The organism is Streptomyces sp. NPDC020983 (genome assembly GCF_044333485.1).
In the GTDB taxonomy this organism is placed as follows: Bacteria; Actinomycetota; Actinomycetes; order Streptomycetales; family Streptomycetaceae; genus Actinacidiphila.
Window position 1 is genome coordinate 285,057 of sequence record NZ_JBIRRA010000004.1, and the last position, 57,671, is coordinate 342,727.

The window sequence follows — 57,671 nt, forward strand, 5'->3', positions numbered from 1 at the left end:
CCCCGGCGAACCCGGCGCCGGAGGGGCGCCCGGCGGGGGAGGGTGCGGCGGCGGAGCGGGAGTCGCGGGGACCGTGGGGGAGGCGGGGGTTCACGTTCATGGCGACGTCGTTCCCGTCCCCCGTACGGCCCCTAACCCCTGTTACACATCCGTCGACAAAACCGGACAACACCGCGCTAAAGTCCATGTGTTCGGATGCCGACCACCGTTTCCCCCGTCCGGGTGACGCGCGGGGCGGGCGCAGCGGCATCCGCGGGCCGCCCCCCGGGGGCGGGGCGACGCGCGGAAGCGCCTGCTCAGCGGGGTGTCACAGCGCGGCGCCCGAGCGGTCCGCCTCGGCCGCCCGCGCGTCGCAGGCCTGCGCGCGCAGCGCCCGTGCCAGGTCGTCGCGCCCTTCGAGCACCAGGCGGCGCAGGTTGGGTGCGGCGTCCTCGTGGGCGGCGAGCCACGCGTCGGTCGCCTCCAGCGTCTCCTGGCGGTCCTGGAGACCCGGGAAGAGGCCGCTGACGACCGCCATCGCGATCTCGATCGAGCGCGACGCCCAGATGTCCTCCAGTGCCGCGAAGTACCGGTCCGTGAAGGCCGCCAGCAGATCGCGCTGCCCGGCCTGCACGAAGCCCGCGATGCTGGCCTCCACGAGGGCGTTGGACAGCGCGTCCGACCCCACCACGTCCGCCCACACCCGCTCCTTGACTCCGGCGGAGGGCCGGGCCGCCAGGCAGCGCACCTCGTGCCGGTGGCCGGAGGCGGTGTCGTCGCGGGCCCGTTCGGCGGCGATGTCCGCGTCCTGCGCGGCGTCCTGCGCGGTGAGCGCCCCCAGCAGCGTCCAGCGCAGCTCCTGGTCCACCTCCAGGCCGTCGATGCGCGCCGAGCCGTCGAGCAGGCCCCGCAGCAGCTGGAGGTCGGCGGGCGACGAGGCGACGGACGCGAGGAAGCGCGCCCACGCCAGCTGGTGGCCGCTGCCGGGCTCGGCGAGCCGCAGCTCCTGCACCGCGCCCTGCGCCAGTTCCGTCGCCGCCAGGGCGCGCCGCGCGGGCGCGACGTAGCGGGTGAGCGTGGTGCGGGCCTGGAGGTGCAGCGACTGGAGCACCCCGATGTCGGTCTCGCGGCCCGCGAAGCGCAGCACCAGGCCGAGGTAGTCGCCGGCCGCCATCAGGCCGTCCCGCGTCATGCTCCACACCGCGGACCAGGCCAGCGCGCGGGCCAGCGGGTCCGACAGGTCGCCCAGGTGCGCCCGCAGGGTGTCCAGCGAGTCCGCGTCGAAGCGCACCTTGCAGTACGTCAGGTCGTCGTCGTTGACCAGCACCAGGTCCGGCCGCGGCTGCCCGGCGAGGTCGGCGACGACCGTGCGCGGGCCCGCCACGTCGGTCTCGGCGCGCGCGTAGCGCTCCAGCGCGCCGCCCGGCACGCGCCGGTAGAGGCCCACGGCGACGCGGTGCGGGCGCAGCTGGGGGTGCGCCGGGTCGTCGGCGCCCTGGAGCACCGCGAGCTCCACGACGCGCCCGTCCGAGCCGTAGCTCACGTCCGGCGTCAGCGAGTTGACGCCCGCGGTCTCCAGCCAGGCGCGCGACCAGGCGGGCATGTCGCGGCCCGAGGTCTCGCTGAGCACCGACAGCAGGTCGGCCAGTTCGGTGCTGCCGTAGGCGTGCCGCCGGAAGTAGCGCCGGGCGGCCTCGAAGAAGGCGTCCTGCCCGACGTAGGCGACGAGCTGCTTGAGGACGGCGGCGCCCTTGGAGTACGTGATGCCGTCGAAGTTGAGCTTGGCGTCCTCCAGGTCGCGGATGTCGGCGACGACCGGGTGCGTGGAGGGCAGCTGGTCGGCGTGGTAGGCCCAGCCCTTGCGGCGGTTGGCGAAGGTGATCCAGCCCTCGGTGTACCGCGTCGCCGCGACCTGGGAGAAGGCCGCCATGAAGTCGGCGAAGGACTCCTTGAGCCACAGGTCGTCCCACCAGCGCATGGTCACCAGGTCGCCGAACCACATGTGCGCCATCTCGTGCAGCACCACGCTGGCCCGGTGCTCGTAGGACGCGCGCGTCACCTTGCCGCGGAAGACGAACTCCTCCCGGAAGGTCACGCACCCCGGGTTCTCCATCGCGCCGATGTTGTACTCCGGGACGAAGGCCTGGTCGTACTTCCCCCACGGGTACGGGTAGCCGAAGGTGTCGTGGTAGAAGTCCAGGCCCTGCTTGGTGACGGTGAAGATCTCGTCGGCGTCGAAGTGCTTGGCGAGCGACCGGCGGCACAGCGCGCGGAGCGGGATGTCCAGTGTCGAGCGGTCGTCCAGGGCGCGCGCGTAGTGGTCGCGCTCGACGTGGTAGGGCCCGGCGACGACCGCGGTGATGTATGTCGGGATCGGCAGCGTCGGCCGGAAGCGCGTCGTCGTGCCGCCGCCCCCGGCCGCCGCGGCGGCACCCTCCGGCTCGGCGTTGGACAGCACCGTCCAGCCCTCGGGCGCGGTCACCTGGAAGGTGAAGGGGGCCTTGAGGTCGGGCTGCTCGAAGTTCGCGAAGACCCGGCGGGCGTCGGCCGGCTCGTACTGCGTGTAGAGGTAGACCTCGCCGTCCTCCGGGTCCTCGAAGCGGTGCAGGCCCTCGCCCGTACGGCTGAAGGCGCAGCGCGCGTCGACGACCAGGGTGTTGCGCTCGGCCAGGCCGTCGAGGGCGATCCGGGCGCCGTCGTAGACCTTCGCCGGGTCCAGGTCGCGGCCGTTGAGTCGCACCGAGGCGACCTCGGTGGCGACGAGGTCGGCGAAGGACGGCTCGCCCGGCCGCGCGCACCGGAAGTCGATCACCGTGGTGGACCGGAAGGTGCGTACGGTGCCGTCCGGCACCGCGCCGACCGCGGACCGCACGTCGAGCGCCACGTCGTAGCGCTCCACCGACAGCAGCGCGGCCCGCTCGCGGGCCTCCTCACGGCTCAGGTTCTCGCCGGGCACGGGCGGACTCCTTCGTCTCATGCCCCAGGAATCCCAGGAACCCCAGGCACATCGGACAGCTGACGTTCCGCATCCTTCCACGGCCGTCCGACACCGGGCGGCGACCAGCGCGTACGGCCGCGGGCGCGGCGCGCCCGGGCGGCCGCACGGGCACGTCCTCGGACGGCCGGACCGGGGAATGCGCGGCCGAGCCCGCCGCGTTGTCGGCTGTGGCAGGGGTTCGCCCAGCCGCGCCCGGCCCGTCCCGGACGCCCCCCGACGAGGAGTACGAAGTGACCGCGACCGCCGCCGACCCGGCCAAGACACCCGCCGACTTCTGGTTCGACCCGCTGTGCCCGTGGGCATGGATGACGTCGCGCTGGATGCTGGAGGTCGAGAAAGTCCGCCCCATCGAGGTGCGCTGGCACGCGATGAGCCTGGCGGTGCTCAACGAGGACAAGCTCGACACGCTGCCGGAGGACTACGCCACCTTCCTGCGCGACGCCTGGGGTCCCGTCCGCGTCGTCGTCGCGGCCCAGCAGGAGCACGGGGACGAGGTCGTCGGCCCGCTCTACACCGCGCTCGGCACCCGCTTCCACAACCGCGCGCTGCCCAGGTCCCGCGAGACGCTCGTCGAGGCGCTGGAGGAGGTCGGCCTGCCCGCCGCACTGGCCGACCACGCCGAGCGCGACACGTACGACACCGAGCTGCGCGCCTCCCACAAGGAGGGCATCGACAAGGTCGGCCAGGAGGTCGGCACCCCGGTCATCGCCGTGCCCGGCTCCGACGGCTCCCAGATCGCCTTCTTCGGCCCCGTCGTCACCCCCGCCCCCAAGGGCGAGGAGGCCGCCAAGCTGTGGGACGGCACGCTCATGGTCGCCTCCATCCCCGGCTTCTACGAGATCAAGCGCACCCGCACCGCCGGGCCGAACTTCGAATAGGACGGCCGTCACACCATGGCGCACCTGGGCCTGGTGGCCGTCGTCGTGCACGACTACGACGAGGCCATCGCCTACTACACCCGCGCGCTCGGCTTCGAGCTGCGCGAGGACACCCCGCGCGGGGACGGCTCGCGCTGGGTCGTCGTCGCCCCGCCCGGCGCCCGCGAGACCGGCCTGCTGCTGGCCCGCGCGTCCACCCCGGAGCAGTCCGCCCGGGTCGGCGACCAGACCGGCGGGCGTGTCGGCCTCTTCCTGACCACCGACGACTTCGACGGCGCCTACGAGCGCATGGTCGCCGAGGGCGTCGTCTTCGAGGAGGAGCCGCGCTACGAGCCGTACGGGGCGGTCGTGGTCTTCCGCGACCTCTACGGCAACCGGTGGGATCTCATCCAGCCCGCGTAACTTGGTGGAAACCCACAGCGCATACGGTCCGGGGCGGGCTCGTACGGGCCCGCCCCCGTGACCGCGCCCGGCGTGACGCAGCTCACGCCACCTGCGTAAACCTCCCGCCCGGCCGGAGCCGGATTCTCCAAGCGGAAGATCACGCCTTTGTCGGAAGCAGACGATGATCGGCGCCGCGAAGCTGGGCTAGCGTCGGAGCGTCGCCTCCGTGGCGACCCCCAGCCGCCTCACCCCGCGGGAGAACCCCATGAGCGCCGCCACCCTTGCCACCGGCCGGGCCGGAACCGTCCTCGCCGACCTCCTGCCCGCCTCCTCCGCGACCCGGGCGCGGCTGCGCGACGCCGCGCTCGTCGCGGGCGGCGCCGCCCTCACCGGGCTCGCCGCGCAGCTGTCCCTGCCCGTCCCCGGCTCGCCGGTGCCCGTCACCGGGCAGACCTTCGCCGCGCTCCTGGTGGGCACCACGCTGGGCGCCCGGCGCGGCCTCGCCTCCCTCGGCCTCTACGCCGCCGCGGGCGTCGCGGGCCTGCCGTGGTTCGCCGGCGGGGCCTCCGGCTGGTCCATGGCGAGCTTCGGCTACATCCTCGGGATGCTGCTCGCCTCCGGCGTGGTCGGCTTCCTCGCGCGGCGCGGCGGCGACCGCACGGTGCTGCGCACCGCGGGCGTCATGGCCGTCGGCTCCGCCGTCATCTACGCGGTGGGCGTGCCGTACCTGGCGGTCTCCGCGCACCTCTCCGCCCACCAGGCGGTCACGATGGGCCTGCGCCCGTACCTGCTGGGCGACGCGGTCAAGGCCGCCTTCGCCATGACCGCCCTCCCCCTGACCTGGCGCCTCGTCCGCCGCTGACCTCCGCGGTGCCCCGCACCCTCCCGGGGGACGGCCCCCGCGGAGGGACCGCACCGCCCTGCGCGTCCCCGCGCCGCGCGAGGTGAAAGACTGCCCCCATGCGTGTGTACCTCGGCTCTGATCATGCCGGTTTCGAACTGAAGAACCACCTCGTCGAATGGCTCACCGCCAACGGGCACGAGCCCGTGGACTGCGGGCCGCACGTCTACGACGCGCTCGACGACTACCCGCCCTTCTGCCTGCGCGCCGCCGAGCGGACGGCCGCCGACGCCGGCAGCCTCGGCGTCGTCATCGGCGGCTCGGGCAACGGCGAGCAGATCGCCGCGAACAAGGTGCGCGGCGTGCGCTCCGCCCTCGCGTGGAGCGAGCAGACCGCGCAGCTGGCCCGCGAGCACAACGACGCCAACGTGCTGAGCATCGGCGGCCGGATGCACACGCAGGAGGAGGCGGTGAGGTTCGTCGAGCTCTTCCTGACGACGCCGTACTCGCACGAGGAGCGGCACCAGCGCCGCATCGACATGCTCACGGCCTACGAGGCCACGGGCGAGCTGCCGCCGATCCCGGCGCACCACCCGCAGCAGGACTGACCGGCCGCGATGCCGGAGGGGCACACGATCCACCGGCTGGCCGCCGACCACCGCGAGCGGTTCGGCGGCCGGGCGGTGCGCGCGGCCAGCCCGCAGGGCAAGTTCTCGGACGGCGCCGCGCTGCTGGACGGCCGGGTCATGGACGCGGCCGAGGCGCACGGCAAGCACCTCTTCCTCGGCTTCGCCGGGGTCGGCTGGGTGCACGTGCACCTCGGCCTGATCGGCACCTTCCGCTTCGGCGAGGGAGCGCCGCCGCTGCCCGCGGACACCGTGCGCCTGCGTGTCGCCACGCCCCGGCACTACGCCGACCTGCGGGGCCCGGCCGCCTGCGCGCTCGTCACCGACCCGGAGAAGCAGGCGATACACGACCGGCTCGGGCCGGACCCGCTGCGGCCGGGCGACGACCCGGACAGGGTGTACGCCAGGATCTCGCGCTCCCGGACCAGCGTCGCGGCGCTGCTGCTGGACCAGAAGGTCGTCGCGGGCGTGGGCAACGTCTACCGCGCCGAGGTGCTCTTCCGGCACGGCGTGGACCCCTTCCTGGCCGGGCGGGACCTGCCGCGGCCGGTGTGGGAGGCGATGTGGGCGGATCTGGTCGCGCTGATGCGCGAGGGCGTGCGCAACAACCGCATCGACACCGTGCGCCCCGAGCACGAGCCGGCGGCGATGGGCCGCCCGCCGCGCGTCGACGACCACGGCGGCGAGGTCTACGTCTACCGCCGCACCGGCCTGCCGTGCCTGGTGTGCGGCACGCCGGTGCGCACCCAGGCGCTGGCGGCCCGCAACCTGTTCTGGTGCCCGCGCTGCCAGGCGGCCTGACGGCTCAGAAGCCGTGCGGCACCCACGGCTGCACGTCGCAGTGGAAGGCCGCCGAGGCCGGTCCCAGGGCGCCCGGCCGCAGCTCGGTGACCAGCCCGGCGGCGGCGAGGGTGCGCAAGGTGTGGCCGCCGAGGTAGGCGGTGCCCAGCTCGCGCGCGGTGACGGCGAGGTCGGCGGGCCCGGCCGTGCGCTCGCACACCGCGCCGGAGGCGTCCGCGGACAGCCGCCAGCGGCCCGAGTTCCACGGGCAGAAGGCGTCCTCGACCTCCAGCACCACGTCCAGCGGCGCGGTGTAGGCGCGGGCGGCGAGCGCCGCGGGGACGTCGACCAGCCGCACGTACAGGCCGTCCCGCCACCCCAGGTGGCAGCGGCGGATGTCGGAGACGAGCTGCTGCACCGGGTCGTCGGCCGGCCGGTTGTGGAAGACGAGCCGCGCGGTCAGGTCCGTGCCCGTCAGGTAGTGCCACAGCGCCGCGTACGCCGCCGGGTCGAGCGCCTCGACGTCGCGCAGCTTCACGGTGCCGTCGGGTACGCCCTCGGGCGTGCCGCGGTTCGACGTCCAGTAGCGCGCGTAGCCGCGCACCTCGCCGCCCTCGTCCTCGGCGAGCACGCACAGCATGGGCCCGAAGCCGCCGCGGCCGCTCGCCGGGTCCAGCAGCGGGTGGCGCTCCCAGCCGGGGCGGCGGGCGAGCATACCGGGCCGCCGCGGCACCACCTGGGCGTAGACCGCCTCGCAGGCCGCCGAGCCCTCCGCCGGGTCGACCAGCCGCATCCGCAGCCGCTCGGCGCCCGGCGGCAGCGCGACGGTCAGCTGCCGGACGTCGAGGCTGCCGTGCACCTGGCGCGTGCCCGCACCGTAGCCGAACCGCCCGTAGATCTGCGGCTCGGAGGCGGTGAGGACGGCGAGCGGCGTGCCGTCCGCGTGGAAGGTGTCGAGCTGGCGGCGCATCATCGCCGTCAGCACGCCGCGCCGGCGGTGCGTGGGCAGCACGCTCACCGCCGTCACGCCCGCGGTCTCCCGCAGCGCGCCGCCCGGCACCGCCATGCGGAAGTCGAAGGCGCCCGCGGTGCCGACGATCTCCTTGCCGTCCCAGGCCGTCACCGTCCGCCCGACGGGCAGCAGTTCCCGCCACAGCTGTGCCTCGGCGGGGTCCTCTCCCGGTCCGCCGAAGGACCGCAGGAGGCACCGCTCGTACGCTTCCCACTCGCTCTCGGCGAGCGCGCGCAGTTCGATCGTCATGAACTGTGCCTACCAGGCGGCCGGTCGGGGGGCGAACGTATTTTCCGGCGCGAAAGGAGCGGCCGGGCGGCTCACCCGGACGGCTCACAGGTCATCCGGCCTGCACAGCCGGGCCGTCGCTCGGTAGGGTCGCCGGGACATGGCGAAAGAGGCGGTGGGCGAGGGGATCGGGCTCCGGTGGCGCAGGCAGCTGCACCGGGCCCGGCTCGGTGTGCGCAAGGCCGCCGTCGACTACTTCCGCGGCGGCGTCTCCGACTGGGCCGGCCTGGCCGTGCTCGTCGCCGCGGTCCCGCTGCTGGCGTACGTCTCCGTCGTCACGCCCGCCTGGTGCCCGCCGAGCGCCCTGGTGCTGCCGATCCTGGCCGGCGGGCTGCTGCTGCGCCCCGCGAGCCTGCTGCTGCTCTACACCGCCTCCGCCGTCGCGCTCATAGCCGAGTCCGCGACGCTCGGCCCCTACCGCGAGGGGCCGGCGCGCGTCACGCCGGGCACGGTGCTGGAGGTCACCGCGGTCGCCCTGACGGGCCTGGTCATCGCGCAGTTCCGGTCCCGCGTCGGGGTGCCGTGGCGGGGCGGGCACACCATGCTGTTCGACCTCCGGGAACGTATCCGGGTGCAGAGCCGGCTGCCGCGGCTGCCCGGCGGCTGGCACGCCGAGATGTCGCTGCGGCCGGCCGGCGGCCAGTCCTTCTCCGGCGACTTCGTCGTGGCCACCCGCAGTTCGGGCGGCCGGGTGCTGGAGGCGGTGCTCACCGACGTGTCGGGCAAGGGCATGGACGCGGCCTCCCGCTCGCTGCTGCTGTCGGGCGCCTTCGGCGGCCTGCTCGGCTCGCTGCCGCCGCACTCCTTCCTGCCCGCCGCCAACGGCTACCTGCTGCGGCAGAACTGGGAGGAGGGCTTCGCGACCTCCGTGCACCTGGTCCTCGACCTGGAGAGCGGCGACTACGAGCTGCTGTCCGCGGGTCATCCGCCGGGCGTCCAGCTGCACGCGGGCAGCGGGGTGTGGGAGCAGATCTGCGCCGAGGGGCCGCTGCTGGGCGTCTACGACGGGGCCGAGTTCCACGGCGTGAAGGGCACGTTGCGCGCCGGCGACGTGCTGATGCTGTTCACCGACGGGCTCGTGGAGACCGCCGAGCGCGAGATCAGCGAAGGCGTGGACCGGCTCATCGGCGAGGCCGACCGCTTCGTGGCGACCGGCTTCCGCGGCGCCGCCTGGCGGCTCATCGAGGCCGTGGCCAAGGACGTCAACGACGACCGGGCGCTTCTCATCGTCAGCCGCACCCACCGCGCTTCCTGAAACCTCCCGCGCGGACACGCCGGTGCCGGGCCCGCACACCTGATCGTCATCATCTGCCCTGGCACCGGAGGGCGTTGATTGTCGGTCAGGGATGGCACCATGGACTACGGGCGAGGCGGGGGGCGCGGCGTGGTTCCCCGGACCGGCTTGGAACCCGAATGAGGAAGTGATCCCCTGTGGTTATCTCCCTGTCCGCGGCACTGCTGCTGGCGGTCGTGCTCTTCGTCATGATCCGGTCCAAGACGATCAAGGTGGGGCCCGCGATCGTCGCCGCCCTGTTCGGCTTCTTCCTGGCGTCCACGGACATGGCGCCGGACATCAACCGGTTCCTGAACTCAGTGGCCGACACCATCAACCAGATAAAGATCTGACGCGGGCCGCGGCGGAGCCGCCGGCGGCGCCAGCAGGGCGCGCAGCAGCGTCCCCGCGTCGCCGCCGTCCGGCCCGCCGGCCGCCAGCAGCGCGGCGAGCACCGCGATACGGGCCTGGCCCGGCTTGAGCGACCCGGCCAGCAGCGCGCCGGCCGCCGCGAGGTCGACGGCGCCGCCGCCGGTGTAGAGCGGGGCCACCGCGCCCGCCGCCACCCGCGTGCTGACGGCGACCTGCACCCCGGCGCCGACGGCGCGGCGCACCGCGTCGGCGATCTCCGGGTTGGCGTTGCCCGCGCCCGTGCCCACGAGCACGATGCCGCGGGCGCCGGCCGCGACGGCCGCGTCGAACAGGACGGAGTCGCCGTCGCTGTGGTGCATCACGATGTCGACCCGCGGGGTGGCGCCCGTGCGGGCGGGCAGCGGAAGCGGCTCGTGCCGCGGCACCCGGCGCGCCCAGCGCACCCGGCCGAAGTCGACCCGGCCCAGCGGCTGCCCGTCCGGGTCACCGAAGGCGTGCGCGTCCACCGTGTGCTGCTTGACCGTGCCGCGGGCGGCGAAGACCTGGCCGGCGAAGACGATCACCGCGCCGATGTCCCGCCCGGAGGCGGCGGTCAGCAGCGCGTCGTAGAGGTTGCCCGCCGCGTCGCCGTCGGGGGCGTCCAGCGGCTGCTGCGCGCCGGTGAAGACCACCGGGCGCGGGTCGTGGTGGAAGAGGTCGACGAAGAAGGCGGACTCCTCCAGGGTGTCCGTGCCGTGCGTGACGACCACGCCGTCCACCTCGGGGTCGGCGAGCGCCTCGTGCACGGCGTACAGCAGCCGCAGCTGGTGACCGGTGGTCAGCCGGGAGCTGTTGACGGTGAAGAGGTCCACCACCCGCACGTGGACGTCCTCGGGGACGGCGCCGGCGTCCAGCACCTCCCGCCCGGCCGCCTCGGCCGCGTATCCGTCGCCCTGCCACCGGCTGGCGATGGTGCCCCCGGTGCTGATGACCACGACGTGTCGCACGATGCCTCCGCCTCCGTTACCGCCGTTGCGCCTCGCCGCCCAGGGGTCGCCGGGGCCCGGAGGGGCAGGGCTCGGCACCGTGGACGGTCTCCACTGCAATGATATGCGCGTAGACCCAGCATATGATTGCGAATACCAGCCGGTACTTTGTTAAATCCAGGTTGATAATGCTGCGATGGACGCCATCGACAGACACATCTTGCGTGAACTCCAGGCCGACGGCCGGCTGACCAACCAGGAGCTGGCCCAGCGGGTCGGCCTGACCCCCTCCCCGTGCCTGCGCCGGGTGCGCCAGCTGGAGGACGACGGGGTCATCCAGACCTACCGCGCGGTCGTCGACCCGGCCGCGGTCGGGCGCGGCTTCGAGGTCTTCGCCTCCGTCGAGGTCCACCGCGACCGCGCGTCGGTCGCCGCCTTCGAGGCCGAGGTCCAGTCCACCACCGACGTCGTCGAGGCCTACCGCCTCTACGGCGCCCCCGGCTGCCTGCTGCGCATCGCGGTGGCCGACTCCGACGCCTACGAGCGCTTCTGGACCGAGAAGCTCATCGGCATGCCGGGCGTCAGCGACGTCAACTCCCAGATGATCATGCGCCGCATCAAGTCCCCCCAGGGCATCCCCGTCGACTAACCGACCCGCCGCCCGCCCCCGGAGACGACGGCGGCCCGGCCGCGGACCTCCTCCGCGGCCGGGCCGTGCGCGCCGAGGTGCCCGCGGCTCCTCACTCCCCCCCGGCGGCGGGGTGGAGCCGGAAGTCGACGACGACGCACCCGACCTGTCCGTCGTCGGTCCGGCCGATCCAGACGGGATAGGCCCCGTCGCCCCGGCCGGCACGGAAGGCGATGAGGTTCGGCCCGGACCGGGTGCCGGGCAGCTCGACGGCGAAACGGCTGTCGAGGGGGACGAACACGTCCTCGTCCAGCCGGTCCTCGTCGACCGTCCGGGTCGCGTCCAGGAAAGCCGCCGTGCCGGTGTCCACGCCGACCCCGTAGAACTGGCCCCCGCCGAGCAGTCCCAGGTCCTCGTCGGGGCGGAGGGCCATCTCCCACGCGCGGGGCGGGACGTCCACGAACGTCACCCTGGCCGCGGCGACCTCGGTGGCGTGCGGCGTGCGCACAAGCGACAGCGTGACCGGGAAGTCGCCCCGTGGCACGGCGACGGTCCGCGGGTCCTCCCCGACCCAGCCGGGGTCCGAGACCGCCAGCCGCCCCGACGTGATCCTCAGCAGGCCGGCGTCGACGGGCTCGACGGCGGCCTGCCCGTTAGGGGTGTCGTGCACGCCCGGACGGAACAGCTGCTCGATTCCGGCGGCGCGCAGCGGTCCCGCTCCTTCGTCCACCGGCACGTCGCTCAGGACGAGGGCCGCGGCGGGCTCGTGGCCCTGCTGGGCGAGGAAGGGCGCGAACACCTGCCACTCGCCGAATTCCGGTGCGGGGCAGAGGAAGCTCTCGAGGGGCGCCGCGAACCGCCGCACGGGGACGCCCTCCGGCACGGATGCCCCCGGCCCGGCGAACTCCGACCGCACCTCGACCTGCCCGTCGGCCGAGACGGTCGTGGTCTCCTGGACGTCCCACTTCCAGGAGGCGTGCTCCTGCTCGCCGGAGAACTGCCACCGGGTGTTCCGGTGGGCCAGCAGCATCCCCGTGCCGTGCTGCTTGAGGTCGATCATCTGCACGCGCCAGGACCTGTCGTCGAAGAGGTACAGCCGCCACATCCGGCGCGGCCAGTACTCGGCCAGGGCCAGCGGACGCTCCCGCGCGGACAGCAGCACCGCGTAGTCCGTCCCGGCGGCGTGCCTGCGTGCCGCGACCGCGCGCGGCATCGGGTCCGAATGGGCCGTTCCCTGCTGGGAACCCCACATGTCGCCGTACGACACGTCAAGGCTGTCGAAGATCACGGCCGCGCATCCCCCCTGTGGTACCGGCCGCCCCCGGGCGGTGGTGCCCGACGGGTGACCCTGCCGCACAGCCCTGCCCCTGACGGGCCTTCGCTGTTCCGGCAGTCTGCCACCGGGGTGTGACACACAGGACCGTGGGAGGCGAGGGCCCCGGGCCGGCGTCTCGCCCACGCGGCCGACGGCGCGGCCGTCAGGGTGCCGGCCGGGCGCGGATCCGGCAGGAACGGGCACACGGCGGGCGCGGGCGGCCGGGACGGCATCGCACAAGCAAACGGCCCAGGCCGCGGAAACCTCCGCTGACCTGGGCCGTCGTCGTTCAGAGCGGGCGACGGGAATCGAACCCGCGTAGCTAGTTTGGAAGACTAGGGCTCTACCATTGAGCTACGCCCGCAGCGCCTTGATTCTGGCACATCGCGCGGTTGCCGGTCGAACCGGATCGGGCACGGGTGAATAGCGGCTGCCCACGGTCTAGGGGGCATGTACTCTACGTGTCGCACCAGCGGGGTGTGGCGCAGCTTGGTAGCGCGTCCGCTTTGGGAGCGGAAGGCCGTCGGTTCGAATCCGGCCACCCCGACCAGCGCTGACGCGTTCCGCGGGAGCGGCCGGCTCGTCGCCGGACGACCCCGCCCGGTGGGGTTTGTGGTACGGGTAGGATGGGCCGCCGGCGACCGGGTACGCGGCACGGCCGGGTACCGAGTACCGGATGCGCGAGCCGCGCCGAAGGGCCGAAGGTCCGCCCCCATCAACGTAAAGCCCCAAGGAGACCCAACCGTGAAGAGCGCCGTCGAGACTCTGAACCCGACCCGGGTTCGACTCACTGTCGAGGTGCCCTTCGAGGAGCTCAAGCCCAGCCTCGACGCGGCGTACAAGAAGATCAACAACCAGGTCACGGTGCCGGGCTTCCGCAAGGGCAAGATCCCTGCCCGCGTCATCGACCAGCGCTTCGGTCGCGGTGCGGTCCTCGAAGAGGCCATCAACGACGCGCTGCCGAAGTTCTACACGCAGGCGGTCACCGAGGGCGAGATCAACGTGCTCGGGCAGCCCGACGTCGACATCACCGAGTTCGACGACGGCAACGAGCTGAAGTTCACCGCCGAGGTGGACATCCGCCCGACCATCGAGATCCCGGACTACTCGGGCATCGAGGTCACCGTCGACGCCGTCGAGGTCTCCGACGAGGACGTCGAGAAGTCCCTGCAGCAGCTGCGGGACCGCTTCGCCACCACCACGACCGTGGACCGCCCCGCCGCCGAGGGCGACGTCGTGGTCGTCGACCTGGAGGCGTCCGTGGACGGCGAGGTCCTCGGCGACGGCATCGCCAAGGGCGTCAGCTACACGATCGGCTCCGGCCAGCTCCTCGACGGCATCGACGACGCCGTGACGGGCCTGTCCGCCGGCGGCTCGGCCACCTTCACCTCCGAGCTCAAGGGCGGCTCCGCGGCCGGCCGCGCCGCCGAGGTCAAGGTCGAGGTCTCCGACGTCCAGCAGCGCGAACTGCCGGAGCTGGACGACGAGTTCGCCCAGCTGGCGAGCGAGTTCGACACCCTGGAGGAGCTGCGCGCGGACAGCCGCAAGCGCCTGGAGTCGATGAAGCAGTACGACCAGGCCACGGCCGCCCAGGAGAAGGTCCTCGACGCGCTCATCGAGCTCACCGAGGTCGCGATCCCGGAGAAGCTGCTCAAGGACGAGATCGAGACCCGGACCCACAACCTGGAGCACCACCAGTTCCCGCAGATGGGTCTGACCTGGGAGTCCTTCCTGGAGCGCGAGGGCAAGACGCGCGAGGAGTACGACGCCCAGATCGAGGAGCAGGCGATCAAGGGCATCAAGACCCAGTTCATCCTCGACGAGCTCGTCGGCAAGGAGAAGCTGTCGGTCAACCAGGAGGAGCTCACCGAGCACCTCGTGCGCCGCGCGGCGTCCTCCGGCATGAGCCCCGACCAGTTCGCCCAGGCGGTCGTCGAGGGCAACCAGGTCCAGCTGCTGGTGGGCGAAGTCGCCCGCGGCAAGGCCCTCGCGGTCGTCGTCGAGGCGGCGAAGGTCGTCGACTCCAACGGCGAGGTCGTCGACCTGGCCGACGACGAGGACGAGGACGAGGCCGAGAACACGGAGGGCGCCGAGGCGTCCGAGGGCGACGAGGCCGCCGCGAAGGCCGACGAGGCCTGACCTTCCCCGCTGCGCACGGCGGCGCCGTCAGGGGCGCGGGGAACTGCGCGCGCACCCTCCACCGCCCGCTGGTCCGGAGCGGACCGCACCGCCCTTCGGGGCGGTGCGGACCCGCCCCCGGCGGCGGCCGGGCGCGCGGTTCCCCGCGCCCCCGGGCGTACCCGGCGCGGCAGGCGCGGCCTGAGAGCGCCCGCCCGAAGCGGCGGGGAGCGCTTCACCCGGCGCGGAGCGCCATGCGCTCAGAGCGAACAGGTGGCCGTACAGGATTTACGGCCAGCACCCGCGCGTTAGGGTCCGTAAGGAGAAGGGCGCGGTCCCCCTGCGGGACGGTGCCCCACTCAGACGAAGACCCTGTGACGGCGCTTCTACCGTCCGACAACGAGCAGGTGGATACGTGACGACTCCGATGCCTTCCGCCGCCGGCGAGCCGAACCCCGGTGGCCTCGGCGACCAGGTCTACAACCGACTGCTCGGCGAGCGCATCATCTTCCTCGGCCAAGCGGTCGACGACGACATCGCCAACAAGATCACGGCGCAGCTGCTGCTCCTGGCCGCCGAGCCGGACAAGGACATCTTCCTCTACATCAACAGCCCCGGCGGCTCGGTGACCGCGGGCATGGCGATCTACGACACGATGCAGTTCATCCAGAACGACGTCGTGACGATCGCGATGGGCATGGCCGCCTCGATGGGCCAGTTCCTCCTCACCGCGGGCACCCCGGGCAAGCGTTTCGCGCTGCCGAACACCCGCATCCTGATGCACCAGCCGTCCGCCGGCCTCGGCGGTTCCGCCACCGACATCAAGATCCAGGCCGAGCAGCTGCTGCACACCAAGCGCCGCATGGCCGAGCTGATCGCCCAGCACTCCGGCCAGAGCTTCGAGCAGATCACCAAGGACTCGGACCGCGACCGCTGGTTCTCCGCCGAGGAGGCCAAGGAGTACGGCCTGCTGGACGGGGTCATGCTCTCCGCCGCGCACGTGCCCGGCGGCGGCGGCACCGGCGCGGGCTCCGGCTCCTGAGCCGGGCAGCGGCAGGCCCGACGATCACCCGAAGCTCGACATCACCAGGACGGTGGACGTGAACACTCAGAATTTCCCCGGCAGCGGCCTGTACGAGCGCACCCGGGCCGAGGTGCCCGGCGTGTTCGGCGCCGAGGCCCGCTACCTCGTTCCGCAGTTCGAGGAGCGCACCTCCCAGGGCTACAAGCGCTACGACCCGTACTCGAAGCTGTTCGAGGAGCGGGTGATCTTCCTGGGCGTGCAGATCGACGACACCTCGGCGAACGACGTGATGTCGCAGCTGCTGTGCCTGGAGTCGATGGACCCCGACCGTGACATCTCGGTCTACATCAACAGCCCCGGCGGCTCCTTCACGGCGCTCACCGCGATCTACGACACGATGCAGTTCGTGAAGCCCGACATCCAGACGGTCTGCATGGGCCAGGCGGCCTCGGCCGCCGCGGTGCTGCTGGCCGCCGGCACCCCGGGCAAGCGCATGGCGCTGCCGAACGCCCGGGTGCTGATCCACCAGCCGTACACCGAGACCGGCCGCGGCCAGGTCTCGGACCTGGAGATCGCCGCCAACGAGATCATCCGCATGCGGCAGCAGCTGGAGGAGATGCTCGCCAAGCACTCCACCACGCCGATCGAGCAGATCAGGGACGACATCGAGCGGGACAAGATCCTGACCGCCGAGGAGGCCCTGTCCTACGGTCTCGTCGACCAGATCGTCTCGACCCGCAAGACCTCCGTCGGCGTCTGAGGACGCCCCCGGATCGTCCGGATGCGTCCGCGTCTCGGCTGATCCACCCGAGCGGCGGTTCCGGCCGCGCCCCCTCGCCCCCCTGGACCCGGATGAGCGAGTACGTCCAAGGGGGGCCCACACGGGGGGCGCGGCAAGGTACCGTCGATGAGAGAAGCACCCAGGCTCCGTTGAAGGCCGGCGGAACCCAGGCGAAGGGGAAAGACCTCGTGGCACGCATCGGTGACGGCGGAGACCTGCTGAAGTGCTCGTTCTGCGGAAAGAGCCAGAAGCAGGTGAAGAAGCTCATCGCAGGTCCCGGTGTGTACATCTGCGACGAGTGCATCGATCTCTGCAACGAGATCATCGAGGAGGAGCTCGCCGAGTCCTCCGAGGTCCGCTGGGAGGACCTGCCCAAGCCCCGGGAGATCTACGAGTTCCTGGAGAGCTACGTGGTCGGGCAGATGCCCGCCAAGAAGGCGCTCTCCGTCGCGGTCTACAACCATTACAAGCGCGTCCAGGCCGGGGAGAACGGCCGCCCGGGCCACGAGGACGCGATCGAGCTGGCCAAGTCCAACATCCTGCTGCTAGGCCCCACCGGCTCGGGCAAGACACTGCTGGCGCAGACGCTGGCCCGGATGCTGAACGTGCCGTTCGCCATCGCCGACGCGACCGCGCTCACCGAGGCCGGCTACGTCGGCGAGGACGTCGAGAACATCCTGCTCAAGCTGATCCAGGCGGCGGACTACGACGTCAAGAAGGCCGAGACGGGGATCATCTACATCGACGAGATCGACAAGGTGGCCCGCAAGAGCGAGAACCCGTCGATCACCCGTGACGTGTCGGGCGAGGGCGTGCAGCAGGCGCTGCTGAAGATCCTGGAGGGCACCACCGCGAGCGTCCCGCCGCAGGGCGGCCGCAAGCACCCGCACCAGGAGTTCATCCAGATCGACACGACGAACGTGCTGTTCATCGTGGGCGGCGCCTTCGCCGGGCTGGAGAAGATCATCGAGTCGCGGGCGGGCGCCAAGGGCATCGGGTTTGGCGCGACCATCCGCTCCAAGCGCGAACTGCAGGCCGCGGACCTCTTCCAGGAGATCATGCCGGAGGACCTGGTGAAGTTCGGGATGATCCCGGAGTTCATCGGCCGCCTGCCGGTCATCACCAGCGTGCACAACCTGGACCGCGAGGCGCTGCTGCAGATCCTCGTCGAGCCGCGCAACGCGCTCGTGAAGCAGTACCAGAAGCTGTTCGAACTCGACGGCGTGGAGCTGGAGTTCGAGCGCGGCGCGCTGGAGGCCATCGCCGACCAGGCGATCCTGCGGCAGACCGGGGCGCGGGGTCTGCGCGCGATCATGGAGGAGGTGCTGATGTCGGTCATGTACGAGGTGCCGTCCCGCAAGGACGTCGCCCGCGTGGTGATCACCGCCGACGTCGTGCACTCCAACGTCAACCCGACGCTGGTGCCGCGCGAGCCGCGCATCGTCGGCAAGGGCGAGCAGAAGAGCGCCTAGCCGCGGGCCCGCACGACGCGCCGAGGGGCGCCCGGTTCCGTACCGGGCGCCCCTCGCCGTGTGCCGGGCCGGCGGTCAGCCGATCGGCACACGGACGTCCTTGCGCACCTGGGCGGTCAGGTCCGCGGTGGCGTTGACGTCCGTGGCGCCGCCGCCGGCGGCCATGGAGGCCAGGTCGAACGGGAGGATGTAGCCGACCGTGCTGTAGTCGGCCCACAGGCAGATCGTCAGGTTGACGGTCTTGCCGGAGTCGTCGTCCGTGCTCTTGGCCTGCTGGCACTTCATGACCGCGTCCTCGGCGCCGGCCGGGTGCACGGACTGGGCGTCGCCCACCAGCTGGGTCTTGTCGTCCTTGGTCTTCTCGGACTCCGACTTCAGCTGGGCGAACATGCCGTCGACGACCTTCTGCGGGTCCTTGACCTGGCCGTAGACGCCGTGGAATTCGATGAGCTTCCCGGTGAGCGCCGAGGAGCCCTTCATGTAACCCGCCGTCACCCTGGTCGGGTTGCTGACGCCGAGCGACTTCAGCTTGGCCATGTCCTCGTCGTCGAAGCCGTCGTCGTCGGACGGTGTGTCGTCGGACTTCTGGTAGCCGTCGGCGACCGTGTCCGGCGTGATCAGCTTGTACTTCTTGCCGTCGTCCTTCAGACCGCCGCTGCCGCCGTCGGAGCCCTGCATCGCGAAGACGACGCCGCCGATGACCGCCGCGACCACCACGACCGCGCCGATGACGAGGCCGGTCTTCTTGCCGTTGCCGCCGTTCTGCGGCGCGGCCGGCGGCTGGCCGTAGCCGTAGCCCTGCTGCGGCACCTGCCCGTACGGCGGCTGGCCGCCCTGCTGCGGGTAGCCGTAACCGGGCTGCGCCGGCGGCTGCTGGCCGTAACCCGGCTGCTGCCCGTAGCCGGGCTGCTGCTGCGGCGCCTGCTGCGGGTAGCCGTAGCCGGGCTGCGCGGGCTGCTGCTGGCCGTAACCCGGCTGAGGCTGGCCGTAGCCCCCCGGCTGCTGGCCGTACGGGTTCTGCGGCTGCTGCCCGTACGGGTTGGGCGGCGGCTGGTTGCTGCTCATGGTCGTCCCCTCCGTCAACGAATCCCCCCATCCTGGCGGACGCCCCGCGCGGGAGCGCGGGCAGGGGGCAACTGATTCGTAACAGCCCCGGCCGCCCCCGTAGAATCGGCGGGTGACCGAGAACACTCAGCGCCCCGCCAGCGGGCCGAACAGCACCCCCGATCTGCCGACGACGTACACGCCGGCCGAGGTAGAGGGGCCGCTGTACGAGCGCTGGGTGGAGCGCGGCTACTTCGAGGCGGACGCCAAGAGCGACAAGCCGCCGTACACCATCGTCATCCCGCCGCCGAACGTCACCGGCACCCTGCACCTGGGTCACGCCTTCCAGCACACGCTCATGGACGCCCTCACCCGCCGCAAGCGGATGCAGGGTTACGAGGCGCTGTGGCTGCCCGGCATGGACCACGCCGGTATCGCCACGCAGAACAAGGTGGAGCAGCAGCTCGCGGAGGAGGGCAAGTCGCGCCACGACGTCGGCCGCGAGGCCTTCGTCGAGCGTGTCTGGCGCTGGAAGGAGGAGTACGGCGGGCGCATCCTCGGCCAGATGCGGCGGCTCGGTGACGGCGTCGACTGGTCCAGGGAACGCTTCACGATGGACGAGGGCCTCTCGCGCGCCGTCCAGACGATCTTCAAGCGGCTCTACGACGACGAGCTGATCTACCGCGCCGAACGCATCATCAACTGGTGCCCGCGCTGCCTGACGGCCATCTCCGACATCGAGGTGGAGTACCAGGACGACGACGGCGAGCTGGTGTCGATCCGCTACGGCGAGGGCGAGGACAGCGTCGTCGTGGCCACCACCCGGGTCGAGACGATGCTCGGCGACACCGCCGTCGCCGTCCACCCGGACGACGAGCGCTACCGGCACCTGGTCGGCCGGCGCATCAAGCTGCCGCTCACCGACCGCACCATCCCGGTCGTCGCCGACACCCATGTCGACCCGGAGTTCGGCACGGGCGCGGTCAAGGTGACGCCCGCGCACGACCCCAACGACTTCGCGATCGGCCAGCGGCACGACCTGGAGTCGCTGACGATCCTGGACGAGCGCGCGGTCATCACCGTGCCCGGCCCCTTCGAGGGCCTGGACCGCTTCGAGGCGCGCTCGGCGATCGTCGCCGCGCTGCGCGAGCAGGGCCGGATCGTCGCCGAGAAGCGCCCGTACGTCCACTCGGTGGGCCACTGCTCGCGCTGCCGCACCGCCATCGAGCCGCGGCTGTCGCTCCAGTGGTGGGTCAAGGTCGGCCCCCTGGCGCAGGCCGCGGGCGACGCGGTGCGCGACGGCCGGGTCACCATCCACCCGCGGGAGATGGAGAAGCGGTACTTCGACTGGGTCGACAACATGCACGACTGGTGCATCTCGCGTCAGCTGTGGTGGGGTCACCGCATCCCGGTGTGGTACGGGCCGAACGGCGAGACGGTGTGCGTCGGCCCCGACGAGCAGCCTCCGGCCGGCGAGGGCTGGACGCAGGACTCCGACGTCCTGGACACCTGGTTCTCCTCCGGCCTGTGGCCCTTCTCGACGCTGGGCTGGCCCGACAGCACCCCGGACCTGGCGAAGTTCTACCCGACCGACGTGCTGCTGACCGGCCACGACATCATCTTCTTCTGGGTCGCCCGGATGATGATGTTCGGCCTGTACGCGATGGACGGTGTGGCGCCCTTCCACACCGTCGCGCTCACCGGCCTGGTGCGCGACGAGCACGGCAAGAAGATGTCCAAGTCCAACCCCAACTCGGTGGACCCGCTGGACTGGATGGACGCCTACGGCTCGGACGCGGTCCGCTTCACCCTGGCCACCGGCGCCAACCCCGGTGCGGACGTGCCGATCGGCGAGGACTGGGTCAAGGCGTCCCGCAACTTCGCCAACAAGATCTGGAACGCGACCCGCTTCGCGCTCATGAACGGCGCCACCACCCAGGGCCCGCTGCCCGCGCCCGGGGAGATGGCGGCGGCCGACCGGTGGATCCTGTCCCGGCTCGGGCGGGTCGTCGCCGAGGTCGACGGCCACTACGACGACTACCAGTTCGCGAAGCTGTCGGACGCGCTCTACCACTTCGCGTGGGACGAGGTCTTCGACTGGTACGTGGAGCTGTCCAAGACCACCTTCCTCGGCGGCGGCGAGGGCGCCCGGGTCTCCGGGCGGGTCCTCGGCGAGGTCCTGGACACGCTGCTGCGGCTGCTGCACCCGGTCGTGCCCTTCGTCACCGACACCCTGTGGACGACGCTCACCGGCGGCGAGTCGCTCGTCGTCGCCGACTGGCCGAAGGACAGCGGCTTCCGCGACCCGGAGGCGGAGGCGGAGATCGCCGCGGTGCAGCGGCTCGTCACCGAGGTCCGCCGCTTCCGCAGCGACCAGGGCCTCCAGCCGGGCCAGCGGGTGCCCGCCCGGCTCACCCTGGACGGCACGGTGCTCGGCCCGCACGAGGGGGCCATCCGGCAGCTGCTGCGGCTCCAGCCGGCCGAGGAGGGCTTCCACGCCACCGCCTCGCTGCCGGTCGGCGGCGCCACCGTCGAGCTGGACCTGTCCGGCACGATCGACGTGGCCGCCGAGCGCAAGCGGCTCACCAAGGATCTGGCGGCGGCCGAGAAGGAGAAGTCCGACGCGGAGCGCAAGCTCGGCAACGAGGGCTTCCTCGCCAAGGCCCCGGAGAAGGTCGTGACCGGCATCCGGGCCCGGCTCGCGACCGCGGAGTCCGACATCGAGCGGATCACCGCCCAGCTCGCCGCCCTCCCGCAGGGCTGACGGGCGGCGCGCCGCCGCGTACGGGCGGGAGCGGCCCTGGCCATGAGGCCGGGGCCGCCTTCCGTAGACTGGACGGCGTGAGCGACCTCCCCCGCAGCGGCGAATCCGGATACGACGACGCCTTCGACCCGGACGCGGACGACGCCGGCCGCGACCTGGACGACGAGCGCACCGCGGCCGACGCGCCCCGCGAGGTGGACATGGCCGTCATCGAGGCCGGCAGCCGCACGCTGCGGGCCGGTGTCGCGCCCTCCGCCGCCGACGACGTGCCGCGCCGCCCCGAGGATCCGGCGGTGGACCGCGAGCTGCGCGAGGTCGAGGCGGAACTGCTGGCCCGCTGGCCGGAGACCAAGCTCGACCCGTCGCTGGTGCGGATGCAGGCCATGATGGACGTGCTCGGCGAACCGCAGCGCGGCTACCCGTCGATCCACATCACCGGCACCAACGGCAAGACCAGCACCGCGCGGATGATCGAGCGGCTGCTGCTCGCCTTCGAGCTGCGCGTGGGCCGCTACACCAGCCCGCACGTCCAGGCCATCACCGAGCGGATCAGCCTGGACGGCGCCCCGATCAGCGCCGAGCGCTTCATCGAGACCTACCGCGACCTCCAGCCGTACGTGCAGATGGTCGACGCCTCCCAGGAGCACCGGCTGTCGTTCTTCGAGGTCATCACCTCGATGGCGTACGCGGCCTTCGCCGACGCGCCCGTGGACGTCGCGGTCGTCGAGGTCGGCATGGGCGGCAGCTGGGACGCGACCAACGTGATCGACGGGCAGGTCGCCGTCGTCACCCCGATCGCGCTGGACCACACCGACCGGCTCGGCCGCACCCCGGGCGAGATCGCGGTGGAGAAGTCCGGCATCGTCAAGAAGGGCTCGACCGCCGTCCTCGCCCGGCAGCCCGCGGACGCGGCGCACACGCTGCTGGAGCGGGCGGTGCGGGAGGACGCGACGGTCGCCCGCGAGGGCACGGAGTTCGGCGTCGTCGCCCGCGAGGTGGCCGTCGGCGGCCAGTTGCTGACGCTGCGCGGGCTCGGCGGCGAGTACGAGCAGGTCTTCCTGCCGCTGTACGGCGAGCACCAGGCGCAGAACGCGGCGGTCGCGCTCGCCGCGGTCGAGGCGTTCTTCGGCATCGGCCAGGTCCACCAGCGCACCCTGGACGTGGACACCGTGCGCAGCGCGTTCGCCGCGGTCACCTCGCCGGGCCGGCTGGAGGTCGTGCGCCGCAGCCCCAGCGTGGTGCTGGACGCCGCGCACAACCCGGCGGGCGCGCAGGCCACCGCGGCCGCGATCCGCGAGGCCTTCGACTTCACGCACCTGGTGGGCGTCGTGAGCCCGAGCCGGGACAAGGACGTGCGCGGGCTGCTGGAGGCGTTCGAGCCGGTCCTCGCCGAGATCGTCGTGACGCGCAACTCCACCTCCCGGGCGATGGACGTGGACGAGCTGGCGGCACTCGCCGTCGAGGTGTTCGGCGACGAGCGGGTGCAGGTCGAACCGCGGCTGGACGACGCGCTGGAGGCGGCGATCACGCTGGCCGAGGACGAGGGCGCGTACGCGGGCGCGGGCGTGCTGGTCACCGGTTCGGTCATCACCGTGGGAGAGGCCCGGCTGCTGCTGGGTCGCAGTTGAGGGGCTTGATCTCATGCGCATGCTGTGTTCGACCACGCTGATCAGCGAGTTCTTCGTGGTCGGCTTCGCGGGACTGGTCGCGATGAAGAACGAGGACCTGTCGATGGGCACCGTGTGGACGGTGTGCGGGATCGTGATGGTGCTGTGCCTGCTGCTGTGCGGGATGCTGGGGCGGCGCGGTGCGCTCACGCTCGGCTGGGCGCTGCAGATCGGGCTGATCGCCAGCGGTCTCGCGGTCGGTACGATGTACTTCCTCGGCGCGGTCTTCGCGGCGCTGTGGTGGGCGTCGATCCACTACGGGCGCGTGATCGACGAGGCCAAGGCCAGGAACGCGGCGCAGTCCGCCTGACCGCGGCCTTGTAGGCTCATCGCACCAACCGTCACCCATCCCCGCAGGAGCCGCCCGTGTCCACGCGCACCCTCGTCCTTCTCAAGCCCGACGCTGTCCGCCGCGGCCTGGTCGGCGAGATCGTCGGCCGTATCGAACGCAAGGCGGGCTGGACGATCAGCGCCCTGGAACTGCGCACCCTGGACCGCGGCACCCTGGAGCAGCACTACGCCGAGCACGTCGGCCGGCCGTTCTACGAGCCGCTGGTGGAGTTCATGTCCGCGGGCCCCTCGGTGGCGCTGGTCGTCGAGGGCGAGCGCGTCGTCGAGGGCATGCGCGCGCTGGCCGGCCCCACCGACCCGATCGCCGCCGCGCCCGGGTCCATCCGGGGAGACTTCGGCACCATCGTGCGGGAGAACCTGGTGCACGCCTCCGACTCGCCGGAGTCCGCGGAGCGCGAGATCAAGCTGTTCTTCCCCGGTCTGGCCTAACTCCTGCAATTGCCGGGCGTAGCCCGTGGCCTGTCGGGAACCAAACACTCCGACACGGCGTCACCATTACTGGGGTCTGCTGTGTGTTCTGATGACAATGACGTCGGAGCCCCGGCCCGCGCGCCTCACAGGTCGCGACTACGATGGAATCTCCGCTCAAGCTCGGGAAGGCCAGACGTATCCTCATGGCGAACAACATGTCGTTCATCGGCCGTGACATGGCTGTCGACCTCGGCACGGCCAACACGCTGGTGTACGTCAGGGGCCGCGGGATCGTGCTGAACGAGCCATCGGTGGTGGCGGTCAACACCAACACCGGCGGCATCCTGGCGGTCGGCGCCGAGGCCAAGAAGATGATCGGCCGCACACCGGGCAACATCGTGGCGGTGCGGCCGCTGAAGGACGGCGTCATCGCCGACTTCGAGATCACCGAGCGGATGCTGCGGTACTTCATCCTCAAGGTGCACCGCCGCCGCTACCTCGCCCGCCCGCGCATGGTCATCTGCGTGCCGTCCGGCATCACCGGCGTGGAGCGCCGCGCCGTCATCGACGCGGCCAACCAGGCCGGCGCGCGGACCGTGCACATCATCGAGGAGCCGATGGCCGCCGCGATCGGTGCGGGCCTTCCGGTCCACGAGGCGACGGGCAACATGGTCGTCGACATCGGCGGCGGCACGACCGAGGTCGCGGTCATCAGCCTCGGCGGCATCGTCACCGCGCAGTCCATCCGGACGGCGGGCGACGAGCTGGACAACGCGATCATCCAGCACATCAAGAAGGAGTACAGCCTGCTGCTGGGCGAGCGCACCGCCGAGCAGATCAAGCTGACCGTCGGCTCCGCGTTCGCGAGCAAGGAAGACGACGAGCACACCGAGATCCGCGGCCGGGACCTGGTCAGCGGCCTGCCGAAGACCGTCGTGATCTCCGCCGCGGAAGTACGCAAGGCCATCGAGGAACCGGTCAACGCGATCGTCGACGCGGTCAAGACCACGCTCGACAAGTGCCCGCCGGAGCTGTCCGGCGACATCATGGACCGCGGCATCGTGCTCGCCGGCGGCGGTGCGCTGCTGCGCGGCCTGGACGAGCGGCTGCGGCACGAGACGGGCATGCCGATCCACATCGCCGAGACCCCGCTGGACTGCGTGGCGCTCGGCGCCGGCAAGTGCGTCGAGGAGTTCGAGGCGCTGCAGCGCGTCCTCGACGCGGCACCCCGCAGATGACCCGCGGCCCGCGGGCCGCCGCCTCGCGAGGCCCGGCCGCCCGCGGCGCACGCACCCCAGCACAGTAGCTCCGACCGGCCGCTTGCCCCACCGGCGGCGGGTCCGATGAGGAAGGCACGGACTGGCGCCCGTGAGGGACACAAAGGAGAGCCGGCTGCTGCTGGTGCTGCTGGTGGTGATCGCGTTCGCGCTGATCACCGTGGACATCCGGGGTGGTGAGAACTCGCCGCTCGACCGGCCGCGGCAGGCCGCGGAATCCGTCTTCGGCCCGGTGGAGGACGCCGTCTCCGGAGTCGTCGACCCGGTCGGCAACGCGGTGGACGCGGTGCGCGACTCCGGCGGCCGCAGCAGCACCATCACCCGGCTGGAACGCGAGAACGCCGCGCTCAAGCAGAAGCTCGGCAGCAGCGACATCACCCGTAACCGGGCCCGGGAACTCGACGGGCTGCTCAGGACCGCCGGCGCCGGGCAGTACGCCATCAAGGGCGCGCAGGTCATCGCGATAGGAGCCGCGCAGGGCTTCTCCTGGACGGTCACCATCGACGCCGGCAGCCGCGACGGCATCACCCGCGACATGACCGTCATCAACGGCGACGGCCTGGTCGGCCGGGTCACCACGGTCGGCAGCAGCACCTCGACCGTGCTGCTCGCCAACGACCCGGACTTCACCGTGGGCACCCGGCTGGAGAGCTCCATGGAGCTGGGCTTCGCCAGCGGCGAGGGCGACCGCCCGATGCGCGTGCAGCTGCTCAACGGCAGGGCCGCCGTGCACAAGGGCGACCGGCTGGTGACCTTCGGCTCCGAGAAGGGCAAGCCCTTCGTGCCCGGCGTGCCGGTCGGCAAGGTCATCGGTGTCGACCCGTCCGGCGGCAACCTCACCAAGACCCTCCAGGTGCAGCCCTTCGTCGGCTTCACCAAGCTCGACGTCGTCGGCGTCGTCGTGGTCGGCCCCCGTACCGACCCGCGCGACAGCGTGCTGCCGCCCCGTCCGACGACCCCGCCGCCCCCCAAGCCCAAGGCGACGGGCACGCCCACCGCCCCGGCCTCCCCGGGCGGCGACCACGCCGACAGCGTGCTGCCGCCCGCGACCGTCACCACCACGCCGACCAGCAACGGCAGCAGGGACTGACCCATGCGTCTGAACCGGATCGTGCTCCCCACCGTGCTGGTCGTCGTGGCGATGGTCGTCCAGGTCAGCGTGCTGGCCCGGCTGCACCTGCCCGGTGCGGTGCCCGACCTGCTGCTGCTCACCGTGCTGGGCCTGGCCATCAGCTACGGCCACGTCGCCGGCTGCCTCATCGGCTTCTTCGCCGGGCTGCTCGCCGACCTCGCGCCGCCCGCCGACCACGCCGTGGGCCGCTACGCGCTCGTGCTGTGCGTCGTCGGCTACGCGGCGGGCCTGGCCAAGCCGGAGAGCGGCCGGCTGCGCACCGCCGCCGGGCCCATGCTCGTCGTCATCGGCGGCGCGGTCGCCACCACGCTGCTCTACGCGGGCGTCGGCAGCCTCGTCGGCGACACCGCCGGGGCCCACGTGGGCCTGTCCAAGCTCGTCCTCACCGCGACGATCTACGACCTGCTGCTCGCGCCCTTCGTGGTGCCGCTGGTCATGGCGATGGCGCGGCACTTCGACCACGACCCGATGTCCGAGGACGTCTCCGGGGGCTACGGCGGCGGCCGGGCCGGCCGGATCAGGACCGGTATCGCCGCTCCGCGCGGCGGGCTCTTCGGCAGGGTCGGCACGATGGCCAGGGGGGCCAGGCGATGAGCGGCAACATCCCGGAGACCGGGCGCACCACCCGGGTGACGATCCGGCTGGTCATCCTGCAGATCCTGGTGGTGTCGCTGCTGCTCACGCTCGGCGGGCGGCTGTGGTTCCTGCAGATCCGCAACGGCGAGCAGTACGACGAGAAGGCCGCCAGCAACCACATCCAGCAGGTCGTCACCTCCGCCGTGCGCGGCGCCATCCTGGACGACCGCGGGGTGCCGCTCGCCGACAACGAGACCAAGCTCGTGGTCTCCGCCAGCCGCACCGACCTGCTCAAGCAGGCCGACGACGGCACCGCCGTGCTCACCCGGCTCGCCGGGGTGCTGGACATGGCGCCGCAGGAGGTCATGGACAAGGTCCGGCTGTGCGACGCCAAGACGCCCAAGCCGTGCTGGAACGGCTCGCCCTACCAGCCCATCCCCATCACCGACTCGGCCACCACCCAGCAGGCCCTGCAGATCATGGAGCGGCGCGAGGACTTCCCCGGCATCACCGCCGAGCCCACCGCCGTACGCCGCTACGCCGGCCCCTTCAAGGCCAACGCGGCGCAGGTGCTCGGCTACCTCGGCCCGGTCACCGACGACGAGGTCAGCGCCTCGGAGAAGACCAAGACCCCGCTGCTGCGCTCCGACCAGATCGGCCGCTCCGGCCTGGAGAACGTCTACGACGACGAGCTGCGCGGCACCGCGGGCGTCACCCGCTACGAGGTGGACAACCTCGGCCGCGTCATCGGCAAGGCCGGCGACACGCCCGCCGAGCCCGGCAGCAACCTCGTGACCAGTATCGACGCCCGCGTCCAGGCGGTCACCGAGAAAGAGCTGAACGACGCGATGGTGGCCGCGCGCAAGACGTACGACAAGGTCACGCACAAGAACTACAAGGCCGACTCCGGCGCCGCGGTCGTCATGGACAACCGCACCGGGCGCATCATCGCGATGGCGAGCCTGCCGACGTACGACCCCAACGAGTGGGTCGGCGGCATCTCCGTGAAGGCCTACAACCAGCTGATCGACAAGAAGTCCGACTACCCGCTGCTGAACCGGGCCATCCAGGGCCAGTCGGCGCCGGGCTCGACCTTCAAGGTCATCTCCACCAGTGCCGCCATCAACGCCGGCTACGCGGCGGACGGCAACTACCCCTGCACCTCGTCGATGACCGTGGGCGGCACGACGTTCAAGAACTTCGAGAACGAGAGCTTCGGGGACATCTCGCTGGGCCGCGCCCTGGAGGTCTCCTGCGACACCGTCTTCTACGGCATCGCCTACCAGGAGTGGCTGAAGGACGGCGGCCTGAACGCCAAGCACCCCAAGGACTGGTTCTTCAAGACCGCCCACCAGTTCGGCCTGGGCGCCAAGACCGGTGTCGACCTGCCCGGCGAGGTCACCGGGCGGGTCCCGGACCGGCAGTGGGCCTCGGAGTACAACGACGAGATGCACAACTACTGGTGCCGTACCGCCGCGAAGCACAAGAACGACAAGCAGAAGAGCCTGGACGTCCAGAACTCCATCGAGAAGTGCGCCGACCACAACGTGATCCGCGCCGGTGACTCCATCAACTACTCCATCGGCCAGGGCGACACGCTCGTCACGCCGGTGCAGATGGCCCGGATCTACGCGGCCCTCGCCAACGGCGGCACCCTCTACCAGCCGACCATCGGCAAGGCGGTCGTCAGCGCGGACGGCAGGACGGTCACGCCGATCAAGCCCAAGGTCGCCGGCAAGCTCCCGGACACCAAGGCCACGCTGAAGTACATCGACAAGGCGCTGGCCGGCGTGGTCACCGAGGGCACCGCCGACTGGAAGTTCGGCGGCTGGCCGCAGGACAAGATCCCGCTGCACGCCAAGACCGGTACGGCGGAGGTCTCCGGCAAGCAGACCACGTCCTGGTTCGACACCTACACCAAGGACTACACGATCGTCATGACGATCTCCCAGGGCGGCACCGGCTCCGGCGCCTCCGGCGAGGCCGTCCGCCGCATCTACGAGGCGATGTACGGCATCACCAAGGACAGCGCCCAGATCGACCCGAAGAAGGGCATCATGCCCAAGCCGGTGACGGCGCTCCCGAAGATCTCCGAGGACGGCGTCGTGACGCAGGCCTCGTACACCGTGCCCGCCGCCGACGAGCTGTACGTCCCCGCCGACGGCCCGGCCACCGCGGGCGGCGCCGCCCCCGTGGTCGCCGCGCTCGGCCCCGGCCGCCCGGAGAAGCTGCTGCTCGGCAGGCGGTACTCGTCATGACCGCCTCCGGCTACGCGAGCGTCCCGCGCTACACCCCCCAGAAGTCCACCCTCGGGAAGATCTTCGCGCGCGACTCGGTCTTCCGCCGGATGGACTGGGTGCTGCTCATCGCGGCGCTGCTGCTCACCGGCATCGGCACGCTGCTCGTCTACTCCGCGACCCGCGGCCGCACCAACCTCACGCACGGCGACCAGTACTACTTCCTGATCCGGCATCTGATGAACGCCGGTATCGGCGCCGCCCTCGGCGTCGGCACCGTCGTCATCGGCCACCGCCGGATGCGGGACGTCGTGCCGTTCTACTACGGCCTCGCGATCCTCGGCATCCTCGCGGTGCTCAGCCCGCTGGGCTCCACCGTCAACGGCGCGCACTCCTGGATCGTCGTCGGCGGCGGCTTCTCGCTCCAGCCCTCGGAGTTCGTCAAGGTCGCGATCATCGTCGGGATGGCGGTCGTGCTGTCCGCCCGGGTCGACGCGGGCGACCGCGAGCACCCCGACCACCGCACCGTCATGCAGGCCCTCGGCCTGGCCCTGCTGCCCATCCTGATCATCCTGATGATGCCGGACCTCGGCTCCGTCATGGTGCTCGGCGCGATCGTGCTGGGTGTGCTGCTCGCCTCCGGCGCGTCCAACCGCTGGGTCTTCGGCCTCATCGCCTCCGGCATCCTCGGCGCCGTCCTGGTGTGGCAGCTCGGCATCCTCGACAAGTACCAGATCGACCGTTTCGCGGCCTTCGCCAACCCCGCCCTCGACCCCTCCGGTGTCGGCTACAACACCAGCCAGGCCCGTATCGCCATCGGCTCGGGCGGCCTGCTGGGCAAGGGCCTCTTCCACGGCGGCCAGACCAGCGGGCAGTTCGTCCCCGAGCAGCAGACGGACTTCGTCTTCTCCGTCGCCGGCGAGGAGCTGGGCTTCGTCGGCGCGGCCTTCATCATCGCCCTGATCGGCCTCATCCTGTGGCGCGCCTGCGCGATCGCCCGCGGCGCGACCGACCTCTACGGCACGATCGTCGCCGCCGGGGTGGTGACCTGGTTCGCCTTCCAGTCCTTCGAGAACATCGGCATGACGCTGGGCATCATGCCGGTCACCGGCATCCCCTTGCCCTTCGTGTCGTACGGGGGGTCCTCGATGTTCGCGAACTGCATCGCCATAGGGCTGCTCCAGTCCGTGAAGATGCAGCGGCCGATGTCGGCGTAGGGCGCCCTCCCGGGCGCCCCGCGGCGGCCCGGGGGAGCGCGCGGCCCGGGAGGTGCGGGCGGACGGGTAGTCTTGAGGGTCACCCGTCCCCATGGGGGTGCGCCGCCGCCCCGGGACCGTCGCCCACCGTCAGCTGATGAAAGTCGCCGAGATGCCTGTCGAGTCGGTCTTCCCGCGCTTGGAAGCACTTCTCCCGCACGTCCAGAAGCCGATCCAGTACGTGGGCGGTGAGCTGAACTCCACCGTCAAGGACTGGGACGCCGCCGACGTCCGGTGGGCGCTCATGTACCCGGACGCGTACGAGGTGGGGCTGCCCAACCAGGGCGTCATGATCCTCTACGAGGTGCTCAACGAGCGCGAGGGCGTCCTCGCGGAGCGCACGTACAGCGTGTGGCCGGACCTGGAAGCGCTCATGCGCGAGCACGGGGTGCCGCAGTTCACCGTGGACGCGCACCGGCCCGTGCGGGCCTTCGACGTCTTCGGGCTGAGCTTCTCCACCGAGCTGGGCTACACCAACATGCTCGCCGCGCTCGATCTCGCGGGCATCCCGCTGAACGCCGCGGACCGCACGGTGGACGACCCGATCGTCCTGGCCGGCGGGCACGCCGCCTTCAACCCCGAGCCCATCGCCGACTTCGTCGACGCGGCCGTGATCGGCGACGGCGAGCAGGCCGTGCTGGAGATCACCGAGGTCGTCCGCGCCTGGAAGGCCGAGGGCCGCCCGGGCGGGCGCGACGAGCTGCTGCTGCGGCTGGCGAAGACCGGCGGGGTCTACGTGCCGCGCTTCTACGACGTCGAGTACCTGGCCGACGGCCGTATCGCCCGGGTCGTGCCGAACCGCAGCGGCGTGCCGTGGCGGGTGTCCAAGCACACCGTGATGGACCTCGACGAGTGGCCGTACCCCAAGCAGCCGCTGGTACCGCTCGCCGAGACCGTGCACGAGCGGATGTCGGTGGAGATCTTCCGCGGCTGCACGCGCGGCTGCCGCTTCTGCCAGGCCGGCATGATCACCCGCCCGGTGCGCGAGCGCTCCATCACCGGCATCGGCGAGATGGTCGAGGCGGGCCTGAAGGCGACCGGCTTCGAGGAGGTCGGCCTGCTGTCGCTGTCCTCCGCCGACCACAGCGAGATCGCCGAGATCGCCAAGGGCCTCGCCGACCGCTACGAGGACGACAAGATCGGCCTGTCCCTGCCGTCCACCCGGGTCGACGCCTTCAACATCGACCTGGCCGACGAGCTGACGCGCAACGGCCGCCGCTCCGGCCTGACCTTCGCCCCCGAGGGCGGCTCGGAGCGCATCCGCAAGGTCATCAACAAGATGGTCTCCGAAGAGGACCTGATCCGTACGGTCGCGACCGCGTACGGCAACGGCTGGCGGCAGGTGAAGCTGTACTTCATGTGCGGCCTGCCCACCGAGACCGACGAGGACGTGCTGCAGATCGCCGAGATGGCCAAGCGCGTCATCCAGAAGGGCCGCGAGGTCACCGGGCAGAACGACATCCGCTGCACCGTCTCCATCGGCGGCTTCGTGCCCAAGCCGCACACCCCCTTCCAGTGGGCGCCGCAGCTCGGCGTCGAGGAGACCGACGCGCGCCTGGAGAAGCTGCGCGACGCGATCCGCGGCGACAGGAAGTACGGCCGCAACATCGGCTTCCGCTACCACGACGGCAAGCCCGGCATCGTCGAGGGCCTCCTGTCCCGCGGCGACCGCCGCGTCGGCGCCGTGATCCGCGCGGTCTACGAGGACGGCGGCCGCTTCGACGGCTGGCGCGAGCACTTCTCCTACGACCGCTGGATGCGCGCCTGCGACGCCGTCCTGCCCGCCGCCGGCGTGGACCTCCCCTGGTACACCACCCGCGAGCGCACCGCCGAGGAGGTCCTGCCCTGGGACCACCTCGACTCCGGCCTCGACAAGGACTGGCTGTGGGAGGACTGGCAGGACGCCCTCGACGAGACCGAGGTCGAGGACTGCCGCTGGACCCCGTGCTTCGACTGCGGTGTGTGCCCCCAGATGGACACCCACATCCAGATCGGCCCGACCGGCAAGAAGCTCCTGCCGCTCACGGTGGTCGACGCGGCCGGTTCCTGACCGCCCGGCGCCCCGCGCCCCGGCCGCCCCGAGTGGCGGGCGGGGGCGGGGCGGGCATCCTGGGTGGGAGGGGGATGCCGCGACGGGAGGAATCCGGTCATGAAGCTGCGCCAGCTCCCGCCCCGGGCGGCCACCGGGGCGTTCGTCCTGCATTCGGGACTGCAGAAGTGGAAGGGCGACGAGGCCACCGCCGAGATGCTCCACGGGATGGCCTGCGGGGCCTACCCGGTGTTCCGCAAGCTCAGCGCGCAGCAGTTCCTGCGGGTGCTGTCGTGCGCGGAGATCACCACCGGCTCGCTGCTGCTCGCGCCCTTCGTCCCGGCGGCCGTCGCCGGGGCCTTCCTCACCGGGTTCTCGGGCGCGCTCCTCGGCCTCTACGCGCGCACGCCCGGCATGCACGAGCCCGGCAGCGTCTGGCCGACGCAGAACGGCATCGCGCTGGCGAAGGACTCCTGGATGTTCGGCGTCGGCCTCGGCCTGATCGCCGACGACGTCACGTCCTGCGGCTGCGGCCACCGGTGCCGCTGCCACCGGTGAACCGGCGCCGGCGGGTGCGGCCCGCGGCCCCGGCCGCCGGCCCCCGGCCGGTTCGCCCCGTCACGAGGCGAGCGCGGCCATCAGGGTGCGCATCGTCGGGACGAGGTCACCGCGCAGCGGGCTCGTGTCGATGACGCCCGGACGGGTGGCGGACCCGTCCGCATTGACGGGCTGCCTGCCGTGCGCGGTGTCCCACACGTTGACGCCGGTCAGCGTCAGCGTGAAGACCGCTCCGCCGTGCCGTACCGCGAGGGACTGGCGGAACTGCGAGCCGACGAGGTTCGCCCGGTCGCCGAGGCCGCGCGGGTGGCTCGTCTTCTCGGGCACGTCGACGACGAGGAACAGGGCGCCGGGGATGTGCGGGCGCCCTCCCACGGCCTCGCCGGAGGCGTCGAACTCCGCGCTGGGGTCGGTCTTCCTGTGCAGGTCCACGGTCACGGCGACGGTGTAGGTGGACGTCCAGCCGTCGCCGTCGTCCGCCGTGTCCGCCGTCAGCTCGCACTCGACGTGGTCCAGCGCCGGACTGCGGGCGACCATCGGCACCTGCTGGCCGAAGGCCTGGGTGCCGAGGTGGTCGGTGAGCGGCCGCAGGTTCATGTACGTGCAGGGGTTGCCCCCGTCCACGTGGTAGCCGTGCAGGTCGGGCGCCGGGGTGCGGCCGTAGCCGGTGCCCCGGAGGGCACCCGCCCACACCGCGGAGGTCACCACGACCGCGCAGGCCGCCCACACCCAGGGGCGGTCCCTCAGCCGCAGGAGCAGCGGGCGCAGCCGGGCGGGCCGCGGCGGGCGGCCCGCGCCGCTGAGCACTTCCGCGCGGGGGTCCGTGCCGGGGACCGTGCCGGGTTCCGTGCCCGGTTCCGTGCCGGGTTCCGTGCCGGGGGAGGGGATCCTGCCCGGGAGCTGCTCCGCGAAGAGGCCCGGGCCGGGGGACACCGGGGCGCCCTCGTCGCCCTCCATCTCCGGCTCGCTGATCACGCCTCGTCCCCCCTCGCCGTCCTGCCCGCGCTCACCATAGGCGCCGCGGGCGGGACTCGGCGAGGGTGCCGGTTCAGCGGGCGGCCAGCACGAGCCGCGCACCCAGCGTGACGAAGGAGCCCGCGAAGACCCGCCGGGCCCACGTCAGGACCCGGGGCCGCGCCACGACCTGCTGCCGCACCGACGCGGCCAGCAGCCCGTAGGCGGCGAAGACCGCGAACGTCATCAGCATGAACACCCCGCTCAGCATCAGCATCCGGCGGGCCGGGTGCGGGTCGCCCTCGTGCACGAACTGGGGCAGGAAGGCGAAGAAGAAGAGCGTCAGCTTGGGGTTGAGGAGGTTGAGCAGCACGGCCGAGCCGACGACACGGGAGGAGGGCCGCGCGGGCGCGCCGCCCCCGGGGCTGTCCGCCTGGGGGACCACCAGCGCGTCCCGGTCCCGCAGCGTCGAGTACGCCATGACCAGCAACCACGCCACTCCCGCGTACGTCAGGACCCGGAAGGCGAGCGGACTGGCGTGCAGCAGTGCGGCGGCCCCCGTCACGGTGGCCAGCACGTGCGGCACGATCCCGAGCGTGCACCCGGCCGCCGCGACCACCCCCGCCCGCGGCCCGTGTGCGAGCGCGGCGGACAGCGTGTAGACGACACCCGTCCCGGGCGTCAGGCAGATGATCAGCGCGGTGAGGAGGAAGGCGGTACTCATGGCGACTCCGGGGAGTGGGGGCCGCGGCGCGGCCCGGTGGCATGGATCGGAGGGCTTCGGGATTCTGCGGGCGGTGGCCTGAGCCGGCTGCCGAGTGCGGGCTGCCGGGTGCGGGTGCCGGGTGGGCCTGCGCCGGGTGGGCGGTGGGGCTTGCGGAGGTGGCGGGCGGTGGCTCGCAGGAACAGCCTGCTGCCACAATGGCCCGGTGCCCAGGTCCAAAGAGCGGCCTTCCGACAGGTCCGTAACGTCCGCGGCCCCCGCGGCGGGAGCGGACTTCCTTCAGCTCGACATCGCCGCCGCCCCGCCCGGCGGGCGCGCCGCGTGGCTCGCCGCGGAGCTGCGCCGGGCGGTCTCGGACGGGCGCCTCCCGCTGGGCGCGCGGCTGCCCGCCACCCGCGCCCTCGCCGCCGACCTCGGCGTGTCCCGCGGTGTCGTCACCGAGGCGTACCGCCGTCTCGCGGAGGACGGTCACACCGCCGGCGACGGCCGCGCGGGCACGCGGGTGGTGGCGAAGCCGCTGGCCGCACGGCCGGCCGGGGACGGCGCCGGGCGGGCTGCGCCCGTGCCGGGGGCGGCCGGCGGAGGCGCCCGGCGTACGGCGGCGGATCCCGGGCGTACGGTCGCGGTCCGGCTCTTCGACGGGACGCCCGGGACCGACACCTTCGACCGGCTCCGTGCCGCGCCCGCGCGGATCGACCTCTCGCCCGGGGCGCCCGACCTCGCCGCCTTCCCCCGCGCGGAATGGCTGCGCGCCGAGCGGGCCGTCCTCGTCGACCTGCCCGCCGCCGACCTCGGCTACGGCGACCCGCGCGGCGCCCCCGCCCTGCGCCGGGAGGTCGCCGCCTGGCTCGCCCGGAACCGCGGCATCCCCGCCGAACCTGACGACGTCGTCATCGTCGGCGGCACCGCCCAGGCCCTCGGCCTCTTCGCCCAGCTCCTCGCCGCCGACGGCATCGGCACCCTCGCCTTCGAGGACCCCGGCTCCCTCGGGGTGCGCCAGCACCTCGTCCGCGCCGGGCTGCACACCCCGCCCGTCCCCGTCGACGCCGACGGCCTGCGCGTCGACGCGCTCCGTGCGAGTGGTGCCCCCGCCGTCCTGGTCACGCCCGCGCACCAGTTCCCCACCGGCGTCGTGCTCGGCGGCGGACGGCGCCGCGCCCTCATGGACTGGGCCGCGCGCGACGGCGGGCTCGTCGTCGAGGACGACTACGACGCCGAGCACCGCTACGACCGGCCGCCCGTCGCCGCGCTGCGCGCGCTGCTCGCCGACCACGTCTGCTACACGGGCAGCGTCTCCAAACTCCTCGCGCCCGCGCTGCGCATCGGCTGGGTGCTCGTGCCCGCACGGCACCACGGCACGCTCGTGGAGGCCAAGCGCTTCGCCGACCTCGGCACCCCGACGCTTCCGCAACTCGTCCTGGCCCACCTGATGCGGACCGGCGCGCTGGAGCGGCAGCTGCGGCTGCTGCGCCGCAGGCACCGGCAGCGCAGGGACGCGATGGTGGCGGCGATCGCGGAGGCGCTGCCCGGCGCGGTCGTCCGCGGGGCGGCCGCCGGGCTGCACGTCACCGTCACGCTGGAGGCGTACGGGGAGGTGTCCGACGCGGAGGTCGCCGCCGCCGCCCTCGGGCACGGGGTGAAGGTGCACCCCCTGTCCTGGCACCGCCAGTTGGCCGGGCCGCCGGGCCTCGTCCTCGGCTACGCGGCCCGCACGCCCGCGGACATCGCCACGGGCGTGGCCGTTCTGGGCCGGCTCCTCAACGGGTGAGGCGGCCGTCCCCCCGGGGGGGCGAACGCCGCGGGGGTGGCGGTGGTGCTGGGGCGTCCGTCCCGCGACGGGGGTGCGTGCGGTTCCCCGCGCCCCTGGGGCGTCCGCCGCGTGGCCGCACCACCCCGGCGGTCCCGGGGCGCGCCGCCAAGGGCGCGGGGCACCGCGCGCCCAGCCCGGCGGAGGCGGCCGGTCGCCGCACGTGCGCATCCGGTCAAGGCGTCCGCCCGGAGGGGCCGGGCCTGTTACGTTCAGGGAGTGGGGGAACAGGGGGAGTTGGGGCCGGCGCGGCCGCCCGCGGGTGAGGGGTGCCTGGTCGTCGCGATACGCGTGCCCGTACGCGTCGTGACGTTCGCCCTCGTGCTTCCCGTCCGGCTCGTGTGGGACGCCTTCGTCACGGTGGTGCGCGCGTGCAGGGAGGCCCTGCGGTGGGCGTGGCGCCGGGCCGTGCTGCCGGTGCTCCGGGCCGCGGGGTGGTGTGCCGCGGCGCTGTTCCGCTACACCGTGGTGGCGGTTGCCGTGGCGGTGTGGCGCTGGGTGGTCCTGCCGGCAGCCAGGGCGGCCGAGGCCGTCGTGGGCTTCCTGTGGCGTCGGGTGGTGCTGCCGTCGGGGCGGGCGCTGCGGGTGGTGGTGGGGTTCCTCGGGACGTATCTGCTGGTGCGGCCGGGCAGGTTTCTGTGGCGTCGGGTGACGCTGCCGTCGGGGCGGGCGCTGCGGGTGGTGCTGGGGTTCCTCGGGACGTATCTGCTGGTGCGGCCGGGCAGGTTTCTGTGGCGTCGGGTGACGCTGCCGTCGGGGCGGGCGCTGCGGGTGGTGCTGGGGTTCCTCGGAACGTATCTGCTGGTGCGGCCGGGCACGTTTCTGTGGCGCCGGGTGGTGGTGCCGGTCGCGCGGGCGGTGGGCCGGGTGCTGGAGCTGCTGTGGCGGGGCGTGGCGTTCGCGGCGCGGGCCACCGGCCGGGCGATGGAGCTGCTGTGGCGGGGGGCGGCGTGCGTGGCGCGGGCCACCGGGCGGGCGCTGCGCGCGGTGCGGCGTGGGGTGGCGCGCGGGGTGGGGTGGCTCTTCACGTGGGGGGTGCGGCGGCCGGGCGGCGTGCTGTGGCGCCGGGTCGTGGGGCCGCTCGTGCGGGAGCTGTGGGCGGCGCTGTGCTTCGCGTGGCGCGGCACCGCGTTCGTGTCGCGGGCGGTGGGCCGGGCGCTGCTGTGGGCGGCACGGGTGCTGGTGGCGGCGCCGGTGGCGTGGGTGTGGAGCCGGACGGGCGCCCCGGCGCTGCGCGCGCTGCGTGCGGCGGGCCGGTGGTACCGCCGGGCGGTGTGGCGGCCGGTGGCGGACGCGGTGGCCGAGGCCCGCAGGACCGTACGGCACGTGCTGCTCGGCGCGCGGGCGAAGGAGCCGGAGCGGCTGCCGCGGCGTCCCGGCCGCCGCTGACCGAGCGCGGCGGGGGTGGCCGGGAGTGCGGCGGCCCGGGCCGCAGGTGCGGTGGGCGGCGGCGTGGCGGGCCCGCGCGGCGTAACCTGGGGGAGAACATGTCCGCCGACTCCTCGTAGGGACTGAACGACACTGGGCAAGCGACAGCCCGAAGGCCCGCCGCCCGCGCCGACGGTGCAGCGCATCAGGTTGCGCTACACCAAGCGGGGCCGCCTCCGGTTCACCAGCCACCGTGACTTCCAGCGCGCCTTCGAGCGGGCCCTGCGCAGGGCCGAGGTGCCGATGGCGTACTCCGCGGGCTTCACCCCGCACCCCAAGGTGTCCTACGCCAACGCCGCACCCACCGGCGTCGGCAGCGAGGCGGAGTACCTGGAGATCGGCCTGGCCGAGTCCCGCGACCCGGAGAAGCTGAGGGTCCTGCTGGACGAGTCGCTGCCGCCCGGCCTCGACGTCGTCGAGGCCGTCGAGGCCCGCACGCCGGGCCTGGCCGAGCGCCTGGAGGCCTCGGTGTGGCAGCTCAGGCTGGACGGCGTGGAGCCCGCCGACGCCCGCCGGGCGGTCGCGGCCTTCCTCGCCGCGGACACCGTGGAAGTACAGCGCAGCACGAAGAACGGCATCCGCACCTTCGACTGCCGGGCCGCGGTCACGCGGTTCGAGGTCGTCGACGGTGACGGAACCGGCGAGGGCCCGGGCGCGCCGCACCCGGGTACCGATACACCGCAGGACCGCGCCTGTGCGATACTGCGGCTGGTTGTGCGGCATCTGACACCTGCCGTACGGCCCGACGACGTACTGTCCGGCCTTCAGGCGACGGCCGACCTCGCGCCGCCGGTCCCCGCAGCGGTGACCAGGCTGGCGCAGGGGCCGCTCGCCGAGGACACCGGCACGGTCACCGACCCGCTCGCGCCCGATCGCGACGCCGCGGCGGTGCCGGCCGGTACCGCGTAGCCGCGTCGTCACGCGCGTCGCCGACGCACCAGGGAGCCACCCGGGTCCGGCGCCGCTGACCACATGAGACTTTCGCCGGCCCCTACGGGCGGCCGGCGAGCGAGACAGCAAGCTCCCGTGCGGCGCCCGCGCCCCGGAGGGCGGCCACCGCGATCCAAGCGGCACGCCCCTTCCGATCTGGACGCGGCGCCCGGGAGCGCGACGGGAGCACTGCCCGAATGCCCGACCAGAACGAGACGAACGAGAACCAGGCCGCCGGGGACACGCCCGCGGAAGCGGCGCCGCCGCGCCGCCGCCGTGCCGCCTCCCGCCCCGCGGGACCGCCGGCCGCCGCCGAGAGCACCCCCGAGGCCGAGGCCCCGGCCCGGCGCCGTACGCGCAAGGCCGCGGCGGCCGCGCCCGAGACCCCCGAGACGGTGACCGCCCCCGGGACGGAGGCCCCCAAGCGCCGCCGTGCCACGCGCAAGGCGGAGAGCCCTGCTCCGGTGGAGGAGCAGCAGGCCGAGGCGCCTGCGGTGGAGGAGCCCGCCCCCGCGCGTACCCGCCGCCGTGCGACGCGCAAGGTGGAGAGCCCTGCTCCGGTGGAGGAGGCGCCCGCGGTGGAGGCCCCGGCGGCTGAGGCTCCCGTGGAGGAGGCCCCGACGCGCCGCCGTGCGACGCGCAAGGCGGAGAGCCCCGCTCCGGTGGAGGAGCAGCAGGCCGAGGCGCCTGCGGGGGAGGAGCCGGCCCCCGCGCGTACCCGCCGCCGTGCGACGCGCAAGGCGGAGAGCCCCGCTCCGGTGGAGGAGCAGCAGGCCGAGGCGCCTGCGGGGGAGGAGCCCGCCCCCGCCCGTACCCGCCGCCGTGCGACGCGCAAGGTGGAGAGCCCTGCTCCGGTGGAGGAGGCGCCCGCGGTGGAGGCCCCGGCGGCTGAGGCCCCCGTGGAGGAGGCCCCGACGCGCCGCCGTGCCACGCGCAAGGCGGAGAGCCCTGCTCCGGTGGAGGAGCAGCAGGCCGAGGCGCCTGCGGTGGAGGAGCCCGCCCCCGCCCGTACCCGCCGCCGCGCCACCCGCGCGGTGTCCGCCCCCGCCGCGGAAGCCGCGCCCGCACCCGCCCCCGAGGCCGCGCCCGCCGCACCCGCGCCCGCGGAGAGGTCGCGGCGGACACGGAAGAAGGCCGCCCCCGCCGCCACCTTCTCCGCCGGGGACACGTCCCGGCGCCTGAAGCCCGGCGCGCTGGCCCCCCGCGAGGACGAGCCGGCCCCCGCTGCCGCCGCCCCGGCCCCCGAGACCGTGAACGAGTACACCGGCCGGGCGCTGCGGGACGGCGACGGCTGGGCCGTCGAGGTCGACGACGCCTACGAGATCCGCGGCTACGGCGACACGCCCGCCGAGGCCGCCGCGATGGCGGTCACCGCGATCGCCGACGCCTTCGGCGTCCCGGCCGAGCAGGTCGTGCTCGACGTGCGCACCGAGGAAGTGCCGCTCGGCCGCGGCCGCCGCCGTGCCGCGCAGCCGCCGACCGTGGTCTTCCAGCCCCCGGTCTTCGTCGCCCCCACCGCCGCCGCGCCCGCCGAGAAGGCGGAGGAGGCGGAGGAGCCGGCGGCCGAGGAGTACGAGGGCGGCGGGTCGCGCCGCCGCCGGCGCCGCCGTGGCGGTGCCGCGGTGGAGGAGGCCGCCCCCGGGACAGCCGAGGTCGCCGAGGTCCCCGAGATCACCGAGCCCGCAGAGCCGGAGGACGCCGACGCAGACGCGGAGGACGCCGAGGGCGAGGGCGACGGCGAGGGCCGTCACACGTCCCGGCGCCGCCGCCGCGGTGGCCGCCGCCGCCGTCGCGGTGAGGCCGCCGACCACGCCGAGGACGGCTCCGACGAGGAGGACGACGAGCACGAGGCCGACGAAGCCGACGAGGCCGAGGACGCCGACGAGCACGAGGACGGACACCCGCAGGGCGTCTCCGGCGGGAGCAGCAGCAGCCGTCGCCGCCGTCGCCGCCGCCGTCGCAGCGGTGAAGCGGGCGGGGACGACACGCACGCGGGCGACTCCGACGACCCGGAGCGCACCGTCGTCAAGGTCCGCGAGCCGCGCCAGGCCCAGGAGCCGGCCGGGACGGGCGCCGACCAGGTGCAGTCCATCAAGGGCTCGACCCGCCTGGAGGCGAAGAAGCAGCGCCGCCGGGAGGGCCGCGAGCAGGGCCGCCGCCGGGTGCCGATCATCACCGAGGCGGAGTTCCTGGCGCGCCGCGAGGCCGTCGAGCGCGTCATGGTGGTGCGGCAGAACGGCGAGCGCACCCAGATCGGTGTGCTGGAGGACGGTGTCCTCGTCGAGCACTACGTCAACAAGGAGCAGGCCACCTCGTACGTCGGCAACGTCTACCTGGGCAAGGTGCAGAACGTCCTGCCGTCGATGGAGGCCGCCTTCGTCGACATCGGCAAGGGCCGCAACGCCGTGCTCTACGCGGGCGAGGTCAACTTCGAGGCGCTCGGCCTGTCCGGCGGCCCGCGCCGGATCGAGTCCGCGCTGAAGTCCGGCCAGCCGGTGCTGGTGCAGGTCACCAAGGACCCGATCGGCCACAAGGGTGCCCGCCTCACCAGCCAGGTCAGCCTGCCCGGCCGCTACCTGGTCTACGTGCCCGAGGGCTCGATGACCGGGATCAGCCGCAAGCTGCCCGACACCGAGCGGGCCCGCCTGAAGACCATCCTCAAGAAGATCGTCCCCGAGGACGCGGGCGTCATCGTGCGCACCGCCGCCGAGGGCGCGAGCGAGGACGAGCTGCGCCGTGACGTCGAGCGCCTCCAGGCGCAGTGGGAGGACATCCAGCGCAAGGCCAAGCAGGGCGGCGGCTCCAACGCGCCGACGCTGCTGTACGGCGAGCCCGACATGACCGTGCGGGTCGTCCGCGACATCTTCAACGAGGACTTCTCGAAGGTCATCGTCAGCGGTGACGACGCGTGGGCGACCGTCCACGACTACGTCGCCCACGTCGCGCCCGACCTCGTCGACCGGCTGTCGCGCTGGACGTCCGAGACGGACGTCTTCGCGACGTACCGCATCGACGAGCAGCTGCTCAAGGCGCTGGACCGCAAGGTGTGGCTGCCGTCCGGCGGTTCGCTCGTCATCGACAAGACCGAGGCGATGGTCGTCGTCGACGTCAACACCGGGAAGTTCACCGGGCAGGGCGGCAACCTGGAGGAGACCGTCACCCGCAACAACCTGGAGGCGGCCGAGGAGATCGTCCGGCAGCTGCGGCTGCGGGACCTCGGCGGCATCGTCGTCATCGACTTCATCGACATGGTCCTGGAGTCCAACCGCGACCTGGTCATGCGGCGCCTGCTGGAATGCCTCGGGCGGGACCGCACCAAGCACCAGGTGGCCGAGGTCACCTCGCTGGGCCTGGTGCAGATGACCCGCAAGCGGGTCGGGCAGGGGCTGCTGGAGTCCTTCTCCGAGACCTGTGTCCACTGCAACGGCCGCGGCGTCATCGTCCACATGGACCAGGCGACGACCGTGGGCGGCGGCGGCAAGCGCAAGCGGCGCGGCGGGAAGTCCGGCGCGGACGTCCCGGTCCACGAGCACGTCCACGAGACCGAGGCCGCCGAGGCCGTCGAGATCGAGGTCGAGGAGATTCCGGAGCTGGAGCCCATCGAGGTCGGCGAGTCCGACCTCGTGCCGGCCGTCGGCGACCCGGAGGAGGAGTGGTTCGGCACCGCGGCGGAGGCCGAGGCCGCGGCCTCGCAGTCCCGCGGCCGCACCCGGCGCCGGGGCGCCCGCAAGGCCACCGCGCCCGCCGGTGCGCCCGCGGCGGTGTCCGGTACGCAGGAGGAGCCGGCGGTCGTCGTCGTGCCGGTGAGCGAGCCGGACGTCGAGCCGGCCGCCGCGCTGCCCGAGCCCGAGGTCTCGACGGAGCCGCCGGCCCGTACGCGGCGCCGGGCGACCCGCAAGGCGACGGCCCCGGCCGGCGCGCCGGCGGCGGCGGAGGAGGCGGCCGTCGTGGTCGTCGCCGAGGCCCCCGCCCCCGCGGCGGCGCTGCCCGAGCCCGAGGTCTCGACGGAGCCGCCGGCCCGTACGCGGCGCCGGGCGACCCGCAAGGTGACCGCCCCGGCGGGTTCGCCGGCGGCGGCGGAGGAGGCGGCCGTGGTCGTCGTCCCCGCGGCTGCCGCCCCCGAGGCAGCGCCGGAGGCTCCCGAGGAGGCTCCGGCCGGGGTCCCCGCCGCGGAGGCGCCCGCCGCCGAGGCGGAGCCGAAGAAGCGGACGCGCAAGGCCCCGGCGAAGAAGGCCGCCGCCAAGAAGACGGCCACGAAGAAGACCGCGGCCAAGAAGACGACGACGAAGAAGGCCGCCGCCAAGAAGACGGCGACCCCCGCGGAGTAACCCCGCGCGGGGTGGTGCCCCTCAGGGGCGCGGGGAACCGCGCGGCGAGCCCCCACCGGGGCACGGGTCGTCACCGGCCCGAAGGGCGGGTCCGTACCGGACCGCCGCCCGGTGGGCGGCCGTTCGCGCGGCTCCCCGCGCCGCGGGGTACCCCGCGGCCGCGTCCGCGCCCCGGGGGCCACCCCGCGGCGCGGCCGCGGCCCTTCCGCGGAGGAGGCGGCGATTTGACCGCCGGTCGAGGCGATACGTAAGGTTGAGCCTCGGCGCATCGCGCCCTTCTCCTGAGCAGATTCCTTCCGGCGGCAGCCGGGAGAGGCCTCCCGTCGAGCAGAGTGGGACGGCTGGCGTCAGGGGTTTCGCATCGAGCAGAGAGTGAGTTCCGCGTGTACGCGATCGTGCGTAGCGGTGGCCGCCAGCACAAGGTGGCCGTCGGCGACATCGTCGAGGTCGACAAGATTCCCACCGGCAAGGTCGGCGACGCCGTCGAGCTTTCGACGCTGCTCGTGGTGGACGGCGAGGCCGTCACCAGCGACCCGTGGGTGCTCGCCGGCATCAAGGTCCAGGCCGAGATCGTCGACCACCACAAGGGCCAGAAGATCGACATCCTGCGCTACAAGAACAAGACCGGTTACCGGCGCCGTCAGGGTCACCGCCAGCAGTACACGGCGCTGAAGATCACTGGCATCCCCGCCGCGGCCGCGAAGTAAGGGACTGAGGAGAGATGGCACACAAGAAGGGCGCATCGTCCACCCGGAACGGTCGCGACTCCAACGCTCAGCGGCTCGGCGTCAAGCGCTTCGGCGGCCAGGTCGTCAACGCCGGTGAGATCATCGTCCGCCAGCGCGGCACGCACTTCCACCCCGGTGCGGGCGTGGGCATCGGCAAGGACGACACGCTGTTCGCGCTGTCGGCCGGTGCGGTCGAGTTCGGCACGAAGCGGGGCCGCCGCGTCGTGAACATCGTTCCGGCTGCCTGAGCGGCACACCGAGAACCTTCCGAGGGCGGACCTGCTTCCCGGCAGACGGGAAGCGGGGCCGCCCTCGGCGCGTTATGACAGCGCCGAGGGGCGCACCCGTACGTATCTGGAGGAAACGCCATGACCACCTTCGTGGACCGCGTCGAGCTGCATGTCGCCGCGGGTAACGGGGGCCACGGCTGCGCCTCCGTGCACCGGGAGAAGTTCAAGCCGCTGGGCGGCCCCGACGGCGGCAACGGCGGACGCGGCGGCGACGTCGTCCTGGTGGTCGACCAGGACGTCACGACGCTGCTGGACTACCACCACAGCCCGCACCGCAAGGCCACCAACGGCAAGCCCGGCGAGGGCGGCAACCGCTCCGGCAAGGACGGCCAGGACCTCGTGCTGCCGGTGCCGGACGGCACGGTCGTGCTGGACACCGAGGGCAACGTGCTGGCCGACCTGGTCGGGCAGGGCACGTCGTTCGTGGCCGGGCAGGGCGGCCGCGGCGGCCTGGGCAACGCGGCGCTGGCCTCGGCCCGCCGCAAGGCACCGGGCTTCGCGCTGCTGGGCGAGCCGGGTGTCGCGCGCGACATCGTGCTGGAGCTGAAGACCGTCGCGGACGTGGCGCTCGTCGGCTACCCGAGCGCGGGCAAGTCGTCGCTGATCTCGGTACTGTCCGCGGCCAAGCCGAAGATCGCCGACTACCCCTTCACCACGCTGGTGCCGAATCTGGGCGTGGTGACCGCGGGCGACACCGTCTACACCGTCGCCGACGTCCCCGGGCTGATCCCCGGCGCGAGCGAGGGGCGCGGGCTGGGCCTGGAGTTCCTGCGGCACGTCGAGCGCTGCTCGGTGCTGGTGCACGTGCTGGACACCGCGACGCTGGAGTCCGACCGCGACCCGGTCTCCGACCTCGACGTGATCGAGGCGGAGCTGCGGGCGTACGGCGGCGGCCTGGAGGACCGGCCGCGGATCGTGGTCCTCAACAAGATCGACGTGCCGGACGGCCGCGAGCTGGCGTCGATGGTCCGGCCGGACCTGGAGGCGCGCGGCTACCGGGTCTTCGAGGTCTCCGCGGTGGCGCACGAGGGGCTGCGCGAGCTGTCGTTCGCCCTCGCGCAGATCGTCGCCGAGACGCGCGCGGCGCGCCCGGTGCAGGAGTCCACGCGGGTCGTCATCCGCCCGCAGGCCGTCGACGACAGCGGCTTCACGGTGACGGCGGAGGACGGCCTCTTCCGGGTGCGCGGCGAGAAGCCGGAGCGCTGGGTGCGGCAGACGGACTTCAGCAACGACGAGGCCGTCGGCTACCTCGCCGACCGGCTCAACCGGCTGGGCGTCGAGGACGAGCTGCGCAAAGCGGGCGCCAAGGCGGGCGACGGCGTGGCGATCGGCCCGGACGAGGACGCGGTCGTCTTCGACTGGGAGCCCACGATGGCCGCCGGCGCCGAGATGCTCGGCCGTCGCGGCGAGGACCACCGCTTCGACGCGCCCCGCGCGGCCGCGCAGCGGCGCAAGGACAAGCAGGCCGCCCACGACGAGGCCGAGGACGAGTACCGGGACTTCGACCCGTTCGCCTGAGCCCGGGCGGCCCCGGCGGCCCCGGCGTCAGACGGCGGTCGTCGCCGGCTCCTCCCCGGCGGTGCCCGCGGTGTTCCCGGCGTCCCCGGCGGTCCCGCCGGGGACGTCCCGCGTGAGGATCCGCCGGGACAGCACGTAGGTGAACGGGATCGCGGCGGCCGCCGCGACCAGCGGCGCGACCTTGTCGTTCATGCCCACCCACTCGACGAAGACGTAGACCCCGATGCTGGTCACCACGTAGTTGGTGACGTTGGTCAGCGGGAAGAGGAAGAACTTCCGCCACGTCGGCCGGGTGCGGTAGGTGAAGTACGTGTTGAGGAAGAACGAGCCGATCATGCTCAGCACGAAGGCCGCCGAATACGCCGCGAAATAGGGCATCAGCGGGTGCAGGGCCAGGTAGAAGCCGTAGAACGTGGCGGTGTTCACAGCGCCGACGAGGGCGAACCGGACTATCTGGAGGAGTTGCGGAGTGAGCTTGGGCACGCCCGAACCTAACCGATCCCCAGCGGCCCGGAGCGCTCCGCGGGCTCGGGCACTTCCGCCCCCGCCCGCCGCTCCGGGCGCAGCTCGCCGTACGGCGCCCCCGCCTGGTCGCCGACCCGGAAGGCGCGCGGCGCGTTGGTTTCCTTGACCAGGAAGTGCGGGCGGCGCTTGGTCTCGTAGTAGATGCGGCCGATGTATTCGCCTATCAGCCCCAGCATGATCATCTGGAGTCCGCCCAGGCCCGTGATCGCGACGAGCAGGGTGACGTATCCCGGCGCGGTCGGGCCCTGGACGATGGCCTGCACGGTGATGACCGCCGCGTAGACGGCGGCGAGGGCCGCGAGGCCGAGGCCGGTGTAGATGGCGATCCGCAGCGGGCGGTTGTTGAACGAGATCAGCCCGTCCATGCCGTAGTTGATGAGCGACCCGAAGCGCCACTTCGTCTCGCCGGCCTCGCGTGCGGCGTTGCGGTAGTCGAAGGTGACGGTGTCGAAGCCGATCCAGGAGAACAGCCCCTTGGAGAAGCGGTTGTACTCCGGCATCGACAGCAGCGCGTCCACCGCGGGGCGCGACAGCAGCCGGAAGTCGCCGACGCCGTCGGTCAGCTCGACGTCCACCCACGAGTTGATCATCCGGTAGTAGAGCCGGCTGACGGCGGAGCGCAGCTTCCTGTCGCCCTCGCGCGTGCGGCGGGCGATGACCTGGTCGTGGCCGAGGTGGTGGAGCTCCAGCATGCGGCCGATCAGCTCCGGCGGGTGCTGGAGGTCGGCGTCCATGACGACGACCGCGTCGCCGGTGGCCTCCCGCAGGCCGGCGAGCATGCCGGCCTCCTTGCCGAAGTTGCGGCTGAAGGACACGTAGCGCGTGCTGTCCGGGTTGTTCTTGGCCAGGGCGCGCAGCCGGTCGAGCGTTCCGTCCTTGCTGCCGTCGTCGACGTAGCACAGCTCGTAGCCGACGTCCAAGGTGTCCAGCGTCTCGCGGATCCGCTGGTCGAAGACGTCGATCACGGCCTCTTCGTTGTAGCAGGGGACAACGATCGATAGTCGCATGGGGATCACTTTCGGCGCCGCATGTGGGTGTGGGGGAGTGGCGGCGGTGCCCGCACCATACCCCGTTCGGTCAGCTTAGCCTCCCGCATTCATGTGTTGCGCCGCCCGTCTGTGAATGCAAAGACAAAGTGAACCGAGGAATAACGAGGTACTGCCGGGGGGATACTCCGCTGTGGAGTACGTTCGGCGGCGCCCCCGGCGGTACGGGCCCGATGCAGGTACGGCGTGGTGCGGGTGCGGTGCGGGCGGGCGGGGCTGCGGCGGCGAATTCACCGGTGCGCGGCCGCCGGGCCGCCGTGTTCCGGCCGTGAATGAGCGGAAATCCGGCCGGAGCCGCCCGGGAAGAAGCCCCGCGGGATTATTCAGGACGGTGTCTTCAATCGGACGCCGGGAGTTCACCGGAGTGATCACGCGGGAAATCGGCGGATGCCGTGCGTGATCCACTGTGCGGCTCCGTGCGGGTAAGCGCGCGGCCGGTGCGGAATGCCGCGCCGCCGGGCCGCCCGGGGCGGTGTGATCCCGCACGTCGGGCCGCCGGAGCGGCTGAGTACCCCTGGTACTGTGAGGGCGCCAGAGCACCCGCCCGCCGTGCTGCCCTGCCGTTGTGCCGGTACGACCATCGCGGCAGCGGGGATCTGGAACCGAACGGTCGGTTGCCCTGTGCGGCGCCCGGCCGTGAGGACAGCCGAGCGGCCCACGGGACCGGCCGCCGGACAGACATCCACACCTCGGGTACGGCCTCCGGCGAGGCGTCCGCACCCGCCTTACGCAAAGTGCGGAAAGGGAGGGAACCATGTCAGGCGCTGAGCCGGCATTCGTACCCGCCGCTCGACCCGTCATCGGTGACGACGAGATCGACGCCGCCGTGCGCGTGCTGCGCAGCGGCAGCGTGGTGCAGGGCCCCGAAGTGGCCGCCTTCGAGCAGGAGTTCTCCGCGCTCGTCGCCGACCGGCACTGCGTGGCCGTGAACTCCGGCACCTCCGCCCTGCACCTGGCGCTGCTGGCGCTGGGCATAGGCAGCGGCGACGAGGTGATCGTGCCGTCGTTCTCCTTCGCCGCCACCGCGAACGCCGTCCGCCTGGTGGGCGCAGAGCCCGTCTTCGTCGACATCGACCCGGACAGCTTCTGCGTCGACCCCGCCGCCGTCGAGGCCGCGGTCACCGCGCGCACCGCCGCGATCATGCCCGTGCACCTCTACGGGCACCCCGCCGCGATGGACGAGATCGTGGCCATCGCCGCCAAGCACGGCCTCGCGGTCGTCGAGGACGCCGCCCAGGCCCACGACGCCGCCCTGAACGGCACCCCCGTCGGCGCCTTCGGCGCCGCGGCCTGCTTCAGCTTCTACCCGACCAAGAACATGCACGCCCTGGAGGGCGGCATGGTCAGCACCCCGGACGCGGAGACCGCCCGCACCCTGCGGCTGCTGCGCAACCAGGGCATGGAGCAGCGCTACGCCAACGAGATCGTCGGCGCCAACATGCGGCTGACCGACGTCGCCGCCGCGATCGGCCGCGTCCAGCTCGGCAAGCTCGCCGCCTGGACCGAGCAGCGCCGCGCGAACGCCGCGTTCCTGGACGCGAACCTCACCGGGGTCGTCGTCCCGCCCGTCGCCGAGGGCGCCCGGCACGTCTACCACCAGTACACGATCCGGGTCGCCGACCGGGACGCCGCGCAGAAGGCGCTCGCCGAGCGCGGCATCGGCAGCGGCGTCTACTACCCGACGCCGATCCACCGGCTCAAGCCGTTCTGGGAGCCGGACCAGAAGATCAACCGCCAGTGGGACCTGCCGGAGACGGAGAAGGCCGCGGCGGAGGTGCTGTCGCTGCCCGTCCACCCGTCGCTGAGCCAGGACGACCTGGAGCGGATCGTCACCGCCGTCAACGCCCTGGGGGAGCAGCGATGAGCGAGTCCACCGGTCGGCGGCTGCGCGCCGGCCTCGTCGGCCTCGGCGCGATGGGCCGCAACCACGCCCGCGTCCTGGCCGGGCTCGACGGGGTCGACTTCGTCGGCGTCGTCGACCCGCTGGGCGACGTCAACGGTGCCGCGCACGGCGCCCCGGTCGTCGGTACGGTCGCCGAGCTGCTGGAGATCGGCGTCGACTACGCGGTCGTGGCCTGCCCGACCGCGCTGCACGAGGAGGTCGGCCTGGCGCTGGCCGAGGCCGGTGCGGGCGCCCTCGTCGAGAAGCCGCTGGCGCACACCGTCAAGGCCGCCGAGCGGCTCGTCGAGGCCTTCGAGACGCGCGGCCTGGTGGCCGGCGTCGGCCACATCGAGCGCTTCAACCCCGCGCTGCAGAGCCTGCGGGCGCGGCTCGCGTCCGGTGAGCTGGGCGACGTCTACCAGGTGGTCACCCGCCGCCAGGGCCCCTTCCCGCACCGCATAGCCGATGTCGGCGTGGTCAAGGACCTCGCGACCCACGACATCGACCTGACCTCCTGGGTCACCGGCAGCGACTACACCTCGGTGTCCGCCCGGACGGTCTCCAAGAGCGGCCGCGAGCACGAGGACATGGTCGCGGTCGTCGGCCAGCTCGAGGACGGCACGATGGTCAGCCATCTGGTGAACTGGCTCAGCCCGCTCAAGGAGCGCACCACCGTGGTCACCGGCGAGCGCGGCTGCTTCGTGGCCGACACCCTCACCGCCGACCTGACGTTCTTCGCCAACGGCGTCATCAGCACCGAGTGGGAGGCGCTGCGCGCCTTCCGCGGGGTGTCGGAGGGCGACATGGTCCGCTACGCCCTCGCCAAGCGCGAGCCGCTGCTCGTCGAGCACGAGCTGTTCCGGGACGCGATGCTCGGCAAGGACGCCGACATCGTCACCCTGCGCCAGGGCCTGCGCACCGTCGAGGTCTCCTCGGCGGTCATCGAGGCCGCGCAGACCGGCGAGACCGTTCGCCTGACGGAAGGGGCGGGCGTCAGGTCATGAGCGCCAACGCTCCCTCGTGGCCCGGCCGCGGTACGCGCGGCCGGGTCCTGATGCTCGTCGACAACGGTGTGCACGGCGACTCGCGCGTGCAGAAGGCCGCCGCCTCCGCGGCCGCCGCGGGCTGGGACGTCATCCTGCTCGGCAGGTACCCCGGCAAGGGCGAGGAACACTGGCAGCTCGGCGACGCCGACGTGCACCTGGTCCGGATGACGCCCAAGCTGTCGGTGCCGCCCAAGGAACTGCGCGGCACCCTGCTGCGCCGGCCGCTGGCCTACCAGTCGGCCCGCGTCCAGGGTTACCGCGAGGCACACGTCAAGGCCTGGCGGGCCGACCTCCGGGTGCGCGCCGACGCCCGCCGGTCCGGCGGCCCCGGCGGCAGCTCGCCGCTCGGGCTGGTCGTGCCGAAGCTGGCCGCCAAGGTCACGGCGTCCTGGGTGAAGCTGCGCTCCCGGCAGACCAAGCAGCTCGCCGCGCTGCGGCGGACCCGCTCCGCCCCGCTGGACCGGCTGGTCACCCGTTTCTGGCTGACGACCATGCGCGAGCGCGCGTGGCGCCGTCTGTCGCCGAACGTGTGGGACTTCGAGCTGAGCTTCGGCCCGGTCATCGACGCCCTCAAGCCGGACCTGATCCACGCCAACGACTTCCGCATGCTGGGCGTCGGCGCCCGCGCCGCCGTGCGCGGCCGGGCCGCGGGCCGCGGCACCAAGCTGGTGTGGGACGCGCACGAGTTCGTCCCCGGTGTCCGCTCGTGGGCCAACAAGCGCACGCTGCCGGCCATGGTCGGCTACGAGCGCGAGCACGCGCGCCACGCCGACGCCGTGATGACGGTCTCCGAGGGCCTCGCGGAGCTGCTGCGGGACACGCACGGCCTCAAGGAGCTGCCCGCGGTCGTGCTCAACGCGCCCGCGAAGGCCGTCACGCAGAAGACCGTCGACGAGCCCGTACCCGACATCCGCGAGCTGTGCGGTGTCGGCCCGGACGTCCCGCTGCTCGTCTACAGCGGCCTCGCCGCGGCACAGCGCGGCCTGGACATCATGGTCGAGGGCCTGCCCGAGCTGCCGGGCACGCACGCGGTGTTCGTGTGCGGCGACCCGCAGGCGCCGTACGTGCGCGGGCTGCTCAAGCGGGCCGAGGAGCTGGGTGTCGGCGACCGCGCGCACGCGGTGCCGTACGTGTCGCACTGGCAGATCGTGCCGTTCCTGTCCGGCGCGACCGTGGGCGTGATCCCGATCCACCACTGGCCGAACCACGAGATCGCGCTGATCACCAAGTTCTTCGAGTACTCGCACGCGGGGCTGCCGCTCGTGGTGAGCGACGTGAAGACGATGTCCAAGGTGACCCGGGAGACCGGCCAGGGCGAGGTCTTCACCGCCAAGGACACCGCCGACTACGTGCGCGCCGTCCGCGAGGTGCTGGCCGACCCCGAGCGCTACACGAAGGCGTACGCGCGCGAGGGTCTGCTGGAGGAATGGACCTGGGAGGCGCAGGCGAAGGTGCTGGACGGCGTCTACACCCGGCTGCTCCGCCCGGAGGGCGCTAGATGACGCCTCCGCCGGATGTCACCGTCGTGACGGCGGTCTACAACACCATGCCGTACCTGACCGAGTGCCTGACCTCGCTCGTCGAGCAGACCATCGGCCTGGACCAGCTGGAGGTCGTCGCCGTCGACGACGGGTCCACCGACGACAGCCTGAAGGAGCTGGAGCGCTTCGCCAGCCTCTACCCGGGCACGGTGAAGGTGCTGCGGCAGCCCAACTCCGGCGGACCGGCGGCGCCCAGCAACAAGGCCCTGGACGCCGCCACCGGCCGCTACGTCTTCTTCATCGGCTCCGACGACCGGCTCGCCCCGTTCGCCCTGGAGCGGATGGTCGCGGCCGCCGACGAGCACGGCTCCGACGTGGTCGTCGGCAAGATGGAGGGCACCAACGGGCGCTACGTCCACCAGGAGCTCTACCAGGAGACGCGGCACGACGTCACGTTCACCAACTCGGCGCTGCCGTGGACCGTGGCCAACACCAAGCTCTTCCGGCGCGAGCTGGTCGAGCGGCACGGGCTGCGCTTCCCCGAGGACATGCCGGTCGGCAGCGACCAGCCCTTCACGATCGAGGCGTGCCTGCGCGCGTCCCGAATCTCGGTGCTCGCCGACGGCACCTACTACTACGCCGTCAAGCGCGAGGACTCCGGGAACATCACCTACCGGGCGAACCACGAGGCCCGCCTGGCGTGCGCGGCGCGCGTCATGGACCACGTCGCCGGCCTGGTCGAGCCCGGCCCGCTGCGGGACGCCGTGCTCATGCGGCACTTCCGCTGGGAGCTGGCCAAGCTCTTCCAGGACGACTTCCCGGCCCTCGACGCCGGCGTGCGCGAGCGCCTGGTCCAGGGCGTCGCCGGGCTCGCCGACCGCTACCTCACCGACGCGGTGCGCGACAGCATGGGCGTCAAGCAGCGCGTCCGGATCGGTCTCGCGCAGGCCCGGCGGACGGACGAGCTGTGCGCCCTCATCGAGGACGAGACCGAGCACGGCGCGCCGCCGTTCGTCCTGGAGGGCGAGCGCGCCTACGCCCGCTACCCGGGGTTCCGGGACGCCGACGCGACCCTGCCCATGCGGTGGTTCGAGATTGTCGAGGAGAGCGTCGCGGGCCGGCTCTCCGCCGGTGCCCGGATCACCTCCGCGGTCTGGGGCCGTTCCGGCCAGGGCCCCGTCCTGGACCTCACCGCGAAGATCAAACTGCTGGGCCCGTACGGTGCGGGGCCGGCCTTCGGCGTCGAGCTCGTGATGACCGGGGCCGAGGGTGTGCCGGACGTGCCCGGGGAGTCCTCCGTCAAGGGCATGCCCAAGGGCGGCGCCGCGACCCTCGTCGGCGGGCGGATCCCGCTGCGGGCGCTCGCCGCCGCGTCCCGCGGTGCCGTCCGCTGGCGCCCGGTCCTCGCGGTGACCCTCGCGGGCACGCCGTACCGTGTGCGGCTGAGCGCTTCCGGCACAAGGCGGTGGCGCCTGGTGCGCCGCGGCCTGCGGACGTACGCGGTCGCCCTCTCCAACGACAGCAAGGGGCGGCTGATGTGCACCGTCGCCCCGATCGGGCTGCGAGCCGTCGCAGCGCGACTGCTCCGACTCAGGAAGAAGTAACACCCATGAACATCTGCGTCGTGGCCCTGGGCAAGATCGGGCTGCCGCTGGCCGTGCAGTTCGCCTCCAAGGGCCACCGGGTGATCGGCACCGACGTCAACGAGAAGGTCGTCGAGCTGGTCAACGCCGGAACCGAGCCCTTCCCCGGCGAGTTCGACCTCGACGTCAAGCTCAAGGAGGTCGTGGGCGCCGGACTGCTGACCGCCACCACGGACACCGCGGCGGCCGTCGCCGAGTCCGAGGCCGTGGTCGTCGTCGTCCCGCTGTTCGTGGACGCCGAGGGCGTGCCGGACTTCGGCTGGATGGACGCCGCCACCCGTGACATCGCGCGCGGCCTGCGCCCGGGGACCCTGGTGTCCTACGAGACCACGCTCCCGGTGGGCACCACCCGGAACCGCTGGGCGCCCATGCTCGCCGAGGGCTCCGGCCTGACCGCGGGCGAGGACTTCCACCTCGTCTTCAGCCCGGAGCGGGTGCTCACCGGCCGGGTCTTCGCCGACCTGCGCCGCTACCCCAAGCTCGTCGGCGGCATCGACGAGGCCTCCGCCCGGCACGGTGTGGAGTTCTACGAGGCGGTGCTGGACTTCGACGAGCGCCCCGACCTCACGCGCGCCAACGGCGTGTGGGACCTGGGGTCGGCCGAGGGCTCGGAGATGGCCAAGCTCGCCGAGACGACCTACCGCGACGTCAACATCGGCCTGGCCAACCAGTTCGCGCGCTACGCGGACAAGGCCGGTATCGACGTCAAGGCCGTCATCGAGGCGTGCAACACCCAGCCGTACAGCCACATCCACCAGCCGGGCATCGCCGTCGGCGGCCACTGCATCCCGATCTACCCGCGGATGTACCTGTGGAACGACCCGGAGGCCACCGTCGTGCGTGCCGCGCGCGAGGCGAACGCGGCCATGCCGTCGTACGCCGTGGACCTGCTGGCCGCCGCGTACGGCGACCTGGCCGGCGTCGAGGTCCTGGTGCTGGGGGCGGCCTACCGCGGCGGCGTCAAGGAGACGGCCTTCTCCGGCGTCTTCGGCACGGTCGCGGCGCTCGCCGAGCGCGGCGCGGTGCCGTACGTCTCGGACCCGATGTACACCGACGAGGAGCTGACGGCGCTCGGCCTCACCCCGCACACCGGGCAGCCCGTCACGGCCGCGGTCCTCCAGGCCGACCACGCCGAGTACCGCGAGCTGTCGGCCTCCGACCTGCCCGGCGTGCGGGTGCTCGTCGACGGCCGGCGCACCACCGACCCGGCCCGCTGGGAAGGCGTCCGCCGGGTCGTCATCGGCGGCTGAACTTCATCGGATTGTCACCCCATCGGGGGTGTGCGACGCCTGTGCTAGCGTTCTCAGGTGTCGCACACTCCCGCTGATCAGCGATCTCAGGACCGTCCGCAGAGCGGAAGCCGCAGGCATGTGATCTACCTTGCGATCGGCTTCCCGCCGGCCGCCAAGAGCTGCGCATACCGCATGACCGAGACGGCCAACCAGTTCATAGCCCAGGGCTGGGACGTCACCGTGGTGACGATCGAGCAGGAGTCCTGGGAACGCGATTTCGGTCTCGACCACACGCTCTCCGACCGGGTCGACCCCGCCGTCCGCGTCGTCGAGCTGCCCCTGGTGCGCGCCGACCTGGAGACGGACCTGCGCAAGTACCGCGAGGACCGCGCGCTGAACCCCGGCGGCTGGATCAACCGCTACCGTGCCGCGGGCATGAAGTCCTTCCCGGAGCCGCTGTTCGGCGGCTGGAAGGGCGACCTGGAGAAGGCCGTGCTCCGGCTGCACCGCGAGAAGCCCGCCGACCTGGTCCTCGCCACCTGCGTGCCCTACGTCACGCAGGCGGCCGCGTACAAGCTGTGGCAGAGCGAGGGCGTCCCGTACGCGATCGACTACCGCGACGGCTGGTCGGTGGACGTCGTGGACGGCGGCGAGGCCTTCACCCCGCACTCGATCTCCGGGCGCTGGGAGCGCAAGATCCTGGAGAACGCGCTCGTCCACTGGCTGGTCAACGACCCGATCGCCGACTGGTACCGGGCCCGCAACCCCGACCTGGCCCACAAGGTCCGGGTCGTCCGCAACGGCTACGACGAGGCGAGCATTCCCGCCGCCGTGCGCGACCCCGACCCGGCCGGCGGGCTGGTCTTCGGCCACCTCGGCGTGGTCACGTCGCCGCCGCGCATCCTCAAGTCGGTGCTGGACGGCTGGCGCCTCGCCCGGGAGAACGACCCGCTGGTGGCCAGGTCGCGGCTGGAGATACGCGGGCAGATAGGCTCCGGCGGCAACCGCGAGGCCAACGCGCACATGGAGCTCATCCACCAGAACGCCGACCAGGGCGTCTCCTTCGGCGGCCCCGCCCCCAAGGCGGAGGTGCCGCAGATCTTCGCCTCCTGGGACGTCCTCCTTCTGATGATCATGGGCGGCCGGTACATGACCTCGGGCAAGGTCTACGAGTACATGGCCACCGGGCTGCCGGTGATGTCCGCGCACAACGTCGAGCACGACGCCTCCAACGTCATGGCCGGCCACCCGCTGTGGACGGGCGCGCGCGGCTTCGAGCCCGCGAAGCTCGCCGAGCTGTACTCCGACGCGGCCCATCTGGCGGTGGGCGCCACGCAGGAGACCCGCGCCGCCGCCCGCGCGCACGCGGCGAAGTACGCGCGCGCCGCGCAGATGGCCCCGGCCGTGCGCGAGCTGACGGAAATGGTGACATCGCCCACGCCGCTCGGCGCCCGGGCGACGGACGCGGAAGGCGTGCCCGCATGACCGACGTACTGCTGGTCGCCAGCAACGTGCCCCAGCCCGCGGTGCTCAGGTCGTCGCTGGAGAAGTTCGCGGCCGCCGGCGCCACCGTGCGGCTGGCCGTCGCCTTCGCCCTCGACGAGATCGAGAGCGACCTGCCGCTCGCCGAGGCGTACTCGCTCAGCGCGGCCGCCGAGGCCGCGCACGGGGCGAAGTTCATGAAGAACGCCGCGAAGGCCTCGCTGCTCACCCGCACCTGGCGCTATGCCCAGGGCGACCGCTGGCTGCGCCGGTACGGCCGCAAGGCCGATGTGCTGGTCGCGCTCGACCAGGCGGCGATCTACACGGTGTGGCGGCTCGCCGAACGCAACCGCCGGGCCGACGCCGTGTTCGGCGTGGCTGCGGCGCTCAAGGCGCTCGACGACCGTGCCGCCCGGCCCGGCCACTACGCGGTGAGGGACGTCTACCGCTCGCTGCCCTCACCGGTGACCGCGGCCCGCACCACCGCCCGCGCCGCCCGCAAGGCGTACTACCTGTCGACGTCCGGCAAGATCATGCGCACCGCGGTCGGGGCCAAGGCGTGGCGCGCGGCCGTCGGCGCCCCCAAGCTGCCGGACGGTGTGCGCGCGGAGATGGCCGTACGGGTCAGCAACGGCATGGTCAAGGGCGGCCGCAAGACCGGTGCCACCCTGGTCCTGACCCAGGCCGCGGAGCAGGTCGGCGACCTGGCCATCAAGACCGACCTGATGGCCCGGGCCGGCCGCAGGACGATCTCGCCCGGCGCGGACAACCCCAAAACCCGCACCGCGGCCATCAGCGCGCAGCTGGCGCTGGCCGACCAGCTCTACGCCGAGGGCGACCCCAAGGGCGCCTCCAAGCAGCTGTCCGCCGCGCTCAGCCTGGCCTTCCACCGCGCCCTGCACTTCGACCGGATGACCTCGCCGCTGACCGAGGACACGGCGGCCTACCTGGCGCCCTTCCGCGCCAGCAAGGTCTTCGCGGAGCTGTCCCGGCCGCGCGGCAGGCAGCAGCCCGCCGCCCCGATACCCACCGACCGGCCGCTGCGGCTGCTGGTCACCACGTACGCGAACGCGAACTTCCTGCAGCCGATCATGGACCGCTACGCCGACCACCCCGGCGTCGAGATCCGCTACCTCAGCCTCAAGGAGGACGAGGACCTCAGGAAGCTCGCCACCAGCGGCCTGGGCATGATGGAGTACCAGCTCGGCGGCCTGCGCGGGCTGGGCACCGCGGCCGAGCACGCGCTGCGGCCGCACCTGGACTGGGCCGACACCGTCTTCGTGGACTGGGCGACCAACGCCGCCGCGCTCTTCACCCTGATCGACCCGGGGGACACCCGGATCGTGGTGCGCCTGCACAGCTACGAGGCGTGGACGTTCTGGCCGCACGTGATGGACGTGAGCCGGATCGACGACCTGGTCTTCGTCGGCGACCACCTGCGCGACCTCACCGTCGACGTACTGTCGGCCCTGCGTGAACCCGGCGGCCCGAAGCTGCACGTCATCGCCAACGCCATGGACCTGCCGCGCTACCAGCGGCCCAAGACGTCCGCCGACGCGCGCTTCACGCTCGGCCTGGTCGGCGTCAGCGC

General features: G+C 72.9%; 46 protein-coding genes and 2 tRNA genes (1 of these 48 only partly in view). 38 read left to right on the forward strand and 10 right to left on the reverse strand.

The genetic code is table 11. The annotated features are described in order from the left end of the window. Positions 1 to 307: 307 nt before the first annotated feature. Positions 308 to 2,935 carry an aminopeptidase N gene (pepN, locus tag ACH4SE_RS10295; RefSeq protein WP_398542889.1) on the reverse strand — a complete coding sequence of 876 codons (2,628 nt, stop codon included), beginning with the start codon at positions 2,933 to 2,935 and terminating at the stop codon, positions 308 to 310. Between the two features lie 272 nt (positions 2,936 to 3,207). On the opposite strand from pepN, the gene ACH4SE_RS10300 reads away from it, so the two are divergent. From ACH4SE_RS10300 to ACH4SE_RS10320, 5 genes are all read left to right on the forward strand, one after another. Then, a complete protein-coding gene (locus ACH4SE_RS10300; RefSeq protein ID WP_398542890.1) occupies positions 3,208 to 3,855 on the forward strand; it encodes a DsbA family protein in 648 nt (215 codons plus the stop codon). Positions 3,856 to 3,870: 15 nt separating this feature from the next. Further along, positions 3,871 to 4,257, forward strand: a complete 387-nt coding sequence (locus ACH4SE_RS10305) for a VOC family protein (protein ID WP_398542891.1) — start codon at positions 3,871 to 3,873, stop codon at positions 4,255 to 4,257. A 247-nt stretch (positions 4,258 to 4,504) separates the two neighbouring features. Then, complete coding sequence (locus ACH4SE_RS10310; protein ID WP_398543194.1) at positions 4,505 to 5,101, forward strand: biotin transporter BioY; 597 nt, start codon at positions 4,505 to 4,507, stop codon at positions 5,099 to 5,101. Between the two features lie 98 nt (positions 5,102 to 5,199). Beyond that, positions 5,200 to 5,688 (forward strand): ribose-5-phosphate isomerase, encoded by a 489-nt coding sequence (locus ACH4SE_RS10315; protein ID WP_398542892.1) that lies wholly within the window; start codon positions 5,200 to 5,202, stop codon positions 5,686 to 5,688. 9 nt (positions 5,689 to 5,697) lie between these two features. Continuing rightward, the gene (locus ACH4SE_RS10320) at positions 5,698 to 6,507 is read left to right on the forward strand and encodes an Fpg/Nei family DNA glycosylase (protein WP_398542893.1); all 810 of its coding nucleotides are present in this window, start codon (positions 5,698 to 5,700) and stop codon (positions 6,505 to 6,507) included. Between the two features lie 4 nt (positions 6,508 to 6,511). Here the strand turns inward: ACH4SE_RS10320 and ACH4SE_RS10325 are convergent, their stop codons facing one another. Continuing rightward, positions 6,512 to 7,747, reverse strand: a complete 1,236-nt coding sequence (locus tag ACH4SE_RS10325; protein WP_398542894.1) for a GNAT family N-acetyltransferase — start codon at positions 7,745 to 7,747, stop codon at positions 6,512 to 6,514. A gap of 139 nt (positions 7,748 to 7,886) precedes the next feature. On the opposite strand from ACH4SE_RS10325, the gene ACH4SE_RS10330 reads away from it, so the two are divergent. Both ACH4SE_RS10330 and ACH4SE_RS10335 read left to right on the forward strand, forming a co-directional pair. Further along, complete coding sequence (locus ACH4SE_RS10330) at positions 7,887 to 9,041, forward strand: PP2C family protein-serine/threonine phosphatase (protein ID WP_398542895.1); 1,155 nt, start codon at positions 7,887 to 7,889, stop codon at positions 9,039 to 9,041. Positions 9,042 to 9,217: 176 nt separating this feature from the next. After that, positions 9,218 to 9,412, forward strand: coding sequence for a hypothetical protein (locus ACH4SE_RS10335; protein WP_398542896.1), 195 nt, complete (start codon positions 9,218 to 9,220; stop codon positions 9,410 to 9,412). On the opposite strand, the gene ACH4SE_RS10340 is transcribed toward ACH4SE_RS10335, so the two are convergent. Beyond that, positions 9,377 to 10,417: an asparaginase gene (locus tag ACH4SE_RS10340; protein ID WP_398542897.1), complete on the reverse strand. Its 1,041-nt coding sequence runs from the start codon at positions 10,415 to 10,417 to the stop codon at positions 9,377 to 9,379. The two genes, ACH4SE_RS10335 and ACH4SE_RS10340, sit on opposite strands and share 36 nt — an antisense overlap. Positions 10,418 to 10,592: 175 nt before the next feature. On the opposite strand from ACH4SE_RS10340, the gene ACH4SE_RS10345 reads away from it, so the two are divergent. Beyond that, complete coding sequence (locus ACH4SE_RS10345) at positions 10,593 to 11,045, forward strand: Lrp/AsnC family transcriptional regulator (protein WP_398542898.1); 453 nt, start codon at positions 10,593 to 10,595, stop codon at positions 11,043 to 11,045. A 91-nt stretch (positions 11,046 to 11,136) separates the two neighbouring features. Here ACH4SE_RS10345 and ACH4SE_RS10350 read toward each other — a convergent pair whose 3' ends face one another. Both ACH4SE_RS10350 and ACH4SE_RS10355 read right to left on the reverse strand, forming a co-directional pair. Next, on the reverse strand, positions 11,137 to 12,312 hold the full coding sequence (locus ACH4SE_RS10350) for a DUF4241 domain-containing protein (RefSeq protein WP_398542899.1): 1,176 nt from the start codon (positions 12,310 to 12,312) through the stop codon (positions 11,137 to 11,139). Between the two features lie 320 nt (positions 12,313 to 12,632). Next, positions 12,633 to 12,703, reverse strand: a tRNA-Gly gene (locus ACH4SE_RS10355). 109 nt (positions 12,704 to 12,812) lie between these two features. Here ACH4SE_RS10355 and ACH4SE_RS10360 point away from each other — a divergent pair. The 5 genes from ACH4SE_RS10360 (at position 12,813) to clpX (ending at position 17,734) form a co-directional block, all read left to right on the forward strand. Beyond that, positions 12,813 to 12,889, forward strand: a tRNA-Pro gene (locus ACH4SE_RS10360). A 194-nt stretch (positions 12,890 to 13,083) separates the two neighbouring features. Next, entirely contained in the window at positions 13,084 to 14,478 is a 1,395-nt protein-coding gene (gene tig / locus ACH4SE_RS10365; RefSeq protein ID WP_398542900.1) for a trigger factor, read from the forward strand. Positions 14,479 to 14,872: 394 nt separating this feature from the next. Continuing rightward, positions 14,873 to 15,499 (forward strand): ATP-dependent Clp protease proteolytic subunit, encoded by a 627-nt coding sequence (locus tag ACH4SE_RS10370; protein WP_398542901.1) that lies wholly within the window; start codon positions 14,873 to 14,875, stop codon positions 15,497 to 15,499. Between the two features lie 58 nt (positions 15,500 to 15,557). Continuing rightward, positions 15,558 to 16,241, forward strand: coding sequence for an ATP-dependent Clp protease proteolytic subunit (locus ACH4SE_RS10375; protein ID WP_398542902.1), 684 nt, complete (start codon positions 15,558 to 15,560; stop codon positions 16,239 to 16,241). 209 nt (positions 16,242 to 16,450) lie between these two features. Next, entirely contained in the window at positions 16,451 to 17,734 is a 1,284-nt protein-coding gene (gene clpX, locus ACH4SE_RS10380) for an ATP-dependent Clp protease ATP-binding subunit ClpX (RefSeq protein WP_398542903.1), read from the forward strand. Positions 17,735 to 17,809: 75 nt separating this feature from the next. Here the strand turns inward: clpX and ACH4SE_RS10385 are convergent, their stop codons facing one another. Next, on the reverse strand, positions 17,810 to 18,799 hold the full coding sequence (locus tag ACH4SE_RS10385; protein WP_398542904.1) for a hypothetical protein: 990 nt from the start codon (positions 18,797 to 18,799) through the stop codon (positions 17,810 to 17,812). A gap of 112 nt (positions 18,800 to 18,911) precedes the next feature. On the opposite strand from ACH4SE_RS10385, the gene ACH4SE_RS10390 reads away from it, so the two are divergent. The 11 genes from ACH4SE_RS10390 (at position 18,912) to ACH4SE_RS10440 (ending at position 33,036) form a co-directional block, all read left to right on the forward strand. Then, complete coding sequence (locus ACH4SE_RS10390; protein WP_398542905.1) at positions 18,912 to 21,542, forward strand: valine--tRNA ligase; 2,631 nt, start codon at positions 18,912 to 18,914, stop codon at positions 21,540 to 21,542. Positions 21,543 to 21,619: 77 nt separating this feature from the next. Then, entirely contained in the window at positions 21,620 to 23,170 is a 1,551-nt protein-coding gene (locus ACH4SE_RS10395) for a bifunctional folylpolyglutamate synthase/dihydrofolate synthase (protein ID WP_398542906.1), read from the forward strand. A 13-nt stretch (positions 23,171 to 23,183) separates the two neighbouring features. Continuing rightward, positions 23,184 to 23,519, forward strand: coding sequence for a DUF4233 domain-containing protein (locus tag ACH4SE_RS10400; RefSeq protein WP_398542907.1), 336 nt, complete (start codon positions 23,184 to 23,186; stop codon positions 23,517 to 23,519). A 56-nt stretch (positions 23,520 to 23,575) separates the two neighbouring features. Then, the gene (ndk, locus tag ACH4SE_RS10405) at positions 23,576 to 23,989 is read left to right on the forward strand and encodes a nucleoside-diphosphate kinase (RefSeq protein ID WP_398542908.1); all 414 of its coding nucleotides are present in this window, start codon (positions 23,576 to 23,578) and stop codon (positions 23,987 to 23,989) included. A gap of 197 nt (positions 23,990 to 24,186) precedes the next feature. After that, positions 24,187 to 25,209 (forward strand): rod shape-determining protein, encoded by a 1,023-nt coding sequence (locus ACH4SE_RS10410; protein WP_398543195.1) that lies wholly within the window; start codon positions 24,187 to 24,189, stop codon positions 25,207 to 25,209. Positions 25,210 to 25,339: 130 nt separating this feature from the next. Next, complete coding sequence (gene mreC, locus ACH4SE_RS10415) at positions 25,340 to 26,338, forward strand: rod shape-determining protein MreC (protein WP_398542909.1); 999 nt, start codon at positions 25,340 to 25,342, stop codon at positions 26,336 to 26,338. Between the two features lie 3 nt (positions 26,339 to 26,341). After that, complete coding sequence (mreD, locus tag ACH4SE_RS10420; RefSeq protein ID WP_398542910.1) at positions 26,342 to 26,974, forward strand: rod shape-determining protein MreD; 633 nt, start codon at positions 26,342 to 26,344, stop codon at positions 26,972 to 26,974. After that, positions 26,971 to 29,214, forward strand: a complete 2,244-nt coding sequence (gene mrdA, locus ACH4SE_RS10425; protein ID WP_398542911.1) for a penicillin-binding protein 2 — start codon at positions 26,971 to 26,973, stop codon at positions 29,212 to 29,214. The genes mreD and mrdA overlap by 4 nt, the downstream gene beginning before the upstream one ends. Next, positions 29,211 to 30,410 carry a rod shape-determining protein RodA gene (gene rodA, locus ACH4SE_RS10430; RefSeq protein WP_398542912.1) on the forward strand — a complete coding sequence of 400 codons (1,200 nt, stop codon included), beginning with the start codon at positions 29,211 to 29,213 and terminating at the stop codon, positions 30,408 to 30,410. The genes mrdA and rodA overlap by 4 nt, the downstream gene beginning before the upstream one ends. 151 nt (positions 30,411 to 30,561) lie before the next feature. Continuing rightward, on the forward strand, positions 30,562 to 32,499 hold the full coding sequence (locus tag ACH4SE_RS10435) for a TIGR03960 family B12-binding radical SAM protein (RefSeq protein ID WP_398543196.1): 1,938 nt from the start codon (positions 30,562 to 30,564) through the stop codon (positions 32,497 to 32,499). Positions 32,500 to 32,598: 99 nt separating this feature from the next. Beyond that, complete coding sequence (locus ACH4SE_RS10440) at positions 32,599 to 33,036, forward strand: hypothetical protein (RefSeq protein ID WP_398542913.1); 438 nt, start codon at positions 32,599 to 32,601, stop codon at positions 33,034 to 33,036. A gap of 60 nt (positions 33,037 to 33,096) precedes the next feature. Here the strand turns inward: ACH4SE_RS10440 and ACH4SE_RS10445 are convergent, their stop codons facing one another. Together ACH4SE_RS10445 and ACH4SE_RS10450 are read right to left on the reverse strand one after the other, a co-directional pair. Next, positions 33,097 to 34,011 (reverse strand): hypothetical protein, encoded by a 915-nt coding sequence (locus ACH4SE_RS10445; RefSeq protein WP_398542914.1) that lies wholly within the window; start codon positions 34,009 to 34,011, stop codon positions 33,097 to 33,099. A 73-nt stretch (positions 34,012 to 34,084) separates the two neighbouring features. After that, complete coding sequence (locus tag ACH4SE_RS10450; RefSeq protein WP_398542915.1) at positions 34,085 to 34,714, reverse strand: LysE family translocator; 630 nt, start codon at positions 34,712 to 34,714, stop codon at positions 34,085 to 34,087. 205 nt (positions 34,715 to 34,919) lie between these two features. On the opposite strand from ACH4SE_RS10450, the gene ACH4SE_RS10455 reads away from it, so the two are divergent. From ACH4SE_RS10455 to obgE, 7 genes are all read left to right on the forward strand, one after another. After that, the gene (locus ACH4SE_RS10455) at positions 34,920 to 36,482 is read left to right on the forward strand and encodes a PLP-dependent aminotransferase family protein (RefSeq protein WP_398542916.1); all 1,563 of its coding nucleotides are present in this window, start codon (positions 34,920 to 34,922) and stop codon (positions 36,480 to 36,482) included. A 258-nt stretch (positions 36,483 to 36,740) separates the two neighbouring features. Continuing rightward, positions 36,741 to 37,910 (forward strand): hypothetical protein, encoded by a 1,170-nt coding sequence (locus ACH4SE_RS10460; RefSeq protein ID WP_398542917.1) that lies wholly within the window; start codon positions 36,741 to 36,743, stop codon positions 37,908 to 37,910. 174 nt (positions 37,911 to 38,084) lie between these two features. Further along, positions 38,085 to 38,858 (forward strand): TIGR03936 family radical SAM-associated protein, encoded by a 774-nt coding sequence (locus tag ACH4SE_RS10465; RefSeq protein WP_398542918.1) that lies wholly within the window; start codon positions 38,085 to 38,087, stop codon positions 38,856 to 38,858. A 218-nt stretch (positions 38,859 to 39,076) separates the two neighbouring features. After that, complete coding sequence (locus ACH4SE_RS10470) at positions 39,077 to 43,207, forward strand: Rne/Rng family ribonuclease (protein ID WP_398542919.1); 4,131 nt, start codon at positions 39,077 to 39,079, stop codon at positions 43,205 to 43,207. A 383-nt stretch (positions 43,208 to 43,590) separates the two neighbouring features. After that, entirely contained in the window at positions 43,591 to 43,914 is a 324-nt protein-coding gene (gene rplU, locus ACH4SE_RS10475) for a 50S ribosomal protein L21 (RefSeq protein WP_398443169.1), read from the forward strand. 14 nt (positions 43,915 to 43,928) lie between these two features. Then, complete coding sequence (rpmA, locus tag ACH4SE_RS10480) at positions 43,929 to 44,183, forward strand: 50S ribosomal protein L27 (protein WP_398181621.1); 255 nt, start codon at positions 43,929 to 43,931, stop codon at positions 44,181 to 44,183. Positions 44,184 to 44,303: 120 nt separating this feature from the next. Then, the gene (gene obgE / locus ACH4SE_RS10485; protein ID WP_398542920.1) at positions 44,304 to 45,743 is read left to right on the forward strand and encodes a GTPase ObgE; all 1,440 of its coding nucleotides are present in this window, start codon (positions 44,304 to 44,306) and stop codon (positions 45,741 to 45,743) included. Positions 45,744 to 45,770: 27 nt separating this feature from the next. On the opposite strand, the gene ACH4SE_RS10490 is transcribed toward obgE, so the two are convergent. Further along, positions 45,771 to 46,226, reverse strand: coding sequence for a GtrA family protein (locus ACH4SE_RS10490; protein ID WP_398542921.1), 456 nt, complete (start codon positions 46,224 to 46,226; stop codon positions 45,771 to 45,773). 8 nt (positions 46,227 to 46,234) lie between these two features. Beyond that, positions 46,235 to 47,275, reverse strand: coding sequence for a glycosyltransferase family 2 protein (locus ACH4SE_RS10495; protein WP_398542922.1), 1,041 nt, complete (start codon positions 47,273 to 47,275; stop codon positions 46,235 to 46,237). A gap of 793 nt (positions 47,276 to 48,068) precedes the next feature. Here ACH4SE_RS10495 and ACH4SE_RS10500 point away from each other — a divergent pair. The 7 genes from ACH4SE_RS10500 to ACH4SE_RS10530 all read left to right on the forward strand — a co-directional run. Continuing rightward, a complete protein-coding gene (locus ACH4SE_RS10500) occupies positions 48,069 to 49,178 on the forward strand; it encodes a DegT/DnrJ/EryC1/StrS family aminotransferase (RefSeq protein ID WP_398542923.1) in 1,110 nt (369 codons plus the stop codon). Continuing rightward, a complete protein-coding gene (locus ACH4SE_RS10505) occupies positions 49,175 to 50,200 on the forward strand; it encodes a Gfo/Idh/MocA family oxidoreductase (RefSeq protein WP_398542924.1) in 1,026 nt (341 codons plus the stop codon). Before ACH4SE_RS10500 ends, ACH4SE_RS10505 begins: the two co-directional genes overlap by 4 nt. Beyond that, positions 50,197 to 51,744 carry a glycosyltransferase family 4 protein gene (locus ACH4SE_RS10510; RefSeq protein WP_398542925.1) on the forward strand — a complete coding sequence of 516 codons (1,548 nt, stop codon included), beginning with the start codon at positions 50,197 to 50,199 and terminating at the stop codon, positions 51,742 to 51,744. Before ACH4SE_RS10505 ends, ACH4SE_RS10510 begins: the two co-directional genes overlap by 4 nt. After that, positions 51,741 to 53,327 (forward strand): glycosyltransferase family 2 protein, encoded by a 1,587-nt coding sequence (locus ACH4SE_RS10515; RefSeq protein ID WP_398542926.1) that lies wholly within the window; start codon positions 51,741 to 51,743, stop codon positions 53,325 to 53,327. The genes ACH4SE_RS10510 and ACH4SE_RS10515 overlap by 4 nt, the downstream gene beginning before the upstream one ends. Positions 53,328 to 53,332: 5 nt before the next feature. Beyond that, positions 53,333 to 54,616: a nucleotide sugar dehydrogenase gene (locus tag ACH4SE_RS10520; RefSeq protein ID WP_398542927.1), complete on the forward strand. Its 1,284-nt coding sequence runs from the start codon at positions 53,333 to 53,335 to the stop codon at positions 54,614 to 54,616. 120 nt (positions 54,617 to 54,736) lie between these two features. Further along, positions 54,737 to 56,083, forward strand: a complete 1,347-nt coding sequence (locus ACH4SE_RS10525; RefSeq protein WP_398542928.1) for a glycosyl transferase — start codon at positions 54,737 to 54,739, stop codon at positions 56,081 to 56,083. Further along, a protein-coding gene (locus ACH4SE_RS10530; protein WP_398542929.1) for a glycosyltransferase crosses the window boundary here: on the forward strand, positions 56,080 to 57,671 show its 5' portion. 538 nt of this gene lie beyond the right edge of the window; only the first 1,592 of its 2,130 coding nucleotides appear in the window; the start codon lies at positions 56,080 to 56,082; its stop codon lies beyond the right edge, outside the window. The genes ACH4SE_RS10525 and ACH4SE_RS10530 overlap by 4 nt, the downstream gene beginning before the upstream one ends.

Excerpts from the sequence above, each read along its gene's own strand:
- obgE (WP_398542920.1), top strand. The coding sequence starts at position 44,304 with ATGACCACCTTCGTGGACCGCGTCGAGCTGCATGTCGCCGCGGGTAAC.
- ACH4SE_RS10310 (WP_398543194.1), top strand. The coding sequence starts at position 4,505 with ATGAGCGCCGCCACCCTTGCCACCGGCCGGGCCGGAACCGTCCTCGCC.
- ACH4SE_RS10515 (WP_398542926.1), top strand. The coding sequence starts at position 51,741 with ATGACGCCTCCGCCGGATGTCACCGTCGTGACGGCGGTCTACAACACC.
- rpmA (WP_398181621.1), top strand. The coding sequence starts at position 43,929 with ATGGCACACAAGAAGGGCGCATCGTCCACCCGGAACGGTCGCGACTCC.
- ACH4SE_RS10435 (WP_398543196.1), top strand. The coding sequence starts at position 30,562 with ATGCCTGTCGAGTCGGTCTTCCCGCGCTTGGAAGCACTTCTCCCGCAC.
- ACH4SE_RS10440 (WP_398542913.1), top strand. The coding sequence starts at position 32,599 with ATGAAGCTGCGCCAGCTCCCGCCCCGGGCGGCCACCGGGGCGTTCGTC.
- mreD (WP_398542910.1), top strand. The coding sequence starts at position 26,342 with ATGCGTCTGAACCGGATCGTGCTCCCCACCGTGCTGGTCGTCGTGGCG.
- ACH4SE_RS10385 (WP_398542904.1), bottom strand. The coding sequence starts at position 18,799 with ATGAGCAGCAACCAGCCGCCGCCCAACCCGTACGGGCAGCAGCCGCAG.
- ACH4SE_RS10305 (WP_398542891.1), top strand. The coding sequence starts at position 3,871 with ATGGCGCACCTGGGCCTGGTGGCCGTCGTCGTGCACGACTACGACGAG.
- rodA (WP_398542912.1), top strand. The coding sequence starts at position 29,211 with ATGACCGCCTCCGGCTACGCGAGCGTCCCGCGCTACACCCCCCAGAAG.
- ACH4SE_RS10505 (WP_398542924.1), top strand. The coding sequence starts at position 49,175 with ATGAGCGAGTCCACCGGTCGGCGGCTGCGCGCCGGCCTCGTCGGCCTC.
- ACH4SE_RS10450 (WP_398542915.1), bottom strand. The coding sequence starts at position 34,714 with ATGAGTACCGCCTTCCTCCTCACCGCGCTGATCATCTGCCTGACGCCC.
- ACH4SE_RS10510 (WP_398542925.1), top strand. The coding sequence starts at position 50,197 with ATGAGCGCCAACGCTCCCTCGTGGCCCGGCCGCGGTACGCGCGGCCGG.
- ACH4SE_RS10410 (WP_398543195.1), top strand. The coding sequence starts at position 24,187 with ATGTCGTTCATCGGCCGTGACATGGCTGTCGACCTCGGCACGGCCAAC.
- ACH4SE_RS10320 (WP_398542893.1), top strand. The coding sequence starts at position 5,698 with ATGCCGGAGGGGCACACGATCCACCGGCTGGCCGCCGACCACCGCGAG.
- ACH4SE_RS10500 (WP_398542923.1), top strand. The coding sequence starts at position 48,069 with ATGTCAGGCGCTGAGCCGGCATTCGTACCCGCCGCTCGACCCGTCATC.
- ACH4SE_RS10315 (WP_398542892.1), top strand. The coding sequence starts at position 5,200 with ATGCGTGTGTACCTCGGCTCTGATCATGCCGGTTTCGAACTGAAGAAC.
- ACH4SE_RS10495 (WP_398542922.1), bottom strand. The coding sequence starts at position 47,275 with ATGCGACTATCGATCGTTGTCCCCTGCTACAACGAAGAGGCCGTGATC.
- ACH4SE_RS10400 (WP_398542907.1), top strand. The coding sequence starts at position 23,184 with ATGCGCATGCTGTGTTCGACCACGCTGATCAGCGAGTTCTTCGTGGTC.
- ACH4SE_RS10470 (WP_398542919.1), top strand. The coding sequence starts at position 39,077 with ATGCCCGACCAGAACGAGACGAACGAGAACCAGGCCGCCGGGGACACG.
- ACH4SE_RS10520 (WP_398542927.1), top strand. The coding sequence starts at position 53,333 with ATGAACATCTGCGTCGTGGCCCTGGGCAAGATCGGGCTGCCGCTGGCC.
- ACH4SE_RS10325 (WP_398542894.1), bottom strand. The coding sequence starts at position 7,747 with ATGACGATCGAACTGCGCGCGCTCGCCGAGAGCGAGTGGGAAGCGTAC.
- ACH4SE_RS10345 (WP_398542898.1), top strand. The coding sequence starts at position 10,593 with ATGGACGCCATCGACAGACACATCTTGCGTGAACTCCAGGCCGACGGC.
- ACH4SE_RS10330 (WP_398542895.1), top strand. The coding sequence starts at position 7,887 with ATGGCGAAAGAGGCGGTGGGCGAGGGGATCGGGCTCCGGTGGCGCAGG.
- mrdA (WP_398542911.1), top strand. The coding sequence starts at position 26,971 with ATGAGCGGCAACATCCCGGAGACCGGGCGCACCACCCGGGTGACGATC.